Genomic DNA, 56,002 nt, shown 5'->3' with positions numbered 1-56,002 from the left:
GTGCCAGTCTTGCCCGGAGTACGGGTGTGCAGGCGTGTACAGGAGCCTCCGCTATGGGAGTTGACGGGCGGGAAGAACGGCGCGGGAGAGACGAGGCGGACGAACCGCCTGATGCTCGTGCGCCCGGACATCGGGAGCAGCGGGCTCATGTGCCCGGCCAGGGCCGGGCGTTGCCGCCCGGTTCCTCCGGCGCCTCGGGGTCTGCCCTCTCTCCCCCGGCGCTGCCTCCCGGGCCGTCGACAGACGGTCCGTCCGCTGCCGGCACGGGAGTTCCGCAGCAGCGGGACGGTGCGGAGCTGCCGCCGTCGGACCTGGAGCTGGTCGCGCAGATGCGCAGCGGCGAGGGGACGGCGTACGAGGAGCTGTACCGGCGCCATGCCGATGCGGTCCGCCGCTACGCCAGGACGTGCTGCCGTGACGAGCACACCGCGGAGGACCTCACCCACGAGGTGTTCGCCCGCACCCTGCAGGCCGTGCAGGGCGGGGCGGGACCGGAGACGGCGGTCCGCGCGTATCTGCTGACCACCGTGCGCCGGGTCGCGGCGGCCTGGGCGCGGACGGTCAAGCGGGAGCAACTGGTCGAGGATTTCGCGGTCTTCTCCTCGTCCGCCGAGCGCAGGCCGAGCGCCGCCGACGAGGACACGCTCGATCTCGGCGCGGACGTACGGGCCATGCAAGAGGCCGAGGAGTCGCTGGCCGTGCAGGCGTTCCGCAGCCTGCCGGAGCGGTGGCAGACGGTGCTGTGGCACACCACCGTGGAGGAGGAGCCGCCGAGCGAGGTGGCTCCGCTGCTGGGGCTGTCGGCCAATGCGACGGCCGTCCTCGCGCTCCGCGCCCGCGAGGGGCTCAAACAGGCCTATCTGCAGGCCCACGTGAGCACCTCGCTCACCTCCGGCGGCGACTGCGCGCAGTACGCCGACCGGCTCGGCGCCTACGCGCGGGGCCGGCTGCGGACGCGGGCCGAGCGCGGGATGCGCAGGCACCTGGAGAGCTGTGCGCGGTGCCGCACGGCCGCGCTGGAGGTCGCGGACGTCAACGCACGGCTGCGGTCGCTGCTGCCGGTGGCGGTCGTCGGCTGGTTCGCGGCGGGGTATTCGCTCAAGGCCGCGGCGGGGCTTGCGGCGGGTGCAGCAGGTGCGACGGGCGCCGCGGCGTCGGCCTCGGCGGCCGGCGGGAGCAGTGCGGGGTCGGGCGCGGGTTCGGGGAGTGGCGCGGCGGCGTCGCTGAAGCTCGGCATTGCGGTCGGGGCCGTGCTCACCGCGGGCGGTGTGATGGCGTACGCGCTGGTGGGCGGTTCACCCGCACCGGCGGAGAGCCCTCGGGCCGTCCGGGCGGCGACGGCCGCTCCGGCGATGCCGGCACCCGAGTCGGAGCCGCCGGAGCGGCCGTCGCCGAGCCCGACGTGGGGATCCGTGGCGATGGCGCCCGCGGTGCGCCCGTCCTCGACGCCGTCGTCGCGTGCCGAGCGGGCGCGTGCCTCGGCATCCGCCACGCCCCGGGCGACGCCGAGCGCCAGGCCGTCGGTTCCCCTGTTGCGCCCCACGCCGTCCCCGACGCCCTCGCTCTCCGTCGGCCCCTCCTCCCCGCCCGCCGGGCTCCCGGTGGTCCACCGGCTCGACGGGCTGACCTACGAGGACATCGGTGACGGCACCAAGCCGGAGATCCGGCTGGCCGACAGCGACTGGCTGTGGCAGCGCCAGGGCCTGCGGGTCGGCGGCAGGGAGTACCGCGACGGGGTGAGCGTGCACGCGGACTCGTCGGTGGCCATCGAACTGAACCGGTCCTGCCGGACGTTCGACGCGGTGGCAGGCGTCGACGACATGACGATGGGGTTCGGTGCGGTCCGGTTCTCCGTGTACGCGGACGGCGAGCGCCTGTGGAACTCCGGGGTGGTGCGAGGCGGGGATCCGGGCGTCCCGGTGCGTGTGCCGCTGACGGGCCGGCAGACGATCCGGCTGACCGTTGAGCCGGTTTCGGCGGCCGACCGGGCCGCCGTTGCGGATTGGGCGTTGGGGAGACTGACGTGTGACTGAGCAGTCCGGTCGGCCGTGGTTGCTCGCGCCCACGCGACGGAGCCGCATATTGAGCAGAGTCCCGCGCCCCTATGGTGCGCGGGCGTCTACGCCCCCCAGTGCCCCGGCCGCACCAGCCCGCCCGGCAGCTTCGTCGCCGCGTCGCCCTTGGCCGCGTTCAGCTGCGGCTGGGTGAGGAAGAAGGCGCCGGTCAGATCCGCGCCGGAGAGATTCGCATCGCGCAGGTCCGCCCCGATGAGGTCCGCGCTGCGCAGGTCCGCGCCCGTGAGGTCCGCGGCGATGAGGTAGGCGCCGCGCAGATTGGCACCGCGGAGGTCGGCGCCCTTCAGGCGGGCGCCCATGAGGTCCGCTCCGCGGTGGTTCTTCGCCTTCCGGCCCATCGCTCCCCGCACCAGCTCGCTGGTGCGCAGCAGCAGTACGTTGACGTCCTGCCGGTGGGCCGCGACGTCCAGCTCGCGCAGCGCCTCGGGGCTCTGTCCGGCGAGCCGCTCGGTCGTGGCGAGCAGCGTGCGGAGGTCGGCGTGCACCGGCCGGGCGGCCGGAAGCGTCAGCGCTTCCGTCAGGTACCAGAGCAGTTCGTGCAGCTGCCGTACGACGGGGAAGACCGCGAACATCTGCTCAGCGGTCCCCCGGTCCTGCCGCCAGTCGCGTCCGCCGAAGGTGTCCTGGGAGACCTTCTGGCCCGCGCCGAAGCAGTCGTAGACGGTGCAGCCGGGGAAGCCCTTGTCGCGGAGGCGGGCGTGGATGCCGCAGGTGAAGTCCGTCTGCAGGTTGGAGCAGGGCTTGCCCGCGTCCTTGGTGACCGCGAAGTCCGCGGAGGCGACGAACGGCAGCGCGACGCAGCACAGCCCGAAGCAGTTGCCGCAGTCCCCCTGCAGGACGGCGAGCGCGGTCCGGTCGGCTTCGGGGGCCGTCCTGTGGTCCGCGCGCCGGTCCACACGCTCCAGGAAACGTTTCTCCTGACGTTCCGGATGTTCCGGACGCTCCGAGCGCCCAGAACGCTGCTTCCCGCCCCGCTTCGCCGGGCGCTCCGGGCGCCGTCGCTCCGGACGCTCCGGACGTTTCTCCGCACGTCTCTCGGACACTGTTCCCGTTCCTGTCCCTGTTCCCCGTGAATCCCACGGCCGCCCGGCGGCCGCACCTTCCATTCTGGGACCGGCGTCAAATCCCGGGCCTCGGGGTCACCGTCACCCCGCCCGCCACGGCGCGCTGCCGGGGCGCGGACGGGCCCGTCCAGCAGGTGCCGCGGCGCGCGAGCAGGCGGCGCAGCCACAGCTCCATGGAGACCAGGTCAGCGAGGCCGTCCAGGGGCAGCGCCTCCCCGCCCGCCGCCCCGCGCAGCGCACTGCGGACGACGCGGGCCTCGACCAGTCCCGCGTCCGCGAGGAGCGGGGTGTCGAAGAGGGCGAGCAGCGAGCTGAGGGAGGTGTGGAGCCCGGCGCGCACGGCCGCCGCGTGGGAGGCGTGGGAGGTGGCGCCCCAGCCGACCGGCAGGTCCCGTATTCCGGCACCGGCCAGGACCGCGCGCAGGACCGAGGCGCGCGCCCCTGGCTGTACCCGGAGCGCCTCGGGGAGCGCGCGGCAGGCCCGTACGACCTGGTTGTCGAGGAAGGGGGTGTGCAGTCGCTGGCCGCGGATCTCCGTGGCCTGTTCGAAGACGCGGTGGTCCGCCGCATAGCGGGCGAGAGCGGCCGCGGCGCGCCGTTCGCCGGGGCGTTGCTGCAGTGCTGCGGGACGGACGGCCGTGCCGTGCAGGCGAACCGATACTTCGGCGAGGGCCTCTCCGGTCAGCCAGCGTGCGGCCGGTCCGGGCCGTACCCAGGTGAGCGCGGCGAGCGAGGCGTCGACGGCTCCCGGCGTCCCGCTGCCGGGGCCCGCCGCTCCCGTCGGCCGGAGCAGCCGTGCTGCTGCCTCTTCCAGTCCTTCCCGGTACGTCATCCGCGCCAGTCGCCGTGCCGCCCGGTAGACGGTGAACGGGACGAAGAGCGAGTGTGCGGAGGGACCGTCGGCGCGGGCCAGTGCGGAGACCGGCCGGAGCAGGTGACGCCTGCGGCGGTCCATCAACAGGTCGGCCAGACGTGCCGGATGAGCGTCAAGTACTTGTCGGGCGCCGTGTCCGACGAAGTGGTCCGCACTGCCGGCCGCCAGTCGTCGGCGGTGACGTTCGGCGGTGACGAGCGAGGGGCCCGGCTCATCGGTCAGCGGGCCGCGGTCGAGCTCGGCGTACGGGAGGGCCTCGGCACCGGCAGCGACGACCACGTGGTGCAGCCGCGGGTTCGCGGCGAGGGTGCGGGCGCGTTCGAGCTCGGCCTCGCGGGTGCGGACGGGGCCGCCGGTCAGGTCGTTGAAGGTGACGGCCAGGAGGCGCTCGCCGGTGCCGCTGCCGTGTCCGAGCGGTGTGCCGGGCATGCCGGGCAGCCCGGCGGCGAGCAGGGCGAGCGTCGCGGAGGCGCTGCCGCCGGAGAGGTCCGCGCCGATCCCGGGGGCCGGCCCGCTGCCGCGCGCGGTGCGCCGGAAGGTGGGGCCCATGCCGGGTACGGGCCCGGGGTCGCGGTCGCGGTCACGGTCGCCGAAGGGGTACGCGGGAGCGTGCCGCGGAGCGGCGAACCGGGCCCGTACAGCCTCGACGAGCGCGTCCCGCACGCCCGACACCGCCTGTTCGATGCCGAGTTGGGGGGCGGCGACGGCCAACGATGCCTGGGGTTCGTAGCCGGTGACCTCCCGCGCGCCGTCGCGCAACACGAGCGCGTGTCCCGGGGGCATGCGCCGCACGCCCGCGTAGGGGGTGCCGTCGCCGAGCGCCTCCGGGGAGTCGGGGCAGGCGAGCAGCGCGGCGAGGTGCCCGACGTCGAGCTGGGCCTCGACGAGGTCGGCGAGCGGGAGCGCGGCGGTGGCGTAGGCGGTGCCGCCGGCCCAGGAGGTGTGGAAGACGGGCCGGGCGCCGGCCAGGTCGCCGACGACGGTCAGGCGGCGGCCGACCTGGGCGACGGCGGTGTAACTGCCGGGCCAGGCGGTCAGATGCCGCAGTGCGCCGCCGCGGGCGGCGAGCAGTCCGCTGCGCAGGGCGTCGTCGCTCGCGCCGCACCGGCCGAGCACGGCGAGGCGGGTGAGGGAGGCCCCGGCGTGGACGACCCGGATCTCGTCGGGCCGCCAGTCGCCGACGGCCCACAGCGGAGCCGGTCCGTCCCACAGGAGTTGGGCGCCCACGGGCTGCACCGGTCCCGCCTCGGTCTCGTGCGGCGCGGCCCCGTTCCCGGCTCCGGAGGCGGTGCAGCTCCACCCCACCAACCAGCGCATTGCCGCCTCCACAGGCTGTGGACAACCAACAGGTAGCAGTCATCATGCACAGCGAAGCGGCGGTTTCGACATCCGGAAGACGACACCTGGACGCACCTGTAATGCAGCGCGGCTGCCAACTCGCCTGAAAGCGGGGTGAAGTACCGCACCGTCACGGCCGTGCACGGGCCATGCTGCCACGGGTAGAGGCCGCGCCCGCACTCGTACGCGCGTGTCCCCGAACGCCCGGTGCGGTCGGTTCCGGCCAAAATCGGGCCGTCCGCTTATCGGGGATTCAGGGGGGCGCACTCGGGCAAGTGCTTCCACAGGCGGCACCGGTACGGCACCGACTGCCGTGCTGCGCAAGGCGATGGCCGCCGTGCGCCGCCGCACGAGGGCATCCGGGACGTCGCAGGCCCGCGTCCGGACGGAGGTCCGGCAGATGTCCGACAGGCCCGTAATGTGACAGTCCGGGAGGCGCTGACCACCTCCCGGACCGTTCCGCCGCCCGCGGGGAATGAGGCGGCGGCTTCCCCCAGCCCACTGGATCCAATTGCAGCGGGCCAACCCACGCTCCTCCATGGAACCGCTCCCGCAATGGCGCGGACAGAGCGCACGGCGGGCGCACGGCCACACACAACCGGAGCACGTGCCCCTCGATGCACGCACATACGGGCCTGAATCTCGCCATCCGGGACAACACCTCTTAACGGTCGGGATGCGGGGAACTACGCTGGGTTTACGAATGCCCCGTGCCTATGCCGGGGCGGGCGCCGTGTCGTCGAGGGGTGCGCATGTCCAGGGAGCCGCGCGGACCGAACGAGAAGCTGGGCACCGTTCTCGCCCTCGCAGGGATCAGCAACGCCGGCCTGGCCCGACGGGTCAACGACCTTGGTGCGCAGCGGGGTTTGACCCTTCGCTACGACAAGACCTCCGTCGCCCGCTGGGTGTCCAAGGGCATGGTCCCGCAGGGCGCCGCCCCCCATCTGATCGCCGCCGCGATAGCGGGCAAGCTCGGCCGCCCGGTCCCACTGCACGAAATCGGCCTCGCCGACGCCGATCCCGCGCCGGAGGTGGGGCTCTCTTTTCCGCGCGATGTCGGCCAGGCAGTGCGCAGTGCCACCGAGCTCTACCGGCTGGATCTCGCCGGTCGCCGTGCAGGCGGGGGCATTTGGCAGAGCCTGGCCGGTTCCTTCTCCGTCAGCGCGTACTCCACGCCCGCCTCGCGCTGGCTGATATCCCCTGCCGACAGCTCGGTCGCCCGCGAGCCCCTCCAGGTCGTCAGGGAGGGCGGGACGAGCAGCAACGGCAGCAGCGGCAACGGCAGTGCGTCCGGCGCCGGAGGTTCCGGCCCGGACTGCGGTTTAGTGCAGCGTGTCGGCCACAGCGACGTGACGAAACTGCGCGAGGCGGCGGACGAGGCCCGCCGCTGGGACTCCAAGTACGGTGGCGGCGACTGGCGTTCGTCGATGGTTCCGGAGTGCCTGCGGGTGGACGCGGCACCATTGCTGCTCGGTTCGTACAGCGACGAGGTCGGCCGCGCCCTGTTCGGCGCCTCCGCCGAACTCACCCGGCTCGCCGGGTGGATGGCCTTCGACACCGGCCAACAGGAGGCCGCACAGCGCTACTACATCCAGGCGCTGCGCCTGGCCCGGGCGGCCGCCGACGTCCCGCTCGGCGGCTACGTGCTGGCGTCGATGAGCCTGCAGGCCACCTACCGCGGTTACGCGGACGAGGGCGTGGACCTCGCACAGGCCGCCCTCGAACGCAACCGCGGCCTGGCCACGGCCCGCGCCATGAGCTTCTTCCGGCTGGTCGAGGCGCGCGCCCACGCGAAAGCGGGGGACGCGGCCGCCTGCGGGGCGGCGCTCAAGGCCGCCGAGGGCTGGCTGGAGCGGTCCCGCCCGGGCGACGCGGACCCGTCCTGGCTCGACTTCTACACCCAGGAGCGGTTCGCCGCCGACGCCGCCGAGTGCTACCGCGACCTGCGCATGCCCCGCCAGGTGCAGCGCTTCACCGAACAGGCGCTGGCCCGTCCCACGGAGGAGTACGTGCGCTCGCACGGCCTGCGGCTGGTGGTGTCGGCCGTGGCCGAGCTGGAGTCGGGCAACCTGGACGCGGCCTGCGCCGCGGGAGCGAGGGCGGTGGAGGTCGCCGGGCGGATCTCGTCGGCGCGCACGACCGAGTACGTGCGCGACCTGCTGCACCGCCTGGAGCCGTACGGCCACGAGCCGCGGGTGGTCGAACTGCGCGAGCGGGCACGGCCGCTGCTGGTCGCCCCGGCGTGACGGGGCGGCCCACCGGCGCCCGGCGGGTGATTGAACGGAGGCCGGAGCGGGAACCCCAGGTCATGGCCGTACGTCAGCAAGATCGGTGACCGGGTTTCGGCCCATTGTCAGTGGCACACGTCATCATGGGAACCGTGGGCGCGGGGACGGGCACGGTTCGGACTCGGGACGGTCGCGGGGAGGTGGCGTGATGGCGGCGGCGTACGACTGCGATGTGCTGGTCGTCGGGGGCGGGATCGTGGGCCTGTCGACGGCGTATGCGCTCACGCGCACCGTGCCGGGCACGCGCGTCGTCGTGCTGGAGAAGGAGAGCGGGCCGGCCCGCCACCAGACGGGCCGCAACAGCGGAGTGATCCACAGCGGGATCTACTACCGCCCCGGCTCGCTCAAGGCGAGGTTCGCGGTGCAGGGCGCCGCGGAGATGGTGAAGTTCTGCGCCGAGCACGGCCTGCCGCACGAGGTCACGGGCAAGCTGATCGTCGCCACGGAGCACGCGGAGCTGCCCCGCCTGCACGCCCTGGTCCAGCGCGGCCGGGAGAACGGCATCCCCGTCCGCGAGCTGGGCCGCGCCCAGCTCGCGGAGTACGAGCCGCGGGTGCGGGGCCTCGGCGCCATCCACGTCGGCACGACGGGCGTGTGCGACTTCGGCGCGGTGGCGGAGCGGCTGGCCGCACTCGCGGAGGATGCGGGGGCGTCCGTGCGGTACGGCGCGAAGGTGCGCGTGATCGGCCGACGCGGCGCGGCGGTCGCGGTGCGCACGGCGCAGGGCGAGGTGCTGCGGGCGCGGGCCCTGGTCAACTGCGCGGGGCTGCACAGTGATGCGGTGGCCCGGATGGCGGGCGACGATCCGGGGGCGCGGATCGTCCCGTTCCGCGGCGAGTACTTCGAGCTGCGCCCGGACCGTGCGGACCTGGTCCGCGGCCTGGTCTACCCGGTGCCGGACCCGGCCTTCCCGTTCTTGGGCGTCCACCTCACCCGCGGCATCGAGGGCCATGTGCACGTGGGTCCGAACGCGGTGCCCGCTCTCGCGCGCGAGGGCTACGCCTGGCATGTGGTGCGCCCGTCGGAGCTGGCGGGGACGCTCGCCTACCCCGGCACCTGGCGGACAGCAAGGCGCCACTGGCGGTACGGGGCGGGCGAGGTGCAGCGCTCCCTGTCGAAGCGCGCCTTCACGGAGGCGGTGCGGCGCCTCCTCCCGGAGGTGACGGAGGACGACCTGATACCGGCCCCGTCCGGGGTCCGGGCCCAGGCGGTGCTGCGGGACGGGACGCTGGTGGACGACTTCCTGTTCGCGGAGTCGCCGCGGATGGTGCACGTACTGAACGCCCCGTCGCCGGCGGCGACGGCGTCGCTGCCGATCGGGCGCGAGGTGGCGCGGAGGGTGCTGGAGCAGCTTCAGGGGCGCCCCTGAAAGGGGCGCGGGGAACTGCGCGAGCAACCACAACCGACCCGCGGCTGACACCCAGTACTCACCGCGCAGGCGCGTAGACCCGCACGTAGTCGACCACCATCTGGTTGGGGAACGGAGTTCCCCCGTCCGGCGCACCGGGCCAGTCCCCGCCGACCGCGAGGTTGAGCAGCAGATAGTGCGGGTGGTCGAACACCCACCGCTGCCCCCGCCGCAGCTGCCCCGACCGGGCCGTCCCGTACGCCTTGCCGTCCAGCAGCCACGTCACCTTCCCCGGGCTCCAGTCCACCCGGTACGTGTGGAAGTCGTCGGACAGGCTCCCCCCGTGCAGGCTCAGGTGCTGTTCGAGCCCCTTCGCCACGTACCCGGGGCCGTGCACTGCTCCGTGCACGGTGCACGGCTGGTGCCCGAGCACCTCCATCACGTCGATCTCGCCGTTCCCGGGCCAGGCGACCCGGTCGACGTTGGCCCCGAGCATCCAGAAGGCGGGCCACATCCCCTTGCCCTTCGGGACCTTGATCCGCGCCTCGAAGCGCCCGTAGGCCTGGGAGAACCTGCCCTTGGTCGTGATCCGCCCGGAGGTGATGTCGCAGGGCCCGACCGTGCAGTGCATCCACGGCAGCCGTTCACGCCGCGCGCTGATCACGAGATGGCCGTCGCCGTCCAGGGACACGTTCTCGTGCCGGTCGGTGTAGTACTCCCACTCGTGGTTGCCCCACTGCGGTTCGGCGCCGCGGTCGAAGCTCCATTTGGCGGGGTCGGGCCCTCGGTAGGCGGGCCCGCGGAACTCGTCCGCCCAGACGAGCCGCCAGTCGCCGCGCTCGCGCGGGGCGGCGGCGTCGTCGCGGGAGCCGGCGGCGGGCTGCCCGACGTGGCAGCCGGAGAGCAGGCCGGCGGTGACGAGAAGCGTCAGCGCCGAGAGCCGGGCGGCAGCGGGCAGGAGGCGCGGTCCGGTGCGCCGTCTCGTATGCCGTTCCGTATTCCGTCTCGTACGCGACGTCGAGCGTGCTGTCATACGCGATGTCGTGCGTGATCTCGTGCCCGTTCTCGTACGCGATCTCGTGCGCGGTCTCATGCGGATGTCCGTCTCGTGCGGGTGCGTGCGCCCTGGCGGGCCGAACGAGAAGGATCGTAAAAGCTGACATATCAGACTTTGGGTGCCGACACGGCGAGCCCGGCTCCGAGTGCCCCGTGCGGCTGTCCGCCTGTGTCCGCAGCCGGGCTCCGTCGCCCGGTCCGGGCCCAATGACCCGGGACGCCCCGGACCCCGCGCCCGTAGACTGGCAGGACTGTGTCCGAGAACCTCACCCCCACCCAGTCCGCGCCCGTCCCGGCCCAGGCCCCCGCCCACGCGGACCGGCCCCGCAGGGACCGGTCGGAGCCGATGTTCCCCGACGGCCCGGCGGCGGACCCGGCGGGTTCGCACCACGAGCGTCGCATCCGCTCGTTCCAGCCGCGCCGCAGCCGGGTCACGCCCGGCCAGGGCGAGGCGCTGCGCCGCCTGTGGCCCACGTGGGGCCTCGACATCGACGGCCTCAGCCGGCTGGACCTCGGCGAGCTCTTCGGCGACCCGGCCCTGCCCGTCGTCCTGGAGATCGGCTTCGGCATGGGCGAGGCCACGGCGCAGATGGCGGCGGCCGACCCCGGCACCGGCATCCTGGCCTGCGACGTCCACACCCCCGGCCAGGGCAACCTGCTGAACCTCGCCGAGCGCAACGGCCTCACCAACGTCCGCGTGGCGAACGGCGACGCGATCATCCTCCTCCGCGAGATGCTCGCCCCCGACTCCCTCGCCGGCATCCGCGTCTACTTCCCGGACCCCTGGCCCAAGAAGCGCCACCACAAGCGCCGCCTGATCCAGCCGGAGTTCCTGAGCCTGGCCGCGACACGTCTCGCGCCGGGTGCGCTGCTGCACTGCGCGACGGACTGGGAGCCGTACGCGGAGCAGATGCTGGAAGTCCTGGCGGCGGCGCCGGAGTTCGAGAACACCCAGGCCGACGGCGGCTTCGCCCCGCGCCCGGAGTTCCGCCCGCTGACCCGCTTCGAGGGCCAGGGCCTGGACAAGGGCCACGTGGTCCACGACCTGCTGTTCCGCCGCAAGGCGTCGTAGAGGGGTCGCAGGGGCGTCCCACGGGGTGGCACCTTCGTTAGGGTCAATGGGTGCATGAGTCCCTGCCCCCGTACCCGCAGCAGCCGCCCCAGCCCCCGCCGGGGGGTGTCCGGCACTACCGGCCCCGCCGGGCCCTGTGGGACACCCTCTGGGACAACAAGGCGGTCCGCGCGGGCGGACTGATCCTCCTGCTCGCGCTCTGCGGCCTGATCATCCTGGCCCTGGTGCGCGAGCAGACCGGCACGGAGGGCTTCCTCGTCGGCCTCGGCCTGGCCGTCCTGCCCGTGCCGCTGCTGATAGCGGCCTTCCGCTGGATGGACCGCGTCGAGCCCAAACCCTGGCGCAACCTGGCCTTCGCCTTCGCATGGGGCTCCTGCGCGGCCACCCTCGTCGCGATCCTCGCGAACGGCTTCGCGACGAAGTGGCTCATGAACACCATCGACGTCGCCGACCGCGCGAGGGCCGCGGGATGGGGCGCCACGTTCGTGGCCCCGGTGGTGGAGGAGAGCGCGAAGGCGGCAGCCGTCCTCCTCCTCTTCGTCTTCCGCCGCCGCGACTTCAACGGCCTCCTCGACGGCGTCGTCTTCGCCGGCCTCACGGCCACGGGCTTCGCCTTCACCGAGAACATCCTCTACCTCGGCAACGCCTTCGCCTCCGACCAGAGCTTCGGCCACGAGGGGTTGCCGTCGACGACGGCGGCGACGTTCTTCGTGCGCGTGCTGATGTCCCCCTTCGCGCACCCCCTCTTCACGTCGATGACGGGCGTGGGCTTCGGCATAGCGGCGTCGCTCGCGCCGCGCCGACGAGCGCTGAGGATCGCCGTCCCCGTCCTGGGCCTCCTGACGGCCATGACCCTGCACGGCATCTGGAACGGCTCGGCGAGCCTGCCCGGCCTGGGCTTCCTGGCCGTCTACGCCCTGTTCATGGTCCCGGTCTTCGGCCTCCTGACGTGGCTGACGATCTGGTCCCGCCAGAACGAACTCCGCACGATCCGCACCCACTTGCCTGCGTACCAGGCGGCGGGCTGGCTGACATGGCCGGAGCCACTGGCCCTCTCCTCGATGCGCGCCCGAGGCATAGCCCGCGACACGGCCCGCCGCCAGGGCGGCGCCCCGGCGGCGCGCGTCGTGGCGGAGTACATATCCTTCGCGACTTCTCTGGCGTTCCTGCGCCAGCGCGCGTACCGGGGGGTGGGGCTGGGGGATTTCGGGGTGCGGGAGCAGGAGTTGCTGCACCACTTGTGGGTGCGGAGGGAGGTCGCCCAGCCGGCGCTGGCTTTGGCGGCGGGGGTGGGGGTTGCGGCGGGCCCGGTGGCGCCCATGCCGTACGGGGCGGGGGCGGCGCCTTGGGGGTGGCCGGGGGCGTACGGGGCGGGGTGGCCGCCGCGTTGACCACGGTGTACGGGTAATGAGCCCCCCGGTGCGCAGGCACGTTCTGCTCCTGCCTCGGGAAGGAATGGCTGCACTGCGACATCAACCCGTGTGTCGGGCCAACAAGGGTTCCGGGACGCTCGACAAGATGGCTGGCTCTTGGGGGCCGCGGTGAGCGAAGTGGAGATCCTCGCGGGCGCGAGTGCACAGCACGAAAAAGCGAAGACGCGCCTCCACGCTGGTCGAGTCCTCGGTGTACGCGTCCAAGTCCGGCACGAATACGCTGTCGAACTCCAAGCCCTTCATACTGGCCGTGCTCACGATCCGGATTGGCCGCGTTGAGAAGTCAACGGTGTCCCGGTATCGATCATCGTGCACATAAGCCTGGGTGTGCTTCGCAAGCCCGAGGTGCGTGAGTTCACTCTGGATGTCCCGTAGCAAATGGGTCGACCTGCAGATGATTCCGATGCTTCGCTCCGGATACGCGTTGAAGTACTGGGAAACTCCAGTGGCAAAACGCTCCAGGGAGGGAACCTTCAACACGGTGGGTGTATGGCCGACGCGTGTCGGCAAGGGAATATCGCTCCCGGCCTCCACGCGAAACTCGTTCGCCAGCATTGAGATCTCCCGACTGTTCCGCCGGTTCTCGCGGAGCACGGTTGGATTGGTCCGTATGCCGAGTGCCCGGCATATCTCGGACACGGTGCTCTGATCGTCGTCGATCCGCTGGTTCTCGTCTGCGCATACGGTGACGCCGAGACCGAGGATTCGGCACCACTGATAGAAAGCGACGGGCAGGTTCTGGCCCTCGTCGATCACCAGATGTGCAGTCGACCCGACGCTCTGCAGGACGCAGGCTCGCTGCATCTCGATCCAGTCGTAGCACCAACCTTCCTCGTCGGTCTGTGGTGGGTCAGACCGGAAATGCCGGCGCCAGAAATCTTTGATCCACCGATGGTAGGTGGTGACGTTGAGAGCTTCCGTAAGGTCCGGTGCCAATTGTGCGAGGTACTGGTGCAGCAGATTGGAGCGCGTGAAGAGGGCGACATGGCGACCAGCGGTTGCCAGCGCCCAGGCTCGGTAGACGGCCATCACCGTCTTTCCGGCGCCAGGTTCACCGGTGATGACGTGGCTTCCATGGAACGGAAGATCGATGACAGCCTGTTGCTCGATCTCGAGGTCGAGAAGGGAAGGGATCTTCATGATAGATCGACAGCTCCGGCCGACTCCTCGAGCGCTGCCTGGACTACCTCCCTGAAGAATCCCGGAACCTCGCCATCACCGATCAACAGCGTTCTGTCCAACAGGGAGTTATCGATTTCACAGCACGTCTCGGGAAGAAGCGTGCACGCGTGGCAGGCAGCACGGTTGAGGTTTGCCAGTGACCTACCGGTCGAGTCGGCGCACAGAGGGTCCTGTGAGCACCACAGTGCCGATTCGAGTAGCCGGATCAAAGTCTCGGCAAGGTTTGGCGGTTGACCCTGGCGAACGATTCCACCCAGCGTCCCTTCTGCATCCCCGGCGGCCGTGTAGATGAACACGCCAGCCTGGGGTGGAAGATCACTGTCCGGGTAGTGGCTTCGGGCGTAAACGCGTTCCCGTAGTGAGGCTGCGTTGTAACCGCAGTCATACGAGAGTTGGCGGATGAAGTGGTGGGCCAAGGTATGCAACATCACGAATCGCGGGAGAAGCACCGGGCCCGTCTTCCCTCTGAGGCGATCGGCCTTGAAAGAAGCGTCCAGGTTGCGCTCGATGCGTCGTGTCCAGTTGTGTACCGACCGAAGATTCTCCCAGTCGCTCAAACGGTCCTCGTCGACAGCGATGAAGATTCCTTCACCGTAGGTCTCTACGGCGGGCAGCCATCCGGTCCGGCCCTGCTTGTTAACCGACACGACGCGGCCACCTTCGCCCTCTTCGCCGTCGCCCGAGCTGGGCTCGTAACGCGTGAATCCTTCGAGCGCGCGCACCTCGCGTACCCGGTCCGCGATGACGACCCCGGAGACACGGACAGCCAGCTCCTGCATGGACTCAGCGGCGTCGTGACCGATCCCGAGGTGGGTTCGACGTACTGAGAACGTCTTCGAATTTGCCACGGAGCCCGATTCGGAAAAGGCCATCCATTCGGCGATGCTCAGGTCATCGTCCGAGTCAGCCGCAGACGGCACTGCAGCAGCTTCGTCGGTGCGGCGGCGTCGCAGAGTTTCCACGAATGCCTCCGGGACCTCGCACTGGTCGGCGATCACAAATCTGAGGTGATCGGAACTCGGGCCACCGTCCGCACTGTTGAAGTACGGCCACATCGGGTGGTTGACGACCCTTTGGGCCAATCCGTCGTCCTCGGAAATCCCCGCAGGCGCGGGGATGTCGAGCGCCGAGTGCGTGATCGGGAAGTACACGTTGGAGGCGCCGCGCTGTACCGCGTGTGGTGTTTCCTCGCAAGGATCCGCCTCGTCGGTCTCAGGCTGCCAGGGGTGGGTTCCGGGACATGGCAGGCCCGTCTGCTTGAGGATGTTCTTCTGGCTGATGCCCGCCAGGCTCCGTCCGGCCCGGCAGACGGCACAGACGACGCGCAGGGCTTCCAACCCGGAGGATTCAGGCGTGGCGACGAACTGAAGCCGGTGTCGGACCTGGCATTGCCGCTGATCAGGCCCTTCGCTCTTGGAATGAGCCCATAGATGCCAGTTGATGTCCGCCATATGGCCTGCCCTGCACACCTGGATGAAGCGCATCGGGGCCAGTTGCGGCTTCCCCGGGCAACGCGCGCAGGTCGGCTGCTTGTCCCGTACCTCACGGCCTGGGTGCCAGAGCTGCATTTCTCTGCACTGAGGGCAGAAGAGCCACTTGGGGAAACGTACGTACGAGGGTCCGATGCGGGTCGCGTATGCAGCCTTTCCGGACGGGATGACAGGAGCTGAGCGGAACCCCGCAACCCTCAACTTCGCTGCAAGCCTTGGCGATTCCACCTGCTCAGCGCTCGCCGCCCAACTCCGGGTATCGGCGGCCACGAATGATTCGCCTCGGAGATCGATGATCCCGCCGACGCCGAAGGGGACGATGGCCTGAGCCCGGCGGACTTTGCGACGAATATCTTTCACTGTCCCTCACGTTCCTTTCACGTGGACGAGACACTCACGGTCGACGTTGCGCATCGACTGGGGCGTCGGCCACAAGCCGTCTTGCTTGCCGAAGTCGGTGAGGAGCGAGTAGTACTTCCGCCCCTGCGGCCCGTAGTAGAGACGGCCGCCGTCGACACGCGCGATCTGGGCTTCCTGCTGCCAGGCTTCGATCAATGAGTCCAACTCTTTGGCCGCTGCATGGGCCTCGTCTGGATCGGCCCGCTGCACGTGATCCACCACGAGGTCGCGGATCCGGGCGACTTCGGTCGCGTGATCGAGGATGTCCCCGGCCTTGCTCTCCGCGTTCAGGCCAATTCCATGTCGTACCAGGATGGTGAGCACGGCGTGCAGGGCTCGGTTGCGAGAGGGAATGGACCACGGCGTGACGCTGGTCGGTTCAACGTGCCGGTAGAGCGAGCGGTGGTAGACACCGAACGACTCGTAGTGGGACCGATCGCGTGGTTTGGTCGAGCGGAAGAGCGTGACGATCAGTCCCGGTACATGCCGACGGCCGACACGGCTGGTGGCCTGGATGTATTCCGATGTCGTCTTGGGCTGCCCGTTCATGAGCATGAAGCCGAGCCGCGGTACGTCGACACCCACAGAGAGCATGTTGGTCGTGGCGAGGAAGGAGACGCTGCCGCGTTCCTTGAAGCTCTTGCCCAAGCGCTCGAGGAGTCGTGGTTGGGCGGCGCGCGGGATGTTGCTGGTGAGCTCGACCACCGAGTCGTCGTTCAGCTTGCGCCGCCGGGTGTCGTCCTTGGTCAGATGCTCGAGCCGCGCAGGGATGTCGTCTCTCGCGATCGTGACGGTTCGTCCGAGTTCCCGCAGGCTGTTGTGATAGGCCACCACCGTCCAGTACGCGTCACGAATGGCATCGTCGTCACAGATCTCCCTAGGGGCCTGCAACGCGGCGGCACCCACGTGAACGGTGGAGGTCGAGGCTGTGTGCCCCTGTGCCATGACACCCACGTACAGACGACCGGGCTTGTCCTTGTCGGGAGTGGCGAAGTAGGAGTAACCGGCTTTGAGCCCCGCCGGAGGAAAGAGCTGTGCGGGACGGCCGTAGAGGCTGCCGACCTGGTCCTGTGAGCGTCGGATCGTCGCTGTCGACGCGATGACCTTCGGCGGGGTACCACCCCAGGCACACAGCTCTAGGATCGCCGATTCGTACAGACCGACCGTTGTTCCCAATGGGCCGGCCAGCAGGTGCAACTCGTCCTGAATCACCAGCGAGGGGGCGAGCTTGCCGTTTCTGCCGAAGAGGTTCCCGGCCTCGGGTTCCCACGCCAGTCGTGCGAACTTGTCCACGGTGCCGAGCACGAAGGTCGGAGGTTCTGCGTAGATCTGTTCGTCCACGACGGAGACCGGAAGCCACTCGTGGAAGACACAGGTGTCGCGCGGACAGAAGAACGAGGTGGTGACACCGTCTGCCCGGATACCGAAGTCACGATCGCGCCCGTGTCGTTCCGGGACGATCTCGGTGCCGCACCACGGACAGCGTTCCAGCAGGAAGCGATCATCGGGTTCGTTCATCTGCTTCAGGACACCGAGTTCGTCCTGCGCGACGGAGATCTTGTTCGGCGTGGTCTCCTGGCCCACCCAGAGCCCGATGGAGATGGGCTCCTGCCCCAGATCGTGTGGTATTGGCCCGTCGCATCCCTTCCTGATGTACTCCAGGGCACAGATGGCCGTCGCCGTGCGCTGGAACTGCTGCGTGGTGAGCAGGCTCAGCGTGTATCGACTCAGAACCGCCGTGCCGCCTCCGGCTGCGCCGAACTGCAGCCGACGCCAAAGGATTTCGAAGCAGGCGGTGAGGAGGTATGCCTCCGTTTTACCTCCTCCTGTTGGGAACCAGATGAGGTCGACCGTCTTACGGTCTTTGTGGCCCGGGTACATCAGACCTTCGACCACGAGGAGGAAGTAGGCGAGTTGGAACGGATGCCATGCATAGTCGCCATCGGGTTCGGTCAGTTGGAGTACTTCACTGTTCCTGCGGCGACGGGTGCCCGCCAGTTCCGGGCGGCTGTGGAGCATCTGGAGCGCCATGGCCCGGTTGGCCAGGCGAAATGCCTCGCGTGCCTTGATCCCCGCGGGGGTCGATGAGGTGAGTGCATTCACCCCTGCTGTCATGCGGTCGAGTGCGGTCTCGATGCGGTCGAGGATGCGTGCGGCGGGTTCGGCGGCCCATTGTCGCAAGGACTCCGCCTCGGACTGCTGGGCGTCGAACCACTTGCGATAGCCCAGGACGAAGGAATGAAGTTCGGCCCTGAGGTCATCAACGGCGAGCTCGGGGTTGGAGAGGTATGCGAGGTTGAGTACGGGCAGATCCTTGGGCCCATCGGGTTTGATGTGCTCGACCACTTGCTGAGGCATGACCTGCGCACGCACGGTGGTGACCTGGTCGGAATCGTCGTCCCAATCGACGGCACATCCGTGCCCCACGGCCCTCGTCACGATATGCCTGTACTGGACGCGGAGTTCTTGCTCCTCCTCGTCGCGGCTGTTGAGACGGGTGCTCGGATATTCGAGGATCGTCCCGCCGACTGCAGTCGCCTGAAGTTCGACCTGGAAGAGCATCAGGTCCCTGTCCTTGTGGGTGCTCTCCTCTTCGTCATGCGCGTTCGCGAGCACGCACGTGACCAGATGTCCAGCGCCGAAAGTACGCCACCGGACATGAAGACGGCCGTGACCGTCCAGAACGGGGATCGGCTCCGTAACTTCTGCAGTGACGGTCTCCCTTACGGAAAGCCGCGGTTGCCTTTGCCAGCTGCGGCGCCCGCCTTCGCGGGACGTCAGATAGCGGGTTGCCTCACAAGTTACTGCGAGTTCACGGGCATTGGTGAAGAAAGAGAAGCCGATCGATGACGGAAGCCATGCGTTAGCCTCGGCCACCGGGTCGTCGGCAAAGCTGTCCTCCTCGCCATTCCCGGCCTCTGTCCCGTTGAAATTCTGTTCGCCGTCCTCCTGTGAATGCTTCAGCAAGGAAGCTCCACGCGGGTACAACGTGCCCATCAGGTAGCGCCGGTCAGGTGGGTCGACGAGCGTCTCGTCCTCGACGCCGGCTGGACCGACCAACTGTTGGCGGAGGTACCTCACGAAATCGTCGCGGTGGCCGGAGAGCCGTGATCGGGAGTCGTTCACCGGAGACGACCCTCCCGCGCCAGGACGGCCATACTCAAGTCCTTCAGTTTCTGGCTCGTGCCGGGACGACAAGCCACCCACAGCTGGGCACGGGCCCTGGTCCAGGCGACGTAGAGCGCGTCGAGACGGCCCTCGAGGTGCTCGGGGTCGAGGTCTATCAGACAGACGACATGGTTCTCATGGCCCTTGAAGTCGGAGATGGACGACCAAGTGAGACGGTGCTTCGTGCGGTCGGTCCCGACTACATCGACGAACCGCTCGATCTTCGGGGCTCGTTGCGACAAACGGGCCGAGCTCGCTTCCCAGTCCCCAGTAGCGGACAGCAGTGTGATGTCCCGCGGCGAGACACCCTCCCGGGCCAGTTCGTTCACGTAGGCGTCGAGAGCGGTGGCCTCCTCCCGCACGTCGTGCACGTCGACGAAGCGGACCGGCTCACCCTCACCTGCGGAGGCGATGCCAAGGTCGGCGCCCGTGTAGAGGCGGACCTGGTTGACGATGGGCACAGTGTTGCGGCAGTTACGCTTCAAGGGCCCGTACACGGAGCCCAGAGGGCGCAGATACTCCCAGGCGCCCGGATCGTAGGCCTCTGGGGTCAGCACCTGGTTGTTCTGGTCGAGCATGAAGATCCATCGACCTTCGCCGAGGCCATCCGAGAGCAGCTTCTCCAGGGTGTCGAGACTTTCGAACGTCATCAGATCCTGGGCCTCGTCCACGATCAGTTGGTCGAAGGTGCGGGATCGAACCTCATCCAGGCGGTCGAATGGTAGGACGGTGATCGCATCGCCGGCGAGGAGCCGGTCCATGTGGGCAGCCAGAGTGGCGCTCGCACAGGTGAACAGAACGCTGCCGTTGGCGGACTTGCGGCGAGCCGCCTCAGCGGCGAGGAACGTCTTGCCGGTCCCTGCGCCACCGGTCCAGATGAGGCGCGGGTTGGACTCCAGCTCATCGAGTCTGTCCATCTGTTCGTTCGTGAGCCGTTCGAAGGCGACATCGAGATGCGTCAACCGGGACTGCAGATTGGGTACGCGGTCGAAATCGGGGCGGACGGCCTCGAGCATCCTCCTGCGCAGGGAGGCGGAGACGGGGGTGCGGGCCCACCGGTTCTGCGACAGCCAGAAGCGGGTGGCTCGTTCGACGCCCTGTGCCAGACCGCGACCGCCGTCGTACGCAGTGGTGCCGAGATACTGTTGGGGCTCGAACTCGGTTATGCGCGGGACGTCGACGTCCGGGGTGATCACGAGGTACCCGCTGGGTACACCATGGCCTCTCAAGTCACCAACCAGGGCACCGATCTCTCGTTCGAACTCGTGCATGCCCCCGCTGGCCTGTGCAAAGGGGCTCTCTTTCGGGCCCTCCTCGCGACCGGGCGGACCGTAGTACCACTTCCCGTCGCGTTGGTGGACCCCACCACCCTTGACCTCGATGAAGAGCAGAATGTCGGGCATGATGACGACGAAGTCGATCTCACCGACACGCTTCTTGCGGTGCTGGGGGAGATGAACAGTGTGCAGCGCGACGCTCTGGTCATCAGGAATCGCCTTGAGCGCCGCGAACACACTGCGCTCGGCCTGGCTCCGGGTGCTGCTCGAGATCTCGCTCGGAATGATGCGCATCAACTCTCCCCATGGTCACGCCAACACGTCCTCAAAATACCGAGCGATGGACCCCTCGGGACACGGGCCCTGGTGAGCAAGTGGTAGCAGCGACGGCCCGATGAGTGATGGACTACGAGGGAGCAGAGGCAGAGCGCGGGCGCGGGGGCTTGATGATCAGGGAGCGGGGCAGTGCACCCAGCAGGCGGATGAACGAAGCTGGATGGGATCTGCTCGTCGGCCTCATGCGCCGATTCACGGCCGAAGGGCTCGAACGCCGCACGGCTCTACAACAGGTGATGAGGGCTGCGCGCCTCGATGCGGAGGAGGCCCAGGCCTTGTACGAGCCCGTAGCAGCGGCGGATGTGGAAGGCGAACACATCGAAGAGGAACCGGACGTCACGCAGAGTGTGACTCCGGACGATGAGGCTGGTCTTGACGAGGTCCTCGACGAGTTGGACTCCGTCGAGGAAGAAGAGGAAGTCCCGGACCTCGAGTCCCTTCGAGGGACGGTGCGTGTCGACGACATGGAAGCGGCTCGTCGTACCGCCCGGGAACTGCTCGAGGTCGATCGCTGGCGAGCGAACCCGCACCGACGACTGCTGAGCGCCGAGGAGGAAGTGGGCCTCTGCCTCTTGTTCCGAGGCGCCAGAAGGCCATCGGAGCCATTGCCCGATGGTTACCTGGCGATGCTTCCCCGAGACGACGAGACGTACAAAGCCTTATCCGCAATGGTCGTCCATAACAAGCGACTCGTTCACAAGATCCTGCATGGCATGGGTCACTGGCGAGGCAGTCCCATGTACGAGGATCTCGTGCAGAGCGGCATGATCGGGCTCATCCGCGCCGTTGAGAAGTTCGATGTTTCCTTGGGGTGCAAGTTTTCCACCTATGCCACCTGGTGGATTCGTCAACGCATCACGCGGGCTGTGGTCAACGAAGGGGCTGCCATTCGACTCCCGGTCCACATCTGGGCCGATGTGGAGAAGGTGCGGAAAAGGGAGCGGATGTTTCTCGACCAGGGCCGACGTCCCAATGTGGACGACCTCGCCTTGGCGTGCGAGCTCAGCCCTGCAAGGGTGACGGAATGTCTGCGACTTGCGCATCGTGCGGTTCTCTCGCTCGAGCAACCCGTCGGCGAGAACGTGACTCTCGGGGAGCTGGTCATCGATGGGTTTCGTCCGCTGCCGGGGCCGGAACAGCTGCTGCAGTCCGAATTTGAGCGCCAGGAAATATTTCAGCTGTTCGATGCGTGCGTCTTCACGGAGAGAGTTCGAAATATCCTCTTGCTGCGGTACGGATTTATCGACGGCATATCCTGGACGCTCGACGAGATCGGTAGGCGATTCGGAGTCACGCGCGAACGTATTCGGCAGATCGAGAAGCGTGCAATTAAGGATCTGAAGATCCAAGTGGGACTGGACCCCGACGATCCTGACGCGGCACGTCGACGTATGAAGGCCGCTCAGAGGAAAGCCCAGAAGGCCGCTGAGGGCACTGCACTTCGCAGAGGCTCGGAGAGGCGGGAGGAGATGGGGGGCGGCGAGTCGCTGTCGTACGACAGCATCAACGCGTCGGAGACAGAGAGCAGTTCCAATGGGAGAGAGAGAACGGTGAGCTCGAAGGGGACGGAGTTCGGTCGGTGGTTGGCCGAACGAATGCAGAGGAACGGTGCGGACGCCGTCGAACTGGCGCGCCACTTGGGCACAACGCCGGCGCTCGTCGAATCCTGGCTGGGCGGCCTCTCTACGCCTCACCCGGACCTTATGGCCAGGGTGCGGGAGGTTCTCGAAGTCGAGAACGCATCCGATCAGGGCTCAGAGGTCCGTTCGGAACGGCTGGCTGGACCAGCGGAGACGTCGGTCGTGTGGTACCACCGCCCCGGGCACGACGATGGTGGTAGGGAGTTCGGCAACGCGGCAGCCTTCGCCTTCGAGGCTGACTTGGAGGTTCTGGCTCGCGAGGCGACCCAGAACAGCCTGGACGAGCGCAACAGGAGCAACGATCGACCGGTCAGGGTGCGCTACACCCTGCACGAACTGACAGGTAACGCCCTGGCCCGGTTCCGTACAGCGATTCGCTGGCATGACCTTCACCCGCACTACGAGGCCGCCGCCGCACAAGACCAGAAGGTCGGACGTGTCATCAGCACTGGCCTGCGGGAGATGCTGGAGCGGGATCGGCTGGTCCTTCTGCGCATCGACGACTTCAACGCCAACGGGCTGACGGGTGACGACTACGAGGACGGCCGATTCGCTGCCGTGGTGCGGCGCCAACTCGAAAGCCGAAAGTCAGATGTAGCGGCCGGCGGTTCATACGGCCTCGGGAAGGCCACGCTCTGGGCGACCAGCCGTCTCGGGCTCGTCCTCATGAACTCAACGCTCGCCGAACCACACGAGGGACGCACTCAGCGGCGGCTGGTCGGACGACTCGATCTGCCCTGGCGCGAGGTGGGCGGCAGGAGATTTGCCGGACCCGCTTGGCTGGGTCGGTCGGATCCCGAGGCGGACAACCCGGAGGTCGTCCGCTCCTGGTGGGCCGACGAAGAGACGGTCGAGAACCTGCACCTCACCCGCGAGAGCGATGATCCTGGCACATCCTTCCTGATCGTCGGCGCACACGATGTCGCCAGCCTCGCCGGGACCGGGCAGGACCAGGAAGGCGACGTGGGCGACGACGAGGACAGCCTGGAGCGCATGCACCAGAGGTTGGTCCGCGCACTCGGTCGTAACTTCTGGGCTGCGATGACAGCGGGAGGTGACAGTCGGCCGCTGCTGGAGGCGTCTGTGCGGACGATGCGCAATGGCGTGCCACATCTTGAGGAGGAGCGGGTCGATCCACACGTGCATCAACCCGCGCGCTCGCGTGCTCTTCAGGCCTTCCTGAGCGGCACCACGGTGGATCGTCTCACCGAGGCGGGCCAGGTGGCCATGGCCACAGTGCCGTTGAAGGTTCCCCAAAGAGACGGTGTCGCCAGTACTGCCGGCGAGCACCGGGCAGTGCTCCTCGTCACCGAGGCCACTGACGCCGATGGAAGGATCAACCAGGTGACCGCAATGCGCGGCAATCGCATGACGGTCAAGACCAGCTGGGTGCCCGGCCTCCCCCTGGGGACCAACCCGTTCCAGGCAGTTCTGCTCGCTGGTCGCGCGGCGGGAGATGACGCACCGCTCGCAGCCGAGGCCGAGGAATTTCTTCGCTCCTCCGAACCGCCTGAGCACAACAAGTGGGGCCAGACCGAGGAGCTGAGGATGCGCTACTCGCCATCGGCCCATCGACGGATTGCAGCGTTGACATCGGAGACCAACCGGGCCGTGCACGAACTTGTGGCGATCCCCAAGGAGAAGAAACCGAGCGGTACGAGCAAGGTGGGCAAGCGGCTCAAGATCTCGGGCAAGTCCGCCAGCAAGGTCAGGGGGACAGTGACGCCTCCCAAACTGGATGATTTGGAGGCCGTGATCGCCCCCTCCGGTGCATGGCAGATCACCGCCGAGGTCAAGGTGCCGCCCGGGGGAGAGCAGTGGCGCATGAGCCCTGTCGCCAAGCTGGAGGTTCGCTCCGGCCCTCGACCGGTGGTCAAGTGGGCCGAGATCACCGCTGTCAGCAACTGCGAACTGTCCGACGGCGTGCTGCATTTCTCTCCGGGGGCCCGCCGTGCCGTCTTTCGCGGCCTCACCGATATCTCCACACACCCGGTGCGGGCCGCGCTGACGGGTCTCATCGTCGAACTCCAGGAGAGCAAGGGAGGCGTCGTATGAGGGCTTACCCGTACCCCCGGCTGACCGGCGCAGTGACGGCGCGAGTCACGGCCGTGCGGCTGCGCGGACCCGGCGACAGCCGCGAGCAGTTGGACAGCAAGGGCTACTCGGTTGTCGAGCAAGTCGTGGCACTCGGTAGGGCTGAGCGCGATGACTGGCAGACTGCACGGCTCAGCCTGGCGGCGAACGTACCGGCTCGTGAGATCGAGACGAGGGGCCACTGGTCCGACGTCACGGTTGTCGCCGTTCTGACGGAGGGAGCCACCAACACACGCACTGTTGCCCGGCTGGAGCCCGGAGCGGAGGGCGGTAGGGACTGGACCGGGGAGATCGAGTTCAACCGGGACAACCACGTGGACCGAGCCTCCCTCTCTGTGCAAGTGGTGGCCACAGTCGGCGGGATAGCGGGGCGGGTGATCGCCTCCACCGACCAGGACTGGGTGATCGACGCGACGGCAGACGCCCCGCTCAGAGAGCGCCAACTCGACGTCAACACGGTCAGTTTCGCCCGTGGTCCCGAGTGGTTGCAGAGTTTCCGGGACTCTCCCTGGGTCGTGGACACGGCGGGGCGGATGCCCACCGTCCGCCTGAACTCGGATTTCGAGGGCCTCGTAGCGCTCGTGGAAGGCCAGGGCTCGAAGGTGGAGAGCCTGGTGGGCGAGATGTTGCTGGCCCAGATGTGTGCCGATGTATGGACCGCGGTCTTCCACACCGCTATCGGCGACCTGGAGATCGAGGACGACGGGACTCCGCTCTTTCCGCCCGACTGGCGAGGTGCGGTGCTCCGCGAGATGCTCCCGGACATCGTTCCCGGGCGATCGGTGGAAGACGCGCTCCGCGAGGTGCACATCCGACGTACCGGTGAGGGGAGTTGGGCGGATCTACAGCCGCGTATCCAATATGCAGCCGCCCAGCGTGCGGGCGTCCCCAAAGTGCTGGCCAGCACTGTCCGCGACATCGAACGAATCAACCAGGAGCCCCACGCGTGACTTCCCGCCCCGAGCACCTGCCGGAACGGCTTGCTCTGATCTCCGATGTGCAGGCTGCCGAGTACATCTCCACAGGTTTGCTCGAGGGACGCGAGGACGTCCCTTCCATCGCACTGAACAAGGTTGCCGAGGCGTCGCCCGGCGACGATGCTCGACTGCAGCTGCACCGAGTGCGAGAACTGATCGACGACGCCATGACCAAATTCCGGGACGACCGTCCAACGGCGGCGGATGCGTGGCTGGCGCCGCGACTACACGAGACCCTTCGGCTGACTCGCCGAGAAGCAGCCGAGAAGAGGCTCTGGACATACATGGCTCTTGGGGTGGCTCCGGACTACGTCGTCTGGCGGCACCTGTCCGAGCCGAAAGCGGAAGGTTCGCGCGGACGAGTGGCCCGCGACAAGTTCGTCGGCCCGCACTACAAGCAGACGTTCGCTCGACTCTGGTGGGCGGCCGAGCTGTTCCGGGACGGCCCGGACTACCAACCCGTCGTCGTGGCCTGCAGTAATCAGGACATGCTCAACTCCGCTCTTCGGCTGGACATCATCGACCATCGCCCGACTGCTCTTGCCCTCGTCAGGCTCATGGAGAGGGAGATTGTGCGCACCGGTCGTGAGGTCAATGCCCTGACGCCCGCAGTCAACGCCGCTGCGGCAACGTTGATGTACGACGTCATCGCCCCGGATGTGGAGCGTGACGGAGAGCCGCTACGTCACTGGATCGCTGGGGCCGAATCAGCACTCCCTTCCCCCCGGAACAACCTTCCTGAAGGCCCGCACGAGGAGCGTGTCCCGGAGGAGGCGGTTCGCGCACTGGTCACCCACTTCGAGGAACTGTTCGCGGAGGCGCCAGTCAGGGGGAGGACTTCCGACGAGAGCGAGTGACCTTGTGCGAGTCCGGAGGGCATTGACTCTGATCCCCACACCCGATGACGCGCAACTTATCCGAGGTGGACCGGGGCACACTGGGCCAAGTGATCGCGGCCGCCAATTCGTCGTCTGAGGGTGCGTACCCGCGCAGGGCCTTGCTGAGCACGTGCATACCGAGCCGGGGTGGTACCGCATTACCCACTTGCTGTGCCTGGTCGTTTCCTGACCAGGGGAAGTTGTGCGGGAAGGTCTGGAGCACCCCGGACTCAGGGATGGTGAAGCGGTCGAACCTCTCGGCCGCGTAATCCTCATCGCTCTTGTAAACCCTGTTCCGGGAAATCTTCCCGGTCACCGTGAAGGCAGGCTCGGATGACAGGCGCCGACCTCGCTTCTTCGGGTCGCCCCCGGAGCCGTAATTTGAGACGACAAAGAAGTTCGTCTTGCCTCCCGTCTGGAGCCGCGACACGTCCACGGGTGAGTCCTTGAGCTCACTCGCCGCGTCGAGGGCCTTCGCCATGGAGAGCCAGCGCTGCTTGGTCCCGGGAAGCGCAGAATCGGCCGGGAGCATCTCCGCCTGGGCGGCACTGCGTCTCCCCCGGTGCAAGTCGAAGGGCAGGTGAGTCGCTTCGAGCGATTCGATGGCCCCATGTCCCGGCCGCCGGGCGACGAGGACGGCGCGCGTGCGAGTCTGCGGCACCCCGAACTGCTCGGTCTTCAACTCCCAGTATTCCGCTTCGTACTTGACACCCTTGAGGCGGCCTTCGCCACCACGCAGAAGCTTCGCGTAGACCTCCCAGAGGGGTAGGACCGCTGGCACCTGTTCCAGAACGATGACCTTGTACGGGTCGCGGCCCTCTGTATCGATCGCCTTGAGGAGCCAGCGGAGGGGCTCCAGGACCAAGGCGGTGCGTGGGTCAACGCCACGGGCGTGCAGATCCTTGTCGATCTCGGCTTCGTCTTCCCCGCCCACGAGGCGGTGGATGAATTCCTCCACCAAGTCCAGTGCTCGCCGTCCCGCGCCGTTTCCTGCAACGGAGAAGGATTGGCAGGGCGGCCCCCCCGTGAGGACGTCGACCGATTTCGGAATCTCATCAAAACGGCTCTCACGCATGACGCTCACATCGGCGTGAATCGTCGGCAGTCCCGCCGCGTAGCGCGTCTCGCACGCGTTCCGGTCCCACTCGATCCCGATGCTCTTGAAGCCCAGGAAATGCGCGGCCACGTCCAGTCCACCAGGACCTGCGAAGAGGTCCAAGATCCGGATTCCGTCGAGATGGTGAGCCTGTGTTCCCGGGCTGGTCATGGGGATGAAGTGTAGCCGGCGCCTGGGGTTGCGGGCGCCGCCAGAGCTGCCCGGATCGCCAGCCCGAGCGCCCTGGCCACCGGCAGTGGGGAGGCATGCCCGATCGGGCGATAGCGGGCCGTCCCCCTCCCGGCGATTCCTCGATCAGAGCTCATCGCCCCCGCCCCGCATGACTCGTCTCCGCCTGCTCGCCTTCTCCCGCTCAACAGCCGCGGCCACCTGACGCACAACGGCGTCCGGTGACTCGTGTTCCCAGAAGCGCAGGACCGTCCAGCCCTCGGACAACAGCTGTGCGTTCGTCTCCTGGTCCCGCTCGATGTTGCGATCGAGCTTCTGTCGCCACCATTCCGCGTTCGCCTTGGGACTGGTGGCGTGCTCCGGGCAGCCGTGCCAGAAACAGCCGTCGATGAGCACGGCCAACCTGGCGCGCGTGAACGCGATGTCGATCTTCCGCCTGCGCATGCCCGGCACCGGATAGTGGACCCGGTAACGGTATCCGGAGGTATGGAGAAGCTGCCGCACCGCCCGTTCAGCACTGGTGTCCCGGTTGGTCTGCCGGCTCATCCGGGCCGAGACGTCAGGGCTGGAGGGGGGTGCAGCACGCATGCTCCCAGTGTCCTATGTCCGACGTCGTTTCGGCCCACAGTCACGGAGTAACACCGACTGGAGCCGCAGGTACGGAAGCAGGTTCTCGTCTCACGGCCTGTGAGGCTGCCCACGAGCAGGGCAAACGGCGTGACGAGGGCCGACTACCTCGTCGGCAGGCGGGTGAGACTCGTCCTCGATCACCGGGTACAGGCGCGGGCCCCGTCACCTGCTTCGTGGCCCCCGAAATGGGGCCGTCCTCCGGGCCCGGCATGACTGTTGCCCCCTGTCGACGGGATGGCCTGGGGGCACCGCGCCTGAGGGCACCGACTGACCGCGGTTCCCCTCGTGGATCACCTCACGATGACTTGAGCGCTTTCTCGAACGTTCCCGCCTTAACACGGAGGGTGAGGGCCTTGAGTCTGTCCCGGATGGTCACTATGACCACGTCCGGATCCTCGCCCTCGCGTATAGCTATTCCCTTGTCGAGCCGTCTCAGCTCTATGCAGCTGTTGTCCGGGCCCCCGCCCGAGTACGAGGACTTCTGCCAATCAGTAGACGTTGGAGCCATGGCTTCGCTTCTCACGTTTCCCGGATGACCTGCTGGATGAACGCTCGCGACTCGTCCACGCCCAGCGCCGGCTTCGCCAGGCCGTCGAACATGTCGCGGTACATGGACAGTAGGGGGACGGCGTTGATGAAGCCCCCGCCGAAGGCGTTGTCGATCTGGACCGTGTCGAGCTCCGGGATCGGACCGGACGCGTAGAGCATCGACTGCGCCGTGCCAATCACGTTGTCCGTGTCGAAGGGGACGACGCGCACGGTCACGGTCGGCCACTCCGCGACCTGCAGGAGGAACTCCAACTGCGCACGCTGGATCGATCGGGTCCCGTAGCGCATGCGGAGCGCGGCCTCGTGGATCAGAGCCGTGGTCTCCGGAGCGTGTGGCTGATCGTAGATGCCCCGCCGTCTGATGCGGTGCTCCACTCGTGCGTTCAACTCCAGCTCGGGCAGGGTTGGTACAGCGCTTCCGAAGACGACTCGCGCATAGTCCTCGGTCTGGAAGATGCCTGGCACGTGCGTGATCTGGAGCAAGCGCAGTGCGCAGGCATGGTGCTCCAGCTCCGATACGTCGAGGAAGCCGGGGTCAGGACCCCTCGATAGGCCTCCCACCAGCCTCGCCCGCGCTCCTCCGCCATCCCGCACAGGACGTCGATCAACACGGTGTTGCTGGCCTTGTAGTGGGCAGCGAGCCGGCGTACGCGCTCGGCGCTGACGCCCCAGCGGCCGGCTTCGATGTGACTGATCTGTGCCGAGCCGCCACCAAGGAGTGCTCCTGCATTGGCCATGGACATCCCGGACGCTTCTCGGAGCTTCCTCAACTCCGCGCCCAGGCGGGCCTGGCGCGCTGTGGGGTTGCTTCTCGGCGGCATGAATGCGGCCCTCCGTTCGGTGGTCCGAGTGTCCCGCGCCACCCTCCCACAGGTCCACTTGCCACTTCCGAGTGACAGCAGGGGTACAGGATTGTGCCGGTACAGATTTGTGCCCTACGGTCCTGACAACAGCGCGCATCCGCGCCGGGAAGACCCGAAGTGCAGCTGCCTGCATGTCAGTTGATGGCATCCCGGGAGGTGGCCGGGCGACGGACGGCGGTCGGGGCGCAGATGACTCTCCACGACCCGCGTTGGGAGACCAGGAAATGCGTACGACCGCACTCAACAGTTCCCGCACCACCTTCCCCCACAAGCCGCCCCGCCTCTATCAGTTGGTCGCGCCTGCCGAGCCGTCCACCGCCCGGCTCGCCCGGAACTTCATCAGCGGTGTGCTCGTCGCTACCGAGCATCCTCTGCTGATCGACGACGCTCGCATTTGCGTCTCGGACACCGTCGCAAACGTCGTACAGCACGCTCGCGTACCCGACCTCACCGTGGAAGTGGACGTCCAGGGGCTCCGCGTGATCACTTCCATTCGCGATCACGACCCCCTCCGGCTGCCCCGGCACCGCCATGCCCGTAGCGACGAGGAGCGCGGGAGAGGGCTTGCCCTCGTCCAACAGCTCTCCGTCGCCTACGGCATGAACCTGGTCTGGGACGGACTGAACGTCATCGGCAAGTGTGTGTGGTTCGAGCTGCACGAATGCGAGAGCGGTAAGTCCCGTTGAACCGTGCAGCAACGGCGGGCCCGGACCCCCGTCCCGGGCCCGCCAGGGCGATGCGTTTGCGGACTAGCCCGTTCCGGCAGCAGAAACCCTGCAAATTCCGGTGCCGCAAGGAGGGTTTCTGCTGTCGGAGTGCTGCGCTCCGCAATACAGGTGCCGCTACCGCGAACCCCCCGCCGGCTTCGTGACCGCATTGGCGATCCGCAGTGCCATCTGCCCCTGGCTGTCGTCCCGGTGCGTCGGTGTCCACGAGTACACCGCCGTGCGCTGCAGGTCCCGCGTCGCCACCACCGCCGAGTTGTAGCCGTATCGCTCCCCCGTCTTGCCCCACAGGGTCACGCCGTTGATCGTGACCGTCTGGAGGCCCATGCTGTAGCGGGCCGGGGAGCCGTCGACCATCCGTACATCCGCAGCCGGCATCTCGAACATCTTGTTCAGCGTTGCCTTCGGCAGGACCCTGCCCGGCGTGAACAGGGCCGTGATGAAGCGGTCCAAGTCGCTTGTCGTCGAGATGATTTCGCCCTCGCCCCATGCCTCCGACTGGTCGTACTCCGTCACGTCCTTCAGCGTGCCGTCCGACATCGCCAAGTAGCCGTGGACGTGCGGGCCGTGGAGCTTCCGGTCGTTGCCCGGGAAGGAGGTGTGGTGCAGGCCCAGCGGGTGCAGGATGCGGTCACCGATCACCTTGCCGTACGGCTTGCCCGTCACCTTTTCCAGCAGCATGGCCGCCAGGACGTAGTTCATGCCCCGGTACTCCTGCTTCGTGCCCGGCGTGAACTTCATCGGGGCGTTCTCGGGCAGGGTGGCCACGATCTCCTGCGGTGTCCATCGGTCGTTGCGGTGTTCCAGGATCTGCTCCGGTGTGGTCTTCTGCTTGGACTTCGGGATGTCCTCGCTCGGCAATCCGCTGGTGTGATCGAGGAGTTGGGAGATCTTGATCGGGGCGTAGCTCTTGGGCAGCACGCCCGGCAGGTAGTCCTGGATCGGCTTGTCCAGGTCCACCCGGCCCTCCGCCGACAGCTGCAGCACCGCCGCCGCCACGAAGATCTTCGTGATGCTGCCCGCCCGGAACGTGTCGTCCTGGCGTATCGGTGCACCCGTCGCCCGGTCCGCCACGCCCGACGTGCCGTACCAGCTCCCCGCCTTGCCGCTCACCCGCAGCTGGGCCGCCGTTGCCTGCGGGTGGTTCAGGTCGGAGACGGCTGCGCGCAGGGCCTGCACGTCGAGCGAGGGAACGGCGACAGTTGTCGGCGTCGCCGCCATCGCAGCAGGTGCGGCAACACCCGCCAGCAGCGCGGCAGTCAGCGTGGCGCCCACGAGGGCGCGGCGGGACAGGAAGGTCGGAGTCATGGCAATCATGGTTCCGGCGCGCGCCCGCCCTGCCATCCGGGGGCGGCCCCCACCCTCCCCCTATGACTCCCCGACAAGGTGCTCAGGGTTAGCCTCAGGGTCATGAAGATTCCCGCGTCCCTCGTCTCCGCCACCGGGCTCGTCGGCGGGTACGCCGTCGCCCGGTGGACCGGGAGGCGGCCCCTCGGCGGTGTCGTGCTCGCCGCCGCCGGGGCCGGCGCCGCCCGGCAGTGGTGCGAAAAGGGCGGCGCCCCGACCGCCGCCGCCCTCACCTCGCTCTACGTCGCCGCCTTCGGCGTCTCGCACCCACTGGCCAAGAAGGTCGGCGCCTGGCCCTCCGTGTTCGGAGTGGCCGGCGCCGTCGCCCTCGCTTCCTGGGCCGTCACGGAGCACAAGCGCTGAGCTCCTGCAGCGCCTACGCCGATGCCTCCGTCAGGTGCGCCACCTCCGCCTCCGTGAGGTGCAGGTCCGCCACCGCCAGGAGCGCCGGCAGCTGCTCCACCGTGCGCGCGCTCGCCAGCGGCGAGGCCACCGTCGGCTGTGCCGCGAGCCACGCCAGCGCCACCGTCGCGATCTCGGCGTCGTGTGCAGCCGCGATCTCGTCCAGTGCTGCCAGGACGCGGGGGCCGCGCTCGGACCGCAGGTGTTCCGCCGCCTTGTCCGCACGCGCACTGTCCACTGCGGCTCCCGGCCGGTACTTGCCGGTCAGGAAGCCCGAGGCGAGCGCGTAGTACGGGACGGCGGCCAGGCCGTGCTCGGCGGCCACGTCCGCCAGGTCGCCCTCGTACGTGTCCCGCGACACCAGGTTGTAGTGCGGCTGGACAGCGACGTACTTGGCAATGCCGTTCGCCTCCGAGAAGTTGAGGGCCTCGGCCAGGCGGTCCGCGGTGATGTTGGAGGCCGCGATCTCACGGACCTTGCCCTCCTTCACCAGTGCGTCCAGGGCCGTGAGGAACTCCTCCACCGGCACCGACAGGTCGTCGTAGTGCGTGTAGTACAGGTCGATGTGGTCGGTGCGCAGGCGGCGCAGGGAGTCCTCCACGCCCGACTTGATGGCGTCGGCGGACAGGCCGCGCGGGTCGGGAACGCCGCCGCCGACCTTGGTCGCGATGACGACGTCGTCCCGATTGCCGTGTGCGGCCAGCCAGTTGCCGATGATGGTCTCGGATTCACCGCCCTGGTTGCCCGGCGCCCAGGCCGAGTACACATCCGCGGTGTCGATGAAATTGCCGCCTGCACCGACGTAGGCGTCCAGGACGGCGAACGACTGGGCTTCGTCCGCCGTCCAGCCGAAGACATTGCCGCCGAGCGCGAGCGGGTGGACGGACAGGTTGCCGATCTTCCGGAAGTTGTCAGCCATATCTTGATCAACTGCCGTGGCCCGTCTGCTATTCCGCCGCCCCTCTGTTCTCTGCCGCCCCGCTATTCCGCCGGGGCCGGCGCCGGAACAGGGTCCGCGGCCACCGAGGAGAGCGGTGCGGCGATGTCCTCCAGGGAGCGGCCCTCGGCCCGTACCGCCAGCAGCGCGGCGGTCAGCCCGGCCAGGCACATCAGCGTGGCGCCGATGTCGAAGGCCAGGACGGTGTCACCGATGACGCCGCTGCTGGTCAGCTGGGAGAAGAGCAGCGGGCCGCTGATGCCGCCCGCCGCCGTGCCCACCGCGTAGAAGAAAGCGATCGCCATCGCCCGGGTCTCCATCGGGAAGATCTCCGAAACGGTCAGATAGGCGCTGCTCGCGCCCGCGGAGGCGAAGAACAGCACCACCGACCAGCAGGCCGTGAGCGTGGTCGCGTTCAGGCTGCCGGTACTGAAGAGGTACGCCGTGACGAAGAGGAGAACGCCCGCCAGGAGGTAGGTCGAGGAGATCATGATGCGGCGGCCGAGCGTGTCGAAGAGCTTTCCGAGGAAGAGGGGGCCGAGGAAGTTGCCCGCGGCTATGACGGCGAAGTAGTAGCCGGTGTGCGAGGTGGAGACGCCGAAGAACTTGGTCAGGATCGCCCCGAAGCCGAAGGTGATGGCGTTGTAGAGGAAGGCCTGGCCGACGAAGAGCGCGAGCCCGAGAATCGCCCGCCTCGTGTAGTCCTTGAACAGGGTGCGGGCGATGACGCGGAAGCCGATGCTCCCGCGCTGGCGAATGGTGATCCTGCCAGTGGCGGGGGGCAGTGGCGCGCCCTTCTCGGCCGCGATGCGCGCCTCGATCGCGTCGACCAGTTCCTCGGCCTCCTCTCCCCGGCCGTGGATGAACAGCCAGCGCGGACTTTCCGGGACCTGGCGCCGTACGAGCAGGATGACCAGCCCCAGGACGACGCCCATCCCGAAGGTCAGCCGCCAGCCCACGCCACGGGCGAAGATCGCTGTGTCGAGCATCAGAATCGACAGCAGCGAGCCGCCTATTGCACCGAGCCAGAAACTGCCGTTGATGATGAGGTCGACGCGGCCGCGATAGGCGGCCGGGATCAGTTCGTCGATGGCGGAGTTGATGGCCGCGTACTCGCCTCCGATGCCGAAGCCCGTGAGGAAGCGGAAGACGAAGAACCACCAGGAGCTGAACGAGGCCGCGGTCAGTGCCGTCGCGGTCAGATAGACCGCGAGCGTCACCATGAAGAGTTTCTTCCGCCCGAATTTATCGGTCAGACGTCCGAAGAAGAGCGCCCCCGAACACGCCCCCGCCACATAGAGCGCGGCCGCCATGCCGGTGACCCCGCCGGAGCTGATCGGCAGGCCGCTGCCCTTTTCGGAGAGCCGGCCGGCGATGTTCCCGACGACCGTCACTTCCAGGCCGTCCAGGATCCAGACCGTTCCGAGTCCGATGACAACCGTCCAGTGCCAGCGCGACCAGGGCAGTCGGTCGAGTCGCGCGGGCACGGACGTGGAGATGGTCCTCGCGGTCGTCACACCATCTGAGTGCCCTATTTGAAGCAGAACATTCTCGGGCAAATGTGCGCACGAGTGGACGTACGAATGTGCGAACCGATCAGGGCACGGCCACGGCCGACGGCTACGGCCGGAGGCCCTTGTTCCGCAGCCACGGCAGCGGATCCACCGGCCCGCCGCCGTCCGGCCGCACCTCCAGATGCAGGTGCGGACCCGTGACGTTCCCGGTCGCCCCGACCCGTCCGATGACGTCGCCCGCCGCCACCTTGCCGGACGTGACCACCATCGACGACAGGTGACAGAACCACAGCTCCGTGCCGTCGTCCAGGGTCAGGACGATGCGGTAGCCGTACGCGCCCGACCAGCCCGCCGAGGTGATCGTGCCGCCGGCGACCGCCTTGACGGGCGTGCCCGTCGGGGCGGCGAAATCCTCGCCGGTGTGGTTCGCGGACCACATGTTCCCCGACTGCCCGAAACCCGCGGTGAGGGTGTACGAGCCGACGGGGAGCACGTACGAGCCGTGCTCGCTGGGCGAGGGGGCCGAAGGCTTCTGCGGTGTTTCGGAGGCGGATCCGTCCCCGGTCTTGTCCCCGGTCTTGTCCCCGCTCTTGTCCCCGGCCCCGTCCTCAGTCTTGTTCTCGGCCTTGTCCTCGGCCTTGTCCTCGGCTTGCGGAGTCTCCTGCTCTTTCTCCGCTTCGGCCTTCGCCTCCGCCGTCCGTTCCGCAGCGGCCTTGCGGTGTGCGTCCTCCGCGGCCTTCGTCTCGCTCTGGCGGGCGGCCTCCTCGGCGGAATCCTGCTGGTTCTCGGCCTGCTGGAGGATACGGGCGCGCAACGCCTCCCCGGCGTCCGCGGCGTTCTGCGCCAATGCGGAAGCGGATTCGGTCTTCGGGGCGGCGGTGGCCGGGGATTCCTCTTCGACCACTCCGAGCAGTTTTCCGGCCATCTCCGGCAGTTCCTTCAGATCCGGTACGTCCGGCACGGATATCGGCGCCGCCGGACGGTCCTGGGCACTCGCCATACCGCCCGCGCCGACCGCGGCGATGACACCCACGCCGAGAACGGCGCCGCTGCGGGCCATCGAGCCGCCGCGCTGTTTGGCGACCCGGTGCCGGCCGCGCACGGCCGATCCGGGCACCTCGCCGGGGTTCCATTCCTCGTCGGCGGGGAGGGGCTGCGCACGCTCGTACGAAACGTACGGCTCATGCTGTTCGTGCGAACTTCCGTCCGGGAACAGGCCGTTGGACGCCACCGGGGCGCACTCCTTTCCTTCCTGCTCGCCTACCGGGTTAGCTGACGGGTTCGGAGGAGGAAGGTCCCCTACGGGCCGGCTGCTGCCGGTCCGATTCACCCCAAGGGTTGTGGTTCCCCGGTTCCCTGAAGTTGCTGGTCGCGCAGGTGTAGCCAGACGTGCGGGATTCGGCGAAGGCGCACGGTGCCGCCTCTTGCGGCGGTTTGACGACCGCGCTGCGTTATCGAACGTTAATAGACGCGGCAGCCGATTTCCAAGCCGAAAGCGTGAATTCACGGGGCTCTTGGGCAGGTTTTGCCATGTGGTGGGCGTGCCGCTCAGATCAAGATCGATTACGCACGGTGCGGATGTCCGCGGCGGATCGCCAGCAGGGCCATGTCGTCCGCAGTCTCGCCGCCCGTGTGGCACGCAACGTCCTCGGTCAGGGCCTCCAGGAGGGCGTCCGGGCTGCGGAACTGGCGGCCGCTCAGGCGCCGCTCGGCGTCGTAGAAGGTGCCGTCCGCGTCGCGCGCCTCCGTCACGCCGTCCGTGAAGAGCAGGAGCGTCGTCCCCGGCAGGAACTCCCACTCCTGGACGTGGTCCGGCCACGCGCCGACGTCCCCCAGGCCGAGGGGCAGCGCCGCCGGGCCGCGGTGCGCCTCGGTGACGCGGCCCGCGGAGTGGAGCAGCAGCGGGGGCGGGTGGCCGCGGTTGACCAGGCGGAGGGACGAGGCGCCGGGCGGCACTTCGGCCAGGACGGCGGTCGTGAAGCCCTCGCTCTGATCGAGGTTGGCGCGCCGTGCGCCCTCCCTCTGCAACGCGTGCTCCAGACGCGCCGCGAGCCCCTCGAGCGTGCGCTCCTGCTCGGCCGCCTCGCGGAACGCGCCGACGAGGACGGCCACGGCCTCCACCGCACCGAGGCCCTTGCCGCGGACATCGCCGACGATCACGCGGACGCCGTGCGGGGTGTCCTGCACCGCGTAGAGGTCGCCGCCGATCCGGGCGTCGGCCTGCGCGGCCACGTAGCGCGCGGCGACCCGCAGGCCGCCGATGCGGGCCGGGGGCGCGGGGAGGACGGCGCGCTGGGCCGCCTCCGCGATGCCGCGCGCGGACGCGAGGCGGCGGTCGCTGCGGCGGACGACGTAGTTGATGCCGAGGGCGAGGGCACAGACCGTCACGACGGTGAAGACCTCGGTGATCCGCTCGCCGACGCCGATGGTGGTGCGGACCACGGCCAGGCCGAGGGTGGCGGCGATCGCCACGGCCGCCGTGACGAGCGTGAGGCGGCGGGAGAGGAGGGCGGCCGCGACGAGCGGGGCCGCGGCGAAGAAGGGGGCGGAGGTGTAGTTGGGGGGCGTGAGGTAGTCGAAGACGAGGCCGCCCACGATGAGGATGGCGGGTGAGACTGCCGCCAGGCGGCTGGTTCCGCCGCGTGAGGCGGTTGCCGGGGGTGCCGGTGGCGTGCCTCGGGTCACCTGCCCCAGCCTTGTGCCGGGCACGGGGGTTGGCGAGCGGGGGTGCGCCGAGTGGGGGCCGGGTCCGCTGCGCGGGGCCGCTGTGAACGGGCCGAGGCCGGTTCGGCCGGGCTGCGCCGCGGTGGCTGCTCGCCGGTGCGGTGGGTGAGGGGCCGGTGCCGGCCCCTCACCCCGAACCTCAGGCCGTCGGCCGCCGGCGGCTCTGGCCGCTGCCACCGTTGTTGTTGCGGCGGGGGCGGCGGCGGGGCCGCGACGTGGTCGCGGGCGTCGACTTCTGCGCCGGCGTCGGCGCCGGGGGTGCGATCACCACCGGGACGCCGCTCGGCTCCCGTGCGCCCGTGATGCGGGCCAGCTCCGGGGCCTCGGCGTGGACCCGGGCCACGTTCGGCGTGATCTTCGCCGTCGACATCATCCGCGTCATCTCGCGCCGCTGCTCCGGCAGCACGAGCGTCACCACCGTCCCCGACTCGCCCGCGCGGGCGGTCCGGCCGCCGCGGTGGAGGTAGTCCTTGTGGTCGACCGGCGGATCGATGTTGACGACGAGGTCCAGGCCGTCGATGTGGATGCCGCGCGCCGCGACGTTCGTCGCGATCAGGGCCGTCACCTGCTCCGTACGGAACTGCTCCAGCACCCGGTTCCGCTGCGGCTGGCTCTTGCCGCCGTGCAGGGCCGCGGCCCGGACGCCCTGCGACAGCAGTCGCTTGACCAGGCGGTCCGCGCCGCGCTTGGTGTCCACGAACATGATCACGCGGCCCTCGCGCGCCGCGATCCGGGTAACCGTGTCCCGCTTGCCGTCCACGTCCGCGACGTGCAGCAGGTGGTGGTCCATCGTGACGACCGCGCCCACGGACGCGTCCACGGAGTGCGTCACCGGGTCCGTCAGGAAGCGGCGCACGAGGCGGTCGACGTTGCGGTCGAGGGTCGCGGAGAACAGCATCCGCTGCCCGTTCTGGTCGACCTGGTCCAGCAGCCGCGTGACCTGCGGCAGGAAGCCCATGTCGGCCATCTGGTCGGCCTCGTCCAGGACCGTGATGGTCACGTCGCCGAGCACGCAGTCGCCGCGCTGGATGAGGTCCGCGAGCCGGCCCGGCGTCGCGACCAGCACCTCTGCGCCGCGCGCGAGGGCCTGGGCCTGGCGCCCGATGGACAGACCGCCGACGACCGTGGTCATCCGCAGGTTGACGGCGGTCGCGTACGGGGCGAGCGAGTCGGTGACCTGCTGCGCGAGCTCGCGGGTGGGGACGAGGACGAGCGCCAGCGGCCGCCCGGGCCGGGCGCGCCGGCCGGAGACCGCGGTACGGGCGAGCAGCGCCAGGCCGAAGGCGAGGGTCTTGCCGGAGCCGGTGCGGCCACGGCCGAGGACGTCACGGCCGCTCAGCGAGTTGGGGAGAGTCGCCGCCTGGATGGGGAACGGCTCGGTGACGCCCTGTCGGCCGAGCGTCTTGAGCAGCGCTTCCGGCATGTCCAGCGCGGCGAAGGAGTCGACCGGCGGCAGTGCGGGCGTCGTGCTCACCGGGGTCTCGAACTCGCCCTGGGGCGGCGCGGCCGGTCGGCGGCGCGCCGGGCGGTCACTGCCGGAGCCACCGGAGCGGGAGGCGGGGCGGGCGGTGCGCGGCGGACGGGACGGACGGGCAGAGCGAGTCATTCGGGAACCTTCCCTGAAAGCCTGAAGGTGGAGGCGCCAAAAGGGCCCGCACCCAGTGGTGCGGGCCCTTCCGCGTCAAACGTGACGCAGCGGAACGTCAGATGGTGACGATGTTCTCCGCCTGCAGGCCCTTCTGGCCCTGCGCGACGTCGAAGGACACCTTCTGGCCCTCGAGCAGCTCACGGAAGCCGGAGGAGGCGATGTTCGAGTAGTGGGCGAAGACGTCGGGGCCGCCGCCGTCCTGCTCGATGAAGCCGAAGCCCTTTTCCGAGTTGAACCACTTCACGGTGCCAGTAGCCATGTCTATCTCCTTTGAGGGGTGGGCCCCAGACCGGAACAGACCGGCTAAAAACAAAAATGCGCCATCGGCTACAGAACCGAGGCGCACACGAGTTCATGGGTACCACAATTGCAACTAGAACGATCGTAACACAGCAGCGCGGGGCGGCGAAACCCCTGCCCCACGCTGCCGTCCCGGCTCCCCCTATAACTCGACGCCCTGCGCACGGGCGTGCCGGTCCGCGGCCACCTCGGCATCGGCCTCGTCGAGATACACCTCACAGACCAGCCGCCCGTCGGCGGTCATGTTGTGCTCCAGCTCCCACAGGCTGACCTCGCCCCCGCCCTCCAGCAGGAACGCGTGCTCGTAGAAGCGGCACCAGGGGGCGTCGCGCCCCGCGCCGCGCCGCCGCGGCTTGGTGATCAGCGCGATGTGATGGCCGAGCGCCCCCTGGAGCAGCTCGCGCACCACCTCGCCGGGGCCGTCCGCGTTCTCCGCGCGGCGCAACAGACGGCGGGCGTGGTCGGGCGAGGCCTCGGAGACGTACTCCTTGCGCGGCCGCGTCGGGCCCATCGCCAGCAGGAGCTCCTCCGCCAGCCAGGCCGGCAGCTCCTCGTCCTCGCTGCCCGGGCCGATGCCGCCGCCGATGCGCTCGTGCACCCGGCACTCGGCGCGGTCCAGCGCGTCCTCGCGCGCGTACAGCTCGTAGAGGAAGTGCTCCTGCGGGCCGGTGTCGTGCTCCAGCTCGTACAGCAGCAGGCTGCTGCCGTCCGCGAGCAGGAAGATGTGGCGGTAGGTGTTGCAACGCAGCGGGCGGCGCTCGTCGTTGCGCTGGCGGTAGGAGCGCAGTTCCGCCTGGTGCATCAGGGCGGTGCGCAGCCGCTCCAGCACCGGCTCGCCGATCTCGAAGCCGTTCTGGGCCCGCCGCAGCAGCTCCGCGACCTGCTGGGCGGGCGTCCGCTCGCCCGCCTCCGCACCGACGGGGCGCACGGCCTCGTCCCGGTGCTCCCCCTCGCCCCCGCCCGCTCGTGTCGTCGCCATGCCTCTCGACCTCCCGGCCTTCGTCCGGCCCGCCTCACCCCACCCCGCGCACTTACCGTAGCGGCGCGAACACGGTCAGGGGGCCGGGTTTTCCGCAACTGCCGCCGCGGCGGCGGCCGGACGGGCCCCGCCGGGCCGTTCAACTGCCCTGTGCCGTCTGCCGATCCGTGGCCCCCTCCCACGGCCGCTGGTACAACCGGCGCATGACGACGACCACGAACAGCGGTGACCCGGCCGGTGCCGAGGGCTTCGGCTTCGGCGGCCTGCACCATGTCCAGATCTCGATACCGCCGGGCGCGGAGGCGCTGTGCCGGGCGTTCTGGGGCGACATGCTGGGGATGACCGAGCTGCAGAAGCCCGAGGTGCTGGCGGCCCGGGGCGGCTGCTGGTTCCGGGGCGGCGGGGTGGAGGTGCACCTGGGCGTGGAACAGGACTTCCATCCGGCGCAGAAGGCCCACCCCGGCATCCTCGTCCACGCGCTGCACCGGCTGGCCGAGCGGCTGGAGGCGGGCGGGCACGAGGTGACGTGGGACGAGAACTTCCCCGGCTACGACCGCTTCCACACCTTCGACAAGCTGGGCAACAGGCTGGAGTTCATGGAGCGGCGCCCCGCCGCCTGAGCGGCCGGACGCCGGTACGGACAATCGGCGACAGGGGCTTCAGGCGTGCAGCCGTTCGACGGGCTTGTGCGTGTGAGCCTCGATGTCCATCGCAGCGCTGTGCAGCAGCTGATGGCAGAGAGCGGACAGCGCGCGGGCGGAGGCCAGCTCGTCGCCGATGGCGGGGACGTTCTCGTCGGTCGGGTTGCAGCGGGCTGTCCCCTCACCGACCAACGGCTCGGAGCCACGGCCCTCGAGCCGGGCCTCGGCGTTCACCATGCTGTCGTGCTCATGGATGCTGATCCGGATGTTCCAGGTCTTCGTGCCGGTCATGGGAGAGCCCTCCTTCACGCAGCACAGACACACTGTTCCACTCACCACGCTGCCACGCTCCGGCGCCAGCCGCACCCCCGGCGGCAGCAGCCCGTGAACACCACGAGGCCCAGGCCGGATGTACTCCGACCTGGGCCTCGGCGGTAGGCCGTGTGGGACTCGAACCCACAACCAATGGATTAAAAGTTCAAATTCGGACCTGCCGGTCAGTGATGCTGGGTGATCACCTCTAACGTTTTGGCTGGTCACATGGGGCGTGCGCCTCCTGGCCGTACCGGGCTCTGCTGCCCCTGATTAGGGCGTCCGTTCCCACTGCGTTCCCAGCTGGTGACCAGTGCGGACGCCTCACGAGCAGGGATGATGCAGCGCCGCCGAGGTAGTGACACACCGTCGGCGGCGCGCTTCCCATGTTCCTCGCTCCTCGGTCAGCAACGAGAACGGCAGGGCCCCGTCCGTCCACGGCAGGTGACGCACGGACGGACGGGGCGGAGTAGAAGAACCTCACCCTGCGACGGATGTGGACTTCATCGCGCGCAGTTCGGCCAGGCGACGCTGATACAGCGGGCCCGTGGCATACGCAGCGTTAGCCGGAGCCGGGGCAGCCTCTTCGATCACGTGTTGCGCTGCCGCCTTCACCGCCGCCGCCCACACGAGCACGTGCTGTTGTGCCGTCCGCCCGCATTGCTGCGGCTCTCCGGGGAGGCACAACGGCAGCGTCGGGCCGATCTTGTTTGCTGCGTGCCGCAGGTATCGAGCGATCTCGGCCCATTCTTCGTCGGATCGCTGCACCGATGGCCCGGTGTGGTCGTCGCCGTTCAGCCACGTGTGGAAGTCGTCGCCGTGGTCCACTGGTCCTCCTTGCTCAGCGGCTCATGCGGGTGCGCCGATCGTAGCGGCGGCCGGTGGGCCGTCGGCCTCCCTCGGGTCGCACTTCCCCACTGAGGGGACGCACGGGCCGCACGGGCCGCAGCTCGGCAGGAACTGCGGCGGTGTGCATGCTTCGGCCGGTTTCAGCCCGTGCGCCGCTGCGATCTCGGCGCGAGCCTCCACCGTCCGCGTGCTGTTCCAGACCCCCGCGAGCGGGGTGCTGCGCACGTTGCCGAGAGTGATGAAGCGTCCGAGCACGCACGGCCAAACGTCACCCTCGGGGCCGATGGCGACCTGTCCGAGCGCGCAGTGTCCGCACAGGTCGTTGACGCTGGGAGCGGCCCCTTTGCTGGCTCGTCCGAACGCCCGGGTCCTGTCTCCACCCACGTGCCCGACTCCGATGGACTGGAGATCGGTGACCGCTTCGTTGACGCGCTGATTTGCGGGAGTGGCGACAACGCCCCCACGAATCGGGATGCCAAGATCCACGGCCTTGCCGATGTTCGCTCGGGTCTTCTTGTGCGAGCCGCGGAGATTCGTCACCTTGTCGTGCTCCTCGGCGCTGTCGGAGTAGTACGACGTGGCCAGTTTGACCCCACACGCCTTGAACGTCTCCCACAGATGCTCGCGAATGACGGTCATGTTCGAGAACACCTCGATGCCGACCCCAGCCGCGTGCGCGTGGGAGATCAGTTCGGACAGGTGTGGGTAGAGGGTCGGCTCCCCGCCGATGAACTGGACGTCACGTCCACCCATGTCGGCGAACTGGTCGATGGCCCGCTTCCAGTCGGGCACGGTCATGGTGCCGTGCGTCCCCGTGGGTCCGGAATCGGCGTAGCAGTGATCACAGGACTCGTTGCAGCGTCCCGTGACCTCCAGCCACACGAACCGGAGTTCCCCGGGATTCGTGCAGGTGCGTAATGTGGTGGTGCCCATGGTGATCCTCCTCTAGGTCTGGGGATCGTGGGTGTTCGGACCGGCGGGGAAGTTGCCCGCTTCCCCGCCGGCACAGGGCGGTCTCGCCTACGCGGTGAGCAGCAGCCCTACCAGGTCGAGCGATTCGGCGGTGTCGGTCTCACCCTGGTCGTCGCCGTTGCCCTCGCTGCCCGTCTCGGGCTCGCTGATCTCGGTGTCGCTCTCAACCGTCGTCGGCTTGTCGTCCGTCTCGGTCTCGGTGGTCTCGGGCATCCCGTGCCCCTTTCTCTCGTGTCGGTCCCGGCCCGGGTGGGCTCGGGGTGCTCGACCCCGCTCCGTCACGACGGGGTCGAGTAGTCCGCCACCGGTTGGGCAGTCCGGCCGTGATGGTTACCGGTGTCCTCGGGAAGTCCCCGACCAGCGGCGGAAGTCTGGCCTGCTCTGATCACAGAAAAGGGATGAGTCCAGCCGCCTTACGACGGGGCTTTCGGTGTCTCGTGTGACCAGAGCGGGGGTTCGTGGGCTGTCCGCGCTGCGCGGGGACAGCAAGGGCCGCGGGTACGTCCACGGGCCAAGCGGCGAGCACGTACCGGCCTGTGTGATCGGTTGTGACGAGCGTGAAGGGGTCGCCAGCCCGCAGCGTGGTGTAGGCGTCCTGTCGGACTCCGTCGTGCTCGGCCCATTGCCGCAACACCGTGGGAACGTCGCCAAGTTCGCCCGTGATCCCGCATTGCACGCTGTGCAGGGCATGGCTGTATGAGGCGGTGGGGTCGGGGTCGAGGCCGTCAGCGATGCGGAGAGCTTGACCGCGTAACCACCGCAGCGCCCGTCTGAGGTGCGGTGTCGGGAAGGCGCCGAGCACGACGCGAGCGGGTTCGTCTCGGCCGTACACGGGCCCCTCCGCGATCACCTCGCACCAGTAGCCGCGGGTCGTTTCCGGTGCGGTATGCGCGCTCACAGCCACTCCCCGGGGCGCATCAGCCACGGCCGGCACAAGACCTGTTCGAAGCTGGTGTGTTCCGGGCGTTCCTTAAGGTGCACGAACGCCCAGCCCCGAGCGTCCTCGAACTCCTCGAACTCTCCGGACTCGGCTCCACACGGCCTACCGTCGTCGTCCTCGCCCAGACAACGGAACCGGTGCCGCGTGGACGGTGCGTCGGGCTCCAGGTCCGGGGTCAGCGTGTGGTTGCGGTACGCCTGCCGCGTGCGGGTCACTTCGGGGCTCCGATGTCGTGCGAAGTAGGTGGAAAGCTCGGCCGTGAGTGCCGCCACGGCTTCCGGGGGGATGGGTTCGGGCGGTTCCGGCGCGGGGCACAGGTGCGCGTACGACCGCACGAGCCACGGGAACCGTTTACGTAGGCGGGCCTCGACGCTCCCGAGGGTGCGCACCAGGCGCAGCCACACCACAGGGGTGGAGCGGATCACCGATCGGTCCCGTGCTTCTCGCCCTGGTGGCGGCGGAGCAAAACAACGCAATCGGACGCCTTGCTCAAGTCGCCGCCCGCACGGGCCTGTTGCTCCTCTTCTCGGAGCCGCGTGCAGCGAGGGCACCCCTTCGGTTGCCGTGTGGTCATCGACGTATCACCCGCCGTGCCGCGTTCTCCTCGGCAGTCAGAGCGCGCAGGTGCTCGTAGGTGCCCGCTGGCTCGACGGAATCAGGCTTCGCCTCCCACTCGCGCCCGCCACCAGGGGGGCGGAGCATCCAACGGCCGCCGACGCTGCCCCGGTATTCGCCCACCTTGTCCGATGCGGTGTCGAGGACGAGCGCGCCCACCTTGGGGGGCTGTTGGTCGCCGGGTTCGATCACGCGAACTCGCCCCCTGGGGCCCGGAAGACCTCGGGCAGCGCGTCCCAGTCATAAGGCGCGCCGGCATCTATCAGAGCGACGGTCAGGGCGAGATCATCCAGCGGGGAGACAACTCCGGCCGTGGTGTCGTAAAGCTCGCGGCGGCGCTCGTGGTCGCCCTCGCTGCGCTTGCTGGTCATCGTGCCCCCGAAGTTCGCGGTTCGGTCGGGACACGAGGAACGTAAGCTCGGGCTTGGCGTCAGGCCACGGGCGGGCCATGCGAGTTTGGCACGGAGCGCGACCAAACTCGCACGCTACGTGTGACTTACTCGACAACCTCCAGGTAGGCGGCCATGTCCCGCATGTCTTGACTGAGCGTCCTCTTGCGGGACTTGAGTACGTCGGCCATCACTCGCCGCGCCATGGGTTGATGCCTCACCCACTCGCCTCGCTCGGCCTTGATGCTCAGAAGCTCCTCTGTTGCATCCTGGTGCGAACCGAGTAGCGCGTGGGCCTTCGCAACGTCGAGACGGTGCCGCGCCCAGTTAGCCCCTTGCGGCTTACCGAGTTTCTTAAGGGCCCCGCTGGAAAGGACGCCATCATCCGAGCGGCGTAGCACGGCCCGTGCGTCGCTCGGGCTGTGGCCGCTTACTAGGCAGTCCTCAATAGACTTGATTGCTGCTGTAACAGGACCAAAACCGCCCCAAGTGACAGGAAAGGACTGGTCTTCCCGGTCCATGCCGGCGGCGGCCCGTGCCACCATCTTTCGCGCGGCCTTGGCGTCCTCGGTTCGGTTGTCGCGAATGGCTGCGGCAGCCGCGCGCATCCAGAGTTCACCCCAGAGTCCGACGCGCCCGTTGTCGGACTCGGTCATGCGAGGTTCCATGAGCTCCGCCGTCGTTGCTGCAAGGCGGTAGCACTCGGCGAACCGGTCTTGTCGGAGCAGGAGCCAGCACATACCCACAACGCCGGTTGCGGCGGTCTGCCGGTTGCCGGACTCGCGAGCGAGGCGAATCCCCTCGGCGAGGGCGTGGTACGCGATGTCGTACTGCCGTACCTGCGTGAGGTACTTGCCTGCCACCAACAGAGCCAGGCAGTGCGTCAAGACGGCGTGCTGCCGGTCGTCCCCGTCTGAGGCTTGCGCCGCAGAGTCTGCCTGTGACAGCAACTCGGGCAGGTTCTTGGCAACTGAGGTGAACTCATCAGCCCGATAGAGGGCGTGAGTGTCCATGATTGAGCGACGGAGTGCGGCCAACTCTCTTGTGCTAACGGGTCGTTCCCGGACTACGCCATCTACACCCACCGGGGGCATGAGCACCGTCCGAAGCGAGACAAGGCCCTGTCGAGTCGACTCGCCTCCGACCACCGGAGCCGGCGAACCAGCCTCAAACAGAACCGAGGTAGGGACGCCGAGCCCGCGGGCGATTGCGTGAAGCGTCTCCGTCCTTACTTCTCCGCCCTGTTCGGCTTTTTGAACCGTACGGGAAGAAAGCCCAGATGCCTCGGCCAAGTCTTCTTGGCTCATCCCGGCCGCGCGCCTGTACTTCTTGATGTTCTCTCGAACTTCGGTTTCCATGCCGCTACCTCCTCGCACCACGGTACGCCGAGCCGACGGGCGCGCGGCTCGCACAGGCACCTACCCATTCGAACGGGTTGTGCACCATCGGAAGGTTCCTCGGGAAGGCCCCGCCACGTCATCGCTCAGCAGGATGGGGCAGGGCCTCGGTTATGCAGCTTGCCCGAAGCGGCGCGGTGGATGGCGTCTACGCGGCCTGTTGGTCGGCGAGGCGGGCGGCGATGGCGGAGCGCAGGCCGTTGTTTTCGTCGGCGGTGCCGTCGGCTTCGCGGCGTAGTCCGGCGAGGGTTTCGCGGAGGCCGGGTTCGAGGGCTTCGAGGTCGAGGCGGGCGCGCAGCGCGGCGCCCTGGGGCTTGGGCAGGCGGTCGACGAGGGCGCGCTCGACTGTCTGCATGTGGCGGGCGGGGTCGGGCTCGGTGAACTGGGCGGCGGCCATGCCTCGGGGCTTGGTGCGCTGCGTGGCGAGGTAGGTGGGCAGTTCGGCGCGCAGCGCGTGCAGGGTGTCGAGGTCGGCATCGGCGGTCACGTCGGGCACGGTGCGCCCGGCGTCGAGCAGCGCGCGGGCGCGGTCCCATGCGCGGGCCTGCCGGGTCTCGGCGAGTAGCTGCTCGGCCGGCCCCGCCGCTGGGGCTGCGGTGGCCTTGTCGGCGACAGACCGTACGAGGGCCGTGGCGGCGTTGGTCTCGCGCTCGATGCGGTCGAGGTCGGCGGCGGCTTGCTTACGAGCGGCGCGCTCCATGTCGGCGCGGCGGTGTGCGTTGGCCTCGTCGGTCAGGTCGGGGTCTCGGGAAGTGCGGGCCTTGCTGAGTGCGTCGTCTAGGCGCTGGCGCAGTTCGACAAGTTCGGTTTTGCGGGTCTGCTTGAGTCGGTGAGTGGCGGCGTTGGCGTCGATGTAGTCGGGGCCGGTGAGGGCAGGCATGGAGTCAACTCCCCTTTAAATACGGATTGTTCAGTAAAGACGGATGTGAAGTGGGCGGTTGTTGGCGTCGAGGCGCGGGATCTGCGCATGGGCGAGGCCGTGCAGCTCGGCGTAGCGGCGCATGGCTTCGACCTCGGCGAGGTGGCCAGCGGGCGGTCCCTCGGGCGCGGCCTGTTCGCCGAAGGTCTCGCCGGATGTATGGGCCTGGTCGCGGATGAAGTCGAGCCATCGCGCGTTGTCGGTGTAGAGGGTGCCGTCGACCCACCACGGGGCGGTGTGCACCATGCCTCGCTCACTCATCGTGGGGTGGGTGCTCAGCGGTCCGGATCGGGCGTCGGGCGCGGTGACCTTGCGCCACGGGATGCGGCGGTCGTCAGGGGTGCTGTCGTCCCACTGGGAGCGGTGAACGGTGGTGATCAAGGCCGGGGGCTCCTTGTCAGGGGTTGGGCGTGGGCGGCGGTGCGGGGCGTCGTTATGCGGCGCTGCGGCTGGTGAGGCGGTCGTACAAGGCGCGGTCGGTGGTGTAGACGCGTACGCGGTCGGTGTAGCCGAGGGTGTCCAGCTCGGCCGGGGTCGTCGGCAGAGTGAAGGTGTCGGCCGGCGGGCGGGCGGCCTGTTCGACCTGCTCGGCCCATCGGCGGTAGGCGGGCGACATGTAGTGCTCGCTCGGTTCGGTGCGGGGGTGCGGGGCGGACTCGGCCTGGTGGCGGTTGTCCTCGGTGATGTGCGGGCGTGTGGTCACTTCGTGTCTCCGTTCTGCGCGGCGGCGAGGGCGTGCAGTTGCGGGTGGGTGTCGCGTCCCCGGTCGGCCTGCTCGGCGAGCGGCGCGCGGGTGAAGGGCGGTTGGTAGTCACCGGTCGGTATTCCGCTGAACTCGCGGTCGAGGTCGTCGAGCATGACGGCGAGGCGCAGCGCCGTGCCCGTGGTGTTGATGGTGGTTCCGTCGGCAAGGCGGAGCGCGCGCGTGCCCCACCGGGCCATGACTCCGGGCTCGGGGCGGTCGCCGTAGGTGCTGTCGGGCACGTCGGCGGCGGCGAGCAGCCTCGCGGCCTCGGCAATGCCGACGTTGTACGCCTCGGATGCGGTGAGGAACGCGCGCACTGCGTCACGCGCCGTGGCATACGCGGCTGCAAGGGTGCTGGGGTCGAGCGGTCCGCCGGGTGTGGCCATGGCGGCGGCCTGGTCGAGGTGGTCGGCGCGCTGCCGCTCGGCGGCCTCGGCGGCGGCACGGTGGGCCTTGCGGCGGGTGGCTTCGGCGCGGAGCTTGGCGAACCTGCCGAGTTCGCGCGCGTCGGCGAGCTGCTGCGCGGTGACGCGCGCGTCACCGTCGCGTACGCGTTCCTCCAGCGCGACGAGCAACTGCTCGGCCTCGGCGGCTTCCTGCTCGGCCTGCTCGACCGCGGGCGCAGCGGTGGGCCGGTCGGTGGTCGTGGTGGTCATGGTGCGGGTTCTCCTTGTCGGTGGTGGCGGTAGCGGTCGAGAGCGTCGGCGTCGATGGCCCACACCCGGGCGCCGACGCGCTGCGCGGGGAGTCGGCCGGCGGCGATCAGGGCGCGGACGTGGCGGGGCGTGCAGCCCATGAGGGCGGCGGCCTCGGCTACAGCCACCGTGCCCGACGAGCTGGGCTCGGTTCCGGTAGCGGCAGAGTCAGACGACACGGTGACGGAGTCGAGCGCGTCGGAGCGCTGTGTGGCCGTGTGCAGGGCGTAGAGCAGTCGGCGGACGCCGGGTGCCAACTCGCCCCCGTCGGCGCGCACACGCACCGTTAGATCACGTACGAGGGCCCGCAGCACGTCGCCTGCGACCACAGCCGGAACGATGACCGAACCGTCGGCACGCAGCAGCCAGCAGGTGCCTTCCGGGCCGCGATTCCAGCGCATTTGATATCCGCTGGGAGCCTCATCGTCGCTGGTCAAAGAGGGGTTGGGAACGTGCTGGGAACGGAGTCGGCTACCCATCGGCGCCCCCGTGGTCGGGGGCGTCAAGGGCGAGGCGGGCGAACTGGACGGCTGCGCCCCAGATCATCGCGTCGCCCGGATCGGTGGCGCGGGCGAGCAGACGCAGCAGCCCGGACGGCTCGGGCGGCTCAACGCCTTCTCCGCGGGCACGCAGGATGGCGAGTGCCTCGGCGGGCACATCGATGCATGCCCGGCCGGGCACAGTGACGGTGGTTCCGTCGTCCAGGGTGATGGTGCGGTTGGTCGTGCTGCGCTGTTCCTGAGCGCGCAGCCGGTCGGCAAGGCCGTGGCGTGGGCGGCGGGGCATGGTCACCACTCCTGTCCGGTGCGGGTGGATTCGAGGGCGGCGAGGCGCTGTTCGAGGTCGAGCGATTCGCGGAGCGGCAGCAGAGCGTCGAGCAGGGACCGGGCGGCCTGTACGCGGACGTGTCCCTTCTCATCGGGGTTGGCCATGGCGGCGCGGAGCGTGGCGACGGCCTCGACTGCGCCCGCGGCGAGCTGCCCAACGGCCGCGTTCAGCAGCTCGGTTCGGGTGTTGCGCACGTCGAGGGCGAATTCAGGGTCGGCGCACCACCGCTCAACAGTGCGGGTGGTGACGCCGGCGGACTTGGCGGCGGCGCTGGTGGGCTCGCCCTGGGCGAGGGCAAGAACGGCTGCGGGGCGGCCTTTCACGGGTGGTTTCCTTCCTACGCGCATGCGCGCGAGACAGGGAACGTCGCGGAGCGACATCGGGCGGGGTTTGGGTGCGGCCCGGCTGTGCACGGGCATCGCGTGAGCGGGCAACGGTGAGCGTGTCCCGGGGGCTGTGCCGAGGGGCGACCGTGGCCCGTATGACCGTGTCCCCTATAGGGACACTGGGACACGGTCATACGGTCGGGCCGACCGTGGCCGGGGATACGGTCGGCCACGGTGGGACACGGTCGTACGGTTCAGTCGTTGGAGTCGGTGAACGGACGCTTCAGCTCGTGCAGCTGGGCGTTGCGGGCGCCGGGCGTCTGACTCACGTATCCCTCGTCGACCAGAAGCGCGAGCGCGCGACGTACGGCGTCTTGCTTGCCCGACACGCGGTCGAGGACGCCGCGCACGCTGAGCGGCTCCCTGGCGACGCTGAGGGCGTCTGAGACTCGTTTCATGAGCGCGGTGGGGCGGAATGACCCCTCGTGCTGCACGGGCGCAGGCATGCTCACCATTGCCGAGCCGTCGAGTTGGGACTCGACGACGAAGTCGGCGAACCAGTGCAGTGCGCCGTTGCTGCCTGGTAGCGCGTTCTTGCGGACCAATCCGGGGCGGTCCTTGGCGACGCGCATGCGGGACTTGCCGGTCTGGCCGGGTGCAAGGGGCGTGATGTTCTCCAACACGAATGCGCAGCCGTTGAGGCCGGACAGCTTGTGTTGCGAGCCGGTCGCCCATCGGCCGCGGTTCTCGCGGTCTTTGTTGACGTGGTCGAGCAGCAGCACGGCCGGCCCCTGCTCGGCGAGCCACCGCGGCAGGATGCGCCAGAATCCGGCGACGTCGGTGTCATCCTTGGGCTTGAGCCCGAACATGCCCATGGCTTCAGTGACGCCGTCCACAACCGCAAAGGTCGTCGGTTCGGTCAGGTACGGGGCCAGGGCGGCGCGGCCTGCGTCCCCGAACGGGCCGTCGGGGCGGAAGTAGTGGAACCGTTCGGCGATGTCGGTCGCGGGCGCGCCGAGGGCGAGCAGACGCGAGACGATGCCGCCCTCTTCGTCCTCGAAGTCGAGGTACACCACGGCGTTGCCGAGGGCGAGTTCGGCGGTCGCGACGGTGAGCGCGAGCCATGTCTTCATGGCTTCGGGCTCGGCGAAGATGCTGTGCAAGCGGCCGGGGTAGAAGAGGCCGGCGCCGTCGTCGCGGCGTCCGATGGTGGGCTGCGGCGGGGTGCGGGTGCCGTCGAGCACAGGACCGAGGTCGACCCGCTGCCACGTGGTGGGTACGGGCACAGCGGCCTCGCTCGGGGAGTCGGGGACGGCAGCGAGGATGCGCTCACGCGCGGTCGGGGCAGTCATACAGCGGCCCCTCTCGGGTGGTGCATTCCGGCGCGCAGGCCCGAGGTGATGGTCTTCTCCGTTTCGGTCGAGCCGAGGCCGATCGCTGCTGCCGCGGCGAGCAGCTCGTCGACGATCTCGGCGGGGGCAAGGTCACCTCGGCCGGCGAGTGTGCCGAGGTTGAAGGCGGCGCGGTGCAGGGTGTCGTTCCGCATCCCAGGGGTTGCCGTTCGGACTGCGTCGATCTCGGCGCGCAGCGCCGCAGCGCCGTAGCCGTGCCCGTTGCGGCGTCCGAGAAGCGGCAGGGCTGCCGGCGTCGGCTGCTCGGTGTGCGGTGTCGCGAGTGCGGCGAGCCAGCCGGGCAGTCCCGCAGGCTCGACGTCTAGGCCGGTCGTCCACTTGTACGGAGAGCCGGCCACGATCGAGGGGGGCGCGACGACGTACCCGCCTGCCGCACGTACGTCGATCTTCCAGCCCACGCGCCCCGCGCTGTTGCGGATCTCGCGGTTGGCGGGCGCGCGGTAGTAGAGGTGCATGCCGCCCGAGGCAGTACGGACGCTCGGCGTAGTGCCGAACGGCCAACGAGCCGTGTGCCGGTCATGCAGTTCTGCCAGGACGTCAGCGCCGTCGGTGATTCCGGGCAAGGCCCACTCGTCGGGCGGGGTGTCGCCCTTGGCCGTATCAAGGTCGACCACGACGAGACGGGACGGGCCGCAGGCGATGCCGACGCCATAGGGGCCGTGCGACCAGGCCCGGGCGATGGGTGCCTCGTCGGTGGTGGCCCGCTGCTGCCAATTCTTGATCGCGGGCCTCTTGTCGTTGGGGCGGAGGGGGAAGACGTGCATGCCGCGCGCGGCGAGCCCGAGCACGTGCTCGACGCACCGCTCGTGCGTGTTCTCGGTGTCGGTCACTGGGCGGCCCCGGTAGGGCGGGCGTGCTTCGCAATGCTGCGCAGGATGGCGGCGCCGTGGCCAAGCGCCTGGGCGGAATCCTCGCCTTTCTCTTCGGCGGCATGCATGAGGGCGCGCAGGTACTCGCCACAGTGCCGCATGACCATTCGCAGGTACTGCTCAGCGAGCAGTTCGCGAGGGGTGCCAGGCATGCCGGTCTCGCCGAGTACCTGGGCCGCCGCGGCGGCGAGGGCATCCCCGATCTCGTCCGCGCGCCGCGAGGCCCGCACGGCGGGCAGGCGTCGATCGGGCGAAGTTCGCGCGGACTGCCGCAGCGCGGCCAGCATGAGGGAGTAGTACGCGGCGTCCGCGATGGCGAGAGGTGCCGCGGCCGAGCCGGGTGGGGCAGAGACGTACTCGGTACGCTCGAACATGGAGCTTCCTTACTGGCGGCGCGGTGTGGGCATTACCTCGCGCCGCCGTGCTGTTCAAAGCTGGGCAGTGCTGGGGGTTCCGAGGGCCTCGGCCGGGGCTGCAACCCCGGGCCGAGGCCCGATCTCGTCTCCCGGGCGGACGCCGAGCAGGTCGAGCAGTTCGGCGGTCGGAACGCGGTAGGCGTTGCCGAGGCGAAGGAGTCGGACGGGAAACTCACCGCGCTGAGCGAGTTCGTACGCCTTCGATCGGCCAAGAGACAGAGCACGCCCCGCGGTGACCAGATCGACCGCCGCGGGGAGCGCGAGAAGCTCGGCACGTGTGAGCGCGCTCACTGGGCCGCCTCCTGGGCACCGGCCTGAGCGGACAGCTTGGCGTCGAACCTGAGCAGCTCTGACTCGTGGTAGAGCACGCGTCGGCCGACTTTGACGCCCTTGGGCCCGTAGGCGATATGCCGCCAGTAGCGCACGGTGCTCGCTGCGGTCCGGTACCGCTCCGCCACTTCCCGTGTGGTGAAGTACCGACCACCAGTCAGCCCCTCTGAGGATTTTCCAATCATGCTTCGAGAGACTTCCATGCTGATCGCGATGGCGTCAACCTCAATGGGCATGTACGCTCCATTCCCGTGACGCCTAAACGCCAGCCAACGGAACAGCCCGAGCCGACGGAGCAGGACACTTCTGAAGTGACGCGCGAGATGCACGAGCTCGTGAACCGATGGAAGACCGAGCGCGACACGCCATACGGTGAGGGCCCGACTCCTGAGGAGCATCTCGGCCGGCGGGTCCGCGAGCTGCGGGAGCAGTGGGGGCACTCGCAAGATGAGCTCGCCCGCCTCATGCAACGGGCTGGCTTTAAGTGGCAGCAGACGACCGTCGCCAAGACTGAAGCCGGACGACGGCCGGTGCGAGTAAACGAGGCGTACGCCCTCGCCGACTACTTCGGAGTGACGGTCAACGATCTTCTGCCCTACGCATCGGGGGGCCCGGAAGACCTTCAGTCCGCGCAGGCAGCGCGGTTGTCCCTGGCTCTGCTCGCGGCGACCAAGCTCCGCATGGAGGACGCCATCACACGCGAGCGAGTGGCAAAGGCTGAACAAGAGCAGGTCTTGCTTCAGCTCGTCGAAGCGAATGACCTGCTTAGCGAAAGCGGCATAGAGCTTCGAGGCGTCATGGCGAAGTTGTTCCCCGAGCCATCGGGAGACGACACGGCCAAGAATGACTGAATATCGAACAAAAGGGGGGATTAACCATCAAAGGCCACGTGTTCAAGCGGTGCCAGTGCCCCGCGCAGTACGACGCCAAGGGCAGACGCAAGAACTGCAAGAAGGCACACGGATCGTGGTACTACGCCGCCGATGTCGGGCTGAACAAGGAAGGTAAGCGACAGCAGCTGAAGAAGGGCGGATTCGCCACGGCAGACGATGCCGAGCGCGAATTGAATGCCCTGCTCGCCCGTGTCGGCGAAGGCACGTACGCCCACGACGATGGGCAGACCGTCGAGCAGTGGCTGCGCAAGTGGCTGGGGCTGAAAGAGCGCGCAGGCCGGCGCCCTTCGACGCTCCGGGCCTACCGGCATCACATAGACGACTACCTCGTGCCGCACCTCGGGCGTATACGCCTACGCGACCTGCGTCCGCCGCACGTCGACAAGCTGCTCGCCGAGGTAGCCGACGGAAAGCGCAAGGCGGCGACCGTGCGCCGCATACACGCAACACTGCGCAGCGCACTCTCGACCGCCCAGAAACAGCACCTCGTCAGCTCCAACGCGGCCAAGGGTGTCGAACTGCCCGTATCGGCTCGCCCGAAGGTGACCCCGTGGGAGCCCGCCGAGCTCGGCGTCTTCCTGGACCACATCGGCACACACCGCCTCGGCGCCATGTACGAGGTCATCGCCGGCACCGGGATGCGCCGTGGCGAAGCGTGCGGCCTGCGCTGGGACGACATCGACCTCGCGCAGCGGGTCATCGTCGTACGGCAGCAGATCGTGCAGGAGAGCGGGCGCAAGAAGCGCAAGATGCCACCCGCTCCCTGCCCGTACTGTGATCAAGGCCACCTCGGCGTCTCCTTCTCCAAGCCCAAGACGAAGAGCGGCGAGGATCGCGTGATCGACCTCGACGAGACCACGGTCGGGGCGCTGCTGTCGCACAAGCTGCGGCAGGACCAGGAACGCCGCGACTGGAAGAAGGCGTACAGCGACCACGGTCTCGTCTTCGCCCGCGAGGACGGCGCCCCGCTGCGGCCCGACGACGTGACGAAGCTGTTCGTCGCTCTGGTGGACGAGGTGCGGTTCGAGGACGACGCACACCTGCCGGACGAGCAGCGCCGCCGACTGCGCCGCGTACGGCTGCACGACCTGCGCCACGGGCAGGCATCGCTCATGCTCGCGGCCGGCGTCGAAATGGCGATCGTGTCGAAACGGCTCGGCCACTCGGGCATCGCGATCACGTCCGACACATACTCGCACCTGCTCGGCGGGGTAGGCCGAGACGCGGCAGAGAGAGCCGCATCACTTGTCCCACGGCGCCACAAGGGGCCAGCCAAGCCCCTGCCCACCCAGGACGAGACCCACGACCCAAGTTCCCAATCCGTTCCCAGCGAGGCCCCTCCAGCGGCGCCTACGGCCCCCACCGGGCTGACCTCAGAGAACGAAGAACCCCCGTTGACCTGGGTCAACGGGGGTCCCAACCCCGAAGGGTCTGATAGGCCGTGTGGGACTCGAACCCACAACCAATGGATTAAAAGTCCACTGCTCTGCCAATTGAGCTAACGGCCCGCACCCGCAGCATAGCCCGGCCGACCGCCGGAGCCCGAGTCGTTATGGCCCATGCAGTTGCACGGACGGCCGAAAACACGAGGGCCCGTACGGCATCGGCGTGCCGTACGGGCCCTCAGATCAGTTGCGGGGATCAGCCGTTGCGCTTCCAGCGCGGCTTGTCGGCGCGGCGGTCGAAGCCGGCGCCGCGGTGGTCGTCACGACGGCCGTGGGGACGGTCGCCGCCACCGGAGCGGAAGCCACCGGACGGACGGTCGTCGCGACGGTCGCGGTTGAACGGGCGGTCGCTGCCGCCGGAGCGGAAGCCACCGGACGGACGGTCGTCACGGCGGAAGCCGCCGGAGGGACGGTCGTCGCGACGGAAGCCACCGCGGTCGTCACGGCGCTCGTCGCGACGGAAGCCACCGGACGGGCGGTCGTCACGGCGGAAGCCACCGGACGGGCGGTCGTCGCGACGGAAGCCGCCACGGTCGTCACGGCGGTCATCGCGACGGTCGTCACGGCGCTCCTCGCGACGGAAGCCGCCGGAGGGACGGTCGTCACGGCGGAAGCCACCGCGGTCGTCACGGCGCTCGTCGCGACGGAAGCCGCCCGAGCGGTCGTCACGGCGGTCGTCGCGACGGAAGCCGCCACGCTCCTCGCGGCGGTCGTCACGGCGCTCGTCACGACGGTCGTCGCGGCGGAAACCGCCCGACCGGCGCTCGAAGTTGCCCCGGTCGTCGCGGCGCTCGAAGGACGACGCCTGGCGCGGCTCGGGGACGGCAGCGGCGGCCTCCTCCTTGGCGGCCTCGGCAGCGGCCTCCTCGGCCGCGGCGGCGACGGCGGCCTCCGGGTCCTCGCCGCGCTCGCGGGCGGCGCGGGCCAGCAGGCGGTCGGCCTCCTCGCGGAGCTCCGTGGCGCGGCGCTGGGCGCGCTCCAGCTCGCGGTTGAGGCCGGCGAGCTCACGCTCGGCCTGCTTGGCGGCGTTGGCGGCCGAGTCGGCCTGGACCTCGGTGAGGGAACGCGCGCCGGTGATCTTGGCGACGTCCTCGTCGAAGGCGCCGGCACCGCCGAC

Annotated in this window: 53 protein-coding genes, 1 tRNA gene, 1 pseudogene and 1 riboswitch (1 of these 56 running past the window's edge); of the genes and pseudogenes, 13 read left to right on the top strand and 42 right to left on the bottom strand. The window is 69.0% G+C overall.

All coding sequences use genetic code 11. The features are described 5' to 3' along the window. Positions 1-53: 53 nt before the first annotated feature. The gene (locus ACLHRZ_RS16365; RefSeq protein ID WP_490419150.1) at positions 54-2,033 is read left to right on the top strand and encodes a sigma-70 family RNA polymerase sigma factor; all 1,980 of its coding nucleotides are present in this window, start codon (positions 54-56) and stop codon (positions 2,031-2,033) included. Positions 2,034-2,119: 86 nt separating this feature from the next. Here ACLHRZ_RS16365 and ACLHRZ_RS16360 read toward each other — a convergent pair whose 3' ends face one another. Together ACLHRZ_RS16360 and ACLHRZ_RS16355 are read right to left on the bottom strand one after the other, a co-directional pair. Beyond that, positions 2,120-2,971, bottom strand: coding sequence for a pentapeptide repeat-containing protein (locus ACLHRZ_RS16360; RefSeq protein ID WP_490419149.1), 852 nt, complete (start codon positions 2,969-2,971; stop codon positions 2,120-2,122). 223 nt (positions 2,972-3,194) lie between these two features. Then, positions 3,195-5,330 (bottom strand): asparagine synthase-related protein, encoded by a 2,136-nt coding sequence (locus ACLHRZ_RS16355; protein ID WP_490419148.1) that lies wholly within the window; start codon positions 5,328-5,330, stop codon positions 3,195-3,197. A gap of 773 nt (positions 5,331-6,103) precedes the next feature. On the opposite strand from ACLHRZ_RS16355, the gene ACLHRZ_RS16350 reads away from it, so the two are divergent. Both ACLHRZ_RS16350 and lhgO read left to right on the top strand, forming a co-directional pair. Beyond that, positions 6,104-7,597 carry an NsdA family TPR-like regulatory protein gene (locus tag ACLHRZ_RS16350; protein WP_490419147.1) on the top strand — a complete coding sequence of 498 codons (1,494 nt, stop codon included), beginning with the start codon at positions 6,104-6,106 and terminating at the stop codon, positions 7,595-7,597. 190 nt (positions 7,598-7,787) lie between these two features. Further along, on the top strand, positions 7,788-9,008 hold the full coding sequence (gene lhgO / locus ACLHRZ_RS16345) for an L-2-hydroxyglutarate oxidase (protein WP_490419146.1): 1,221 nt from the start codon (positions 7,788-7,790) through the stop codon (positions 9,006-9,008). A gap of 58 nt (positions 9,009-9,066) precedes the next feature. Here lhgO and ACLHRZ_RS16340 read toward each other — a convergent pair whose 3' ends face one another. Then, a complete protein-coding gene (locus ACLHRZ_RS16340; protein WP_490419145.1) occupies positions 9,067-10,020 on the bottom strand; it encodes a glycoside hydrolase family 16 protein in 954 nt (317 codons plus the stop codon). A gap of 276 nt (positions 10,021-10,296) precedes the next feature. Between ACLHRZ_RS16340 and trmB the strand changes: the two genes are divergently transcribed. Next, a complete protein-coding gene (gene trmB / locus ACLHRZ_RS16335) occupies positions 10,297-11,115 on the top strand; it encodes a tRNA (guanosine(46)-N7)-methyltransferase TrmB (protein WP_490419144.1) in 819 nt (272 codons plus the stop codon). Between the two features lie 50 nt (positions 11,116-11,165). Next, on the top strand, positions 11,166-12,506 hold the full coding sequence (locus ACLHRZ_RS16330; protein WP_490419143.1) for a PrsW family intramembrane metalloprotease: 1,341 nt from the start codon (positions 11,166-11,168) through the stop codon (positions 12,504-12,506). 81 nt (positions 12,507-12,587) lie between these two features. Here ACLHRZ_RS16330 and ACLHRZ_RS16325 read toward each other — a convergent pair whose 3' ends face one another. The 4 genes from ACLHRZ_RS16325 to ACLHRZ_RS16310 are packed head-to-tail and all read right to left on the bottom strand — an operon-like array spanning position 12,588 to position 20,358. After that, positions 12,588-13,688: a DEAD/DEAH box helicase gene (locus ACLHRZ_RS16325; protein WP_490419142.1), complete on the bottom strand. Its 1,101-nt coding sequence runs from the start codon at positions 13,686-13,688 to the stop codon at positions 12,588-12,590. Continuing rightward, positions 13,685-15,580, bottom strand: coding sequence for a DrmB family protein (gene drmB, locus ACLHRZ_RS16320; protein ID WP_490419141.1), 1,896 nt, complete (start codon positions 15,578-15,580; stop codon positions 13,685-13,687). Before drmB ends, ACLHRZ_RS16325 begins: the two co-directional genes overlap by 4 nt. Positions 15,581-15,586: 6 nt before the next feature. Beyond that, positions 15,587-18,745 (bottom strand): helicase-related protein, encoded by a 3,159-nt coding sequence (locus ACLHRZ_RS16315; protein ID WP_490419140.1) that lies wholly within the window; start codon positions 18,743-18,745, stop codon positions 15,587-15,589. Further along, a complete protein-coding gene (locus ACLHRZ_RS16310) occupies positions 18,742-20,358 on the bottom strand; it encodes a nuclease-related domain-containing DEAD/DEAH box helicase (protein ID WP_490419139.1) in 1,617 nt (538 codons plus the stop codon). The genes ACLHRZ_RS16315 and ACLHRZ_RS16310 overlap by 4 nt, the downstream gene beginning before the upstream one ends. A 107-nt stretch (positions 20,359-20,465) precedes the next feature. On the opposite strand from ACLHRZ_RS16310, the gene ACLHRZ_RS16305 reads away from it, so the two are divergent. The 3 genes from ACLHRZ_RS16305 to ACLHRZ_RS16295 are packed head-to-tail and all read left to right on the top strand — an operon-like array spanning position 20,466 to position 25,968. Beyond that, entirely contained in the window at positions 20,466-24,095 is a 3,630-nt protein-coding gene (locus ACLHRZ_RS16305; RefSeq protein WP_490419138.1) for a sigma-70 family RNA polymerase sigma factor, read from the top strand. Beyond that, positions 24,092-25,084 carry a hypothetical protein gene (locus ACLHRZ_RS16300; RefSeq protein ID WP_490419137.1) on the top strand — a complete coding sequence of 331 codons (993 nt, stop codon included), beginning with the start codon at positions 24,092-24,094 and terminating at the stop codon, positions 25,082-25,084. The genes ACLHRZ_RS16305 and ACLHRZ_RS16300 overlap by 4 nt, the downstream gene beginning before the upstream one ends. Then, on the top strand, positions 25,081-25,968 hold the full coding sequence (locus tag ACLHRZ_RS16295) for a DUF6339 family protein (protein WP_490419136.1): 888 nt from the start codon (positions 25,081-25,083) through the stop codon (positions 25,966-25,968). The genes ACLHRZ_RS16300 and ACLHRZ_RS16295 overlap by 4 nt, the downstream gene beginning before the upstream one ends. Here ACLHRZ_RS16295 and ACLHRZ_RS16290 read toward each other — a convergent pair. The 5 genes from ACLHRZ_RS16290 to ACLHRZ_RS16270 form a co-directional block, all read right to left on the bottom strand. Beyond that, positions 25,937-27,256: a DNA cytosine methyltransferase gene (locus ACLHRZ_RS16290; protein WP_490419135.1), complete on the bottom strand. Its 1,320-nt coding sequence runs from the start codon at positions 27,254-27,256 to the stop codon at positions 25,937-25,939. The genes ACLHRZ_RS16295 and ACLHRZ_RS16290 overlap by 32 nt on opposite strands. Positions 27,257-27,400: 144 nt before the next feature. Next, positions 27,401-27,862: a very short patch repair endonuclease gene (locus ACLHRZ_RS16285; protein WP_490419134.1), complete on the bottom strand. Its 462-nt coding sequence runs from the start codon at positions 27,860-27,862 to the stop codon at positions 27,401-27,403. A gap of 337 nt (positions 27,863-28,199) precedes the next feature. Continuing rightward, positions 28,200-28,427: a DUF397 domain-containing protein gene (locus tag ACLHRZ_RS16280; protein WP_490419133.1), complete on the bottom strand. Its 228-nt coding sequence runs from the start codon at positions 28,425-28,427 to the stop codon at positions 28,200-28,202. After that, the gene (locus ACLHRZ_RS16275) at positions 28,424-28,918 is read right to left on the bottom strand and encodes a DUF5753 domain-containing protein (protein ID WP_490419132.1); all 495 of its coding nucleotides are present in this window, start codon (positions 28,916-28,918) and stop codon (positions 28,424-28,426) included. Before ACLHRZ_RS16275 ends, ACLHRZ_RS16280 begins: the two co-directional genes overlap by 4 nt. Beyond that, positions 28,837-29,190, bottom strand: coding sequence for a hypothetical protein (locus tag ACLHRZ_RS16270; protein WP_490419165.1), 354 nt, complete (start codon positions 29,188-29,190; stop codon positions 28,837-28,839). Before ACLHRZ_RS16270 ends, ACLHRZ_RS16275 begins: the two co-directional genes overlap by 82 nt. Positions 29,191-29,540: 350 nt before the next feature. On the opposite strand from ACLHRZ_RS16270, the gene ACLHRZ_RS16265 reads away from it, so the two are divergent. Next, positions 29,541-30,002, top strand: a complete 462-nt coding sequence (locus tag ACLHRZ_RS16265) for an ATP-binding protein (RefSeq protein WP_490419131.1) — start codon at positions 29,541-29,543, stop codon at positions 30,000-30,002. 156 nt (positions 30,003-30,158) lie between these two features. On the opposite strand, the gene ACLHRZ_RS16260 is transcribed toward ACLHRZ_RS16265, so the two are convergent. Beyond that, positions 30,159-31,349, bottom strand: a complete 1,191-nt coding sequence (locus ACLHRZ_RS16260) for a serine hydrolase domain-containing protein (protein ID WP_490419130.1) — start codon at positions 31,347-31,349, stop codon at positions 30,159-30,161. 102 nt (positions 31,350-31,451) lie between these two features. Between ACLHRZ_RS16260 and ACLHRZ_RS16255 the strand changes: the two genes are divergently transcribed. Next, the gene (locus tag ACLHRZ_RS16255) at positions 31,452-31,751 is read left to right on the top strand and encodes a hypothetical protein (RefSeq protein ID WP_490419129.1); all 300 of its coding nucleotides are present in this window, start codon (positions 31,452-31,454) and stop codon (positions 31,749-31,751) included. Positions 31,752-31,764: 13 nt separating this feature from the next. Here ACLHRZ_RS16255 and ACLHRZ_RS16250 read toward each other — a convergent pair whose 3' ends face one another. From ACLHRZ_RS16250 to ACLHRZ_RS16220, 7 genes are all read right to left on the bottom strand, one after another. After that, positions 31,765-32,709 (bottom strand): aldo/keto reductase, encoded by a 945-nt coding sequence (locus tag ACLHRZ_RS16250; RefSeq protein WP_490419128.1) that lies wholly within the window; start codon positions 32,707-32,709, stop codon positions 31,765-31,767. A gap of 62 nt (positions 32,710-32,771) precedes the next feature. Next, positions 32,772-34,244, bottom strand: coding sequence for an MFS transporter (locus ACLHRZ_RS16245; protein ID WP_490419127.1), 1,473 nt, complete (start codon positions 34,242-34,244; stop codon positions 32,772-32,774). A 103-nt stretch (positions 34,245-34,347) separates the two neighbouring features. Continuing rightward, positions 34,348-35,472, bottom strand: a complete 1,125-nt coding sequence (locus ACLHRZ_RS16240) for a M23 family metallopeptidase (protein WP_490419126.1) — start codon at positions 35,470-35,472, stop codon at positions 34,348-34,350. A gap of 12 nt (positions 35,473-35,484) precedes the next feature. Further along, a riboswitch (cyclic di-AMP (ydaO/yuaA leader) is annotated at positions 35,485-35,654 on the bottom strand. A 150-nt stretch (positions 35,655-35,804) separates the two neighbouring features. Continuing rightward, the gene (locus ACLHRZ_RS16235; protein WP_490419125.1) at positions 35,805-36,836 is read right to left on the bottom strand and encodes a PP2C family protein-serine/threonine phosphatase; all 1,032 of its coding nucleotides are present in this window, start codon (positions 36,834-36,836) and stop codon (positions 35,805-35,807) included. A 268-nt stretch (positions 36,837-37,104) separates the two neighbouring features. Continuing rightward, a complete protein-coding gene (locus ACLHRZ_RS16230; RefSeq protein WP_490419124.1) occupies positions 37,105-38,571 on the bottom strand; it encodes a DEAD/DEAH box helicase in 1,467 nt (488 codons plus the stop codon). A 97-nt stretch (positions 38,572-38,668) separates the two neighbouring features. Next, positions 38,669-38,872 (bottom strand): cold-shock protein, encoded by a 204-nt coding sequence (locus ACLHRZ_RS16225; protein WP_336410109.1) that lies wholly within the window; start codon positions 38,870-38,872, stop codon positions 38,669-38,671. Positions 38,873-39,055: 183 nt separating this feature from the next. Continuing rightward, positions 39,056-39,892, bottom strand: a complete 837-nt coding sequence (locus ACLHRZ_RS16220) for a DUF6227 family protein (RefSeq protein WP_490419123.1) — start codon at positions 39,890-39,892, stop codon at positions 39,056-39,058. 203 nt (positions 39,893-40,095) lie between these two features. Here ACLHRZ_RS16220 and ACLHRZ_RS16215 point away from each other — a divergent pair, with 203 nt between their 5' ends. Further along, positions 40,096-40,512, top strand: coding sequence for a VOC family protein (locus tag ACLHRZ_RS16215; RefSeq protein ID WP_490419122.1), 417 nt, complete (start codon positions 40,096-40,098; stop codon positions 40,510-40,512). Positions 40,513-40,551: 39 nt separating this feature from the next. Here ACLHRZ_RS16215 and ACLHRZ_RS16210 read toward each other — a convergent pair whose 3' ends face one another. The 20 genes from ACLHRZ_RS16210 to ACLHRZ_RS16115 all read right to left on the bottom strand — a co-directional run bounded on the left by ACLHRZ_RS16210 (position 40,552) and on the right by ACLHRZ_RS16115 (position 52,732). Further along, the gene (locus ACLHRZ_RS16210; protein WP_490419121.1) at positions 40,552-40,824 is read right to left on the bottom strand and encodes a DUF1876 domain-containing protein; all 273 of its coding nucleotides are present in this window, start codon (positions 40,822-40,824) and stop codon (positions 40,552-40,554) included. Between the two features lie 501 nt (positions 40,825-41,325). Beyond that, entirely contained in the window at positions 41,326-41,673 is a 348-nt protein-coding gene (locus ACLHRZ_RS16205) for a hypothetical protein (RefSeq protein ID WP_490419120.1), read from the bottom strand. A gap of 21 nt (positions 41,674-41,694) precedes the next feature. Beyond that, positions 41,695-42,627: a radical SAM/SPASM domain-containing protein gene (locus ACLHRZ_RS16200; protein ID WP_490419119.1), complete on the bottom strand. Its 933-nt coding sequence runs from the start codon at positions 42,625-42,627 to the stop codon at positions 41,695-41,697. Between the two features lie 87 nt (positions 42,628-42,714). Next, positions 42,715-42,879, bottom strand: a complete 165-nt coding sequence (locus tag ACLHRZ_RS16195) for a hypothetical protein (RefSeq protein WP_490419118.1) — start codon at positions 42,877-42,879, stop codon at positions 42,715-42,717. 681 nt (positions 42,880-43,560) lie between these two features. Then, entirely contained in the window at positions 43,561-44,031 is a 471-nt protein-coding gene (locus ACLHRZ_RS16190) for a DUF7848 domain-containing protein (RefSeq protein WP_490419117.1), read from the bottom strand. Between the two features lie 145 nt (positions 44,032-44,176). After that, positions 44,177-44,413, bottom strand: coding sequence for a hypothetical protein (locus tag ACLHRZ_RS16185; RefSeq protein WP_490419116.1), 237 nt, complete (start codon positions 44,411-44,413; stop codon positions 44,177-44,179). After that, positions 44,410-44,592 carry a hypothetical protein gene (locus ACLHRZ_RS16180; protein ID WP_490419115.1) on the bottom strand — a complete coding sequence of 61 codons (183 nt, stop codon included), beginning with the start codon at positions 44,590-44,592 and terminating at the stop codon, positions 44,410-44,412. Before ACLHRZ_RS16180 ends, ACLHRZ_RS16185 begins: the two co-directional genes overlap by 4 nt. A 125-nt stretch (positions 44,593-44,717) precedes the next feature. Then, the gene (locus ACLHRZ_RS16175; protein ID WP_490419114.1) at positions 44,718-45,968 is read right to left on the bottom strand and encodes a helix-turn-helix transcriptional regulator; all 1,251 of its coding nucleotides are present in this window, start codon (positions 45,966-45,968) and stop codon (positions 44,718-44,720) included. Positions 45,969-46,155: 187 nt separating this feature from the next. After that, entirely contained in the window at positions 46,156-46,887 is a 732-nt protein-coding gene (locus ACLHRZ_RS16170) for a hypothetical protein (RefSeq protein ID WP_490419113.1), read from the bottom strand. A gap of 30 nt (positions 46,888-46,917) precedes the next feature. Continuing rightward, positions 46,918-47,307: a hypothetical protein gene (locus tag ACLHRZ_RS16165; protein ID WP_490419112.1), complete on the bottom strand. Its 390-nt coding sequence runs from the start codon at positions 47,305-47,307 to the stop codon at positions 46,918-46,920. 52 nt (positions 47,308-47,359) lie between these two features. After that, positions 47,360-47,629: a hypothetical protein gene (locus tag ACLHRZ_RS16160; protein WP_490419111.1), complete on the bottom strand. Its 270-nt coding sequence runs from the start codon at positions 47,627-47,629 to the stop codon at positions 47,360-47,362. Continuing rightward, complete coding sequence (locus ACLHRZ_RS16155; protein WP_490419110.1) at positions 47,626-48,327, bottom strand: hypothetical protein; 702 nt, start codon at positions 48,325-48,327, stop codon at positions 47,626-47,628. Before ACLHRZ_RS16155 ends, ACLHRZ_RS16160 begins: the two co-directional genes overlap by 4 nt. Beyond that, positions 48,324-48,767: a helix-turn-helix domain-containing protein gene (locus ACLHRZ_RS16150; RefSeq protein ID WP_490419109.1), complete on the bottom strand. Its 444-nt coding sequence runs from the start codon at positions 48,765-48,767 to the stop codon at positions 48,324-48,326. The genes ACLHRZ_RS16155 and ACLHRZ_RS16150 overlap by 4 nt, the downstream gene beginning before the upstream one ends. 70 nt (positions 48,768-48,837) lie before the next feature. Continuing rightward, positions 48,838-49,152, bottom strand: a complete 315-nt coding sequence (locus ACLHRZ_RS16145) for a hypothetical protein (RefSeq protein ID WP_490419108.1) — start codon at positions 49,150-49,152, stop codon at positions 48,838-48,840. A 2-nt stretch (positions 49,153-49,154) separates the two neighbouring features. Continuing rightward, positions 49,155-49,517 carry a hypothetical protein gene (locus ACLHRZ_RS16140; protein ID WP_490419107.1) on the bottom strand — a complete coding sequence of 121 codons (363 nt, stop codon included), beginning with the start codon at positions 49,515-49,517 and terminating at the stop codon, positions 49,155-49,157. A gap of 257 nt (positions 49,518-49,774) precedes the next feature. Further along, positions 49,775-50,872 (bottom strand): AAA family ATPase, encoded by a 1,098-nt coding sequence (locus tag ACLHRZ_RS16135; RefSeq protein ID WP_490419106.1) that lies wholly within the window; start codon positions 50,870-50,872, stop codon positions 49,775-49,777. Next, entirely contained in the window at positions 50,869-51,762 is an 894-nt protein-coding gene (locus ACLHRZ_RS16130) for a bifunctional DNA primase/polymerase (protein ID WP_490419105.1), read from the bottom strand. Before ACLHRZ_RS16130 ends, ACLHRZ_RS16135 begins: the two co-directional genes overlap by 4 nt. After that, positions 51,759-52,175 carry a hypothetical protein gene (locus ACLHRZ_RS16125; RefSeq protein ID WP_490419104.1) on the bottom strand — a complete coding sequence of 139 codons (417 nt, stop codon included), beginning with the start codon at positions 52,173-52,175 and terminating at the stop codon, positions 51,759-51,761. The genes ACLHRZ_RS16130 and ACLHRZ_RS16125 overlap by 4 nt, the downstream gene beginning before the upstream one ends. Before the next feature lie 54 nt (positions 52,176-52,229). Further along, on the bottom strand, positions 52,230-52,508 hold the full coding sequence (locus ACLHRZ_RS16120; protein WP_490419103.1) for an integrase: 279 nt from the start codon (positions 52,506-52,508) through the stop codon (positions 52,230-52,232). Further along, complete coding sequence (locus tag ACLHRZ_RS16115; RefSeq protein WP_490419164.1) at positions 52,505-52,732, bottom strand: helix-turn-helix transcriptional regulator; 228 nt, start codon at positions 52,730-52,732, stop codon at positions 52,505-52,507. Before ACLHRZ_RS16115 ends, ACLHRZ_RS16120 begins: the two co-directional genes overlap by 4 nt. 66 nt (positions 52,733-52,798) lie before the next feature. On the opposite strand from ACLHRZ_RS16115, the gene ACLHRZ_RS16110 reads away from it, so the two are divergent. Both ACLHRZ_RS16110 and ACLHRZ_RS16105 read left to right on the top strand, forming a co-directional pair. Next, the gene (locus ACLHRZ_RS16110) at positions 52,799-53,398 is read left to right on the top strand and encodes a helix-turn-helix transcriptional regulator (protein WP_490419102.1); all 600 of its coding nucleotides are present in this window, start codon (positions 52,799-52,801) and stop codon (positions 53,396-53,398) included. Between the two features lie 38 nt (positions 53,399-53,436). Next, positions 53,437-54,582, top strand: a pseudogene (locus ACLHRZ_RS16105) (site-specific integrase); the annotation flags it as partial. A 293-nt stretch (positions 54,583-54,875) separates the two neighbouring features. Here the strand turns inward: ACLHRZ_RS16105 and ACLHRZ_RS16100 are convergent. Next, positions 54,876-54,948, bottom strand: a tRNA-Lys gene (locus tag ACLHRZ_RS16100). 133 nt (positions 54,949-55,081) lie between these two features. Then, positions 55,082-56,002: the 3' portion of a DEAD/DEAH box helicase gene (locus tag ACLHRZ_RS16095; protein WP_490419101.1), read on the bottom strand. The gene runs 1,221 nt beyond the window's last position; 921 of the gene's 2,142 nt are visible here — the last part of the coding sequence; its start codon lies beyond the right edge, outside the window — the gene reads right to left on this strand; it ends in the stop codon at positions 55,082-55,084.

The sequence above is a fragment of the Streptomyces sp. AM25 genome (assembly GCF_058146165.1).
The sequence above is the reverse complement of the archived record's forward strand: the minus strand, read 5'-3'. Positions and strand labels throughout refer to the sequence as shown.

What these genes read in the sequence shown, in the direction of transcription:
- ACLHRZ_RS16365 (WP_490419150.1), top strand. Translation starts at nt 54, where the DNA reads ATGGGAGTTGACGGGCGGGAAGAACGGCGCGGGAGAGACGAGGCGGAC.
- ACLHRZ_RS16355 (WP_490419148.1), bottom strand. Translation starts at nt 5,330, where the DNA reads ATGCGCTGGTTGGTGGGGTGGAGCTGCACCGCCTCCGGAGCCGGGAAC.
- ACLHRZ_RS16350 (WP_490419147.1), top strand. Translation starts at nt 6,104, where the DNA reads ATGTCCAGGGAGCCGCGCGGACCGAACGAGAAGCTGGGCACCGTTCTC.
- lhgO (WP_490419146.1), top strand. Translation starts at nt 7,788, where the DNA reads ATGGCGGCGGCGTACGACTGCGATGTGCTGGTCGTCGGGGGCGGGATC.
- ACLHRZ_RS16340 (WP_490419145.1), bottom strand. Translation starts at nt 10,020, where the DNA reads ATGACAGCACGCTCGACGTCGCGTACGAGACGGAATACGGAACGGCAT.
- ACLHRZ_RS16325 (WP_490419142.1), bottom strand. Translation starts at nt 13,688, where the DNA reads ATGAAGATCCCTTCCCTTCTCGACCTCGAGATCGAGCAACAGGCTGTC.
- ACLHRZ_RS16310 (WP_490419139.1), bottom strand. Translation starts at nt 20,358, where the DNA reads ATGCGCATCATTCCGAGCGAGATCTCGAGCAGCACCCGGAGCCAGGCC.
- ACLHRZ_RS16305 (WP_490419138.1), top strand. Translation starts at nt 20,466, where the DNA reads ATGGACTACGAGGGAGCAGAGGCAGAGCGCGGGCGCGGGGGCTTGATG.
- ACLHRZ_RS16300 (WP_490419137.1), top strand. Translation starts at nt 24,092, where the DNA reads ATGAGGGCTTACCCGTACCCCCGGCTGACCGGCGCAGTGACGGCGCGA.
- ACLHRZ_RS16290 (WP_490419135.1), bottom strand. Translation starts at nt 27,256, where the DNA reads ATGACCAGCCCGGGAACACAGGCTCACCATCTCGACGGAATCCGGATC.
- ACLHRZ_RS16285 (WP_490419134.1), bottom strand. Translation starts at nt 27,862, where the DNA reads ATGCGTGCTGCACCCCCCTCCAGCCCTGACGTCTCGGCCCGGATGAGC.
- ACLHRZ_RS16270 (WP_490419165.1), bottom strand. Translation starts at nt 29,190, where the DNA reads ATGGCCAATGCAGGAGCACTCCTTGGTGGCGGCTCGGCACAGATCAGT.
- ACLHRZ_RS16265 (WP_490419131.1), top strand. Translation starts at nt 29,541, where the DNA reads ATGCGTACGACCGCACTCAACAGTTCCCGCACCACCTTCCCCCACAAG.
- ACLHRZ_RS16260 (WP_490419130.1), bottom strand. Translation starts at nt 31,349, where the DNA reads ATGACTCCGACCTTCCTGTCCCGCCGCGCCCTCGTGGGCGCCACGCTG.
- ACLHRZ_RS16255 (WP_490419129.1), top strand. Translation starts at nt 31,452, where the DNA reads ATGAAGATTCCCGCGTCCCTCGTCTCCGCCACCGGGCTCGTCGGCGGG.
- ACLHRZ_RS16250 (WP_490419128.1), bottom strand. Translation starts at nt 32,709, where the DNA reads ATGGCTGACAACTTCCGGAAGATCGGCAACCTGTCCGTCCACCCGCTC.
- ACLHRZ_RS16230 (WP_490419124.1), bottom strand. Translation starts at nt 38,571, where the DNA reads ATGACTCGCTCTGCCCGTCCGTCCCGTCCGCCGCGCACCGCCCGCCCC.
- ACLHRZ_RS16225 (WP_336410109.1), bottom strand. Translation starts at nt 38,872, where the DNA reads ATGGCTACTGGCACCGTGAAGTGGTTCAACTCGGAAAAGGGCTTCGGC.
- ACLHRZ_RS16220 (WP_490419123.1), bottom strand. Translation starts at nt 39,892, where the DNA reads ATGGCGACGACACGAGCGGGCGGGGGCGAGGGGGAGCACCGGGACGAG.
- ACLHRZ_RS16215 (WP_490419122.1), top strand. Translation starts at nt 40,096, where the DNA reads ATGACGACGACCACGAACAGCGGTGACCCGGCCGGTGCCGAGGGCTTC.
- ACLHRZ_RS16210 (WP_490419121.1), bottom strand. Translation starts at nt 40,824, where the DNA reads ATGACCGGCACGAAGACCTGGAACATCCGGATCAGCATCCATGAGCAC.
- ACLHRZ_RS16200 (WP_490419119.1), bottom strand. Translation starts at nt 42,627, where the DNA reads ATGGGCACCACCACATTACGCACCTGCACGAATCCCGGGGAACTCCGG.
- ACLHRZ_RS16195 (WP_490419118.1), bottom strand. Translation starts at nt 42,879, where the DNA reads ATGCCCGAGACCACCGAGACCGAGACGGACGACAAGCCGACGACGGTT.
- ACLHRZ_RS16180 (WP_490419115.1), bottom strand. Translation starts at nt 44,592, where the DNA reads ATGACCAGCAAGCGCAGCGAGGGCGACCACGAGCGCCGCCGCGAGCTT.
- ACLHRZ_RS16175 (WP_490419114.1), bottom strand. Translation starts at nt 45,968, where the DNA reads ATGGAAACCGAAGTTCGAGAGAACATCAAGAAGTACAGGCGCGCGGCC.
- ACLHRZ_RS16170 (WP_490419113.1), bottom strand. Translation starts at nt 46,887, where the DNA reads ATGCCTGCCCTCACCGGCCCCGACTACATCGACGCCAACGCCGCCACT.
- ACLHRZ_RS16155 (WP_490419110.1), bottom strand. Translation starts at nt 48,327, where the DNA reads ATGACCACCACGACCACCGACCGGCCCACCGCTGCGCCCGCGGTCGAG.
- ACLHRZ_RS16150 (WP_490419109.1), bottom strand. Translation starts at nt 48,767, where the DNA reads ATGCGCTGGAATCGCGGCCCGGAAGGCACCTGCTGGCTGCTGCGTGCC.
- ACLHRZ_RS16145 (WP_490419108.1), bottom strand. Translation starts at nt 49,152, where the DNA reads ATGCCCCGCCGCCCACGCCACGGCCTTGCCGACCGGCTGCGCGCTCAG.
- ACLHRZ_RS16135 (WP_490419106.1), bottom strand. Translation starts at nt 50,872, where the DNA reads ATGACTGCCCCGACCGCGCGTGAGCGCATCCTCGCTGCCGTCCCCGAC.
- ACLHRZ_RS16125 (WP_490419104.1), bottom strand. Translation starts at nt 52,175, where the DNA reads ATGTTCGAGCGTACCGAGTACGTCTCTGCCCCACCCGGCTCGGCCGCG.
- ACLHRZ_RS16115 (WP_490419164.1), bottom strand. Translation starts at nt 52,732, where the DNA reads ATGATTGGAAAATCCTCAGAGGGGCTGACTGGTGGTCGGTACTTCACC.